We start from the raw sequence: 55,964 nt of genomic DNA, 5'->3' as shown, positions 1-55,964 counted from the left end.
TTTCAGGGGCGGCACCATTATCACGAGGGCTCGGCGGAGCCTGCAGCTAGCCGATCTGCCGGGAAGTGACAAATAAATTCGCTACCTTCGCCAAAGCGGCTGAGTATTTCCAGGTTGCCATCGTGGTTGATTAGCACATGTTTAACGATAGCCAACCCCAGCCCGGTGCCCCCGGTATCTTTGTGTCGGCTAGGGTCAGCACGGTAAAAACGCTCTGTTAACCGTGGAATATGAACTTCCTCGATACCGGCGCCCGTGTCCTTTACCGAAAGATAGCCTCCCTCGTGATTGCTGAACCAGGATACGCTGACCCTGCCTTGCGCAGGGGTGTACTTTACGGCGTTGAACACCAGGTTGGAGAAGGCGCTGCGCAATTGTTTTTCATCCCCCTTCAGCCGATGCCCGCCGGTGCTTGTGAAGGTGATTTCATGCTGTTTTTCTTCGCTGAGCGTTCGGGCGTCCTGGCAGATTTGCTGGATTAAGCGGTTAACGTCTGTTGTTGTATCGTTTATTTCCTGCTCGCCGGCTTCAATTCTCGACAGCAGAATGAGATCGGTGATCAAAGCTTCCATGCGAAAAGATTGGGTAGCCATGGTGTTGACGGCTCGCCGCCATTTGGCAGGTAGCTCATCGGCGTTGTCCACCAGTGTCTCCAGATACCCGCTGATGACAGTCAGCGGGGTTCGCATTTCATGGGAAACGTTGCCTACGAAATCCCGGCGCATCTTTTCCAGTTGGTGCAAGCGCGAAACGTCTTTGGCCATGATCAGCCGGTCGTCATCTCCGAACAGGCTGATCTGGATCTGCAGATGAATATGGGGTTTTGCAGGCGAGGGAAGTTCCAGTGGCTCGTGGTAATTTTTCGCATCAAAGTAGGATCTGAATGCCGGGGTACGTATCAGGTTATAGATGTACTGTCCCTGATCGGTGCTTTGACGAAACCCGAGAAGGTGCTCGGCTGAGCCGTTCCACCACTCCATGGCACCGCGCGCGTTGGTCATGACAACGCCATCATGCATGGCGTTTGTGGATTCCTGTATGCGGTCGATTCTTGCCCGTAGTCGATCCTGAGAAAGTCGGTGGTTCTGGTTGAGCTTGTGCAGTTTTTCGAACAGCTCACCCCACAAGCCGAGGCTTTGAGGCGCTTCGTTGGTAGCGTATGGATCTGCCAGCCAGTGTGCCAGCCGGCGGGTCTGATTCAGCGTCCACAGCAAATACACACCCAGCCCGGCGGCAAATCCATAAACCGGGTATCCCAGATAAAGGCCGACAAGCGTGGCGACCACGAGGCCAGCAAGGGTGTAGCGCAGGTGTCGCGACCAGATTGTCTGCATGGGTGTTGCTCTGTATTAGCGTTGAAAACGGGTAGTAAGGGGTGTCGCCGGTTTTTAAGTTGACCGGGTAGAAAAGCGGTAACCGGCACCTCTTACGGTTTGAATCAGGTGATCGTGTTGTTTCCCCACGGCTATCCGCAATCGCCTGATATGTACGTCGACAGTTCGCTCCTCAACATACACGTTACCGCCCCATACCTGATCCAGAAGCTGTGAGCGTGTATACACGCGCTCCTGGTGTGTCATGAAAAATTGCAGCAGGCGGTACTCGGTGGGCCCTATGTTAAGCGGGTCATCGTTTGAGGCAACGCGGTGGCTTGAGGGGTCCAGTGTAAGCCCGTTCACTTCAATGGGGCTATCTACACCGGGCGGTGTTGCCCGGCGCAGTACAGCCTTCAGACGAGCGACAAGTTCTCGAGGGCTGAAGGGCTTGGTGATGTAGTCGTCAGCGCCCACTTCCAGGCCGCGGATTTTATTATCTTCCTCAACTTTTGCAGTGAGCATGATAATGGGAATATCTGCGGTGGTATCTTCTTTCTTCAGGCGTCTTGCCAGCTCAATGCCGCTGGTGCCTGGCAGCATCCAGTCGAGCAGAATAATATCCGGCTGTTTGTCGATAATGGTTGCGTGGGCTTCACGGGCGTCTGCGGCTTCCAGGCACTCATAATTGGCCATTTCCAAGGCGACGGCGATCATTTCCCGGATGGCGGGCTCGTCGTCGACAATCAGGACTGTTTTCCCGATCATAATCTCTAACCTGTTTCAGATCCTGGTGTGTTGTAAGCCCATTACAACGTCTCATTGTTACAGCACTGTGACAGACCTGCTCAAGAGAGAGTCAGGTCGATGGCCAAGCCTGTAAACACGGCAAATCCCGCCCAGTTATTGTTCAGAAAGGCTTTAAAGTAACCGTCCCGCTCGCGGTCTTTGGCAAGGTATTGCTGGTAGATAAACAGGCACGCCATGGTAGCCAGCCCCAGGTGATAGAAGGGACCAAGGTCGTAACGCTGGCCGACGATGGCCAGAATGAGCACAACCATGGCTTGCAGGATGCCGATAATAGCCCGATCGGCCTCGCCGAAGAGTATGGCTGTGGATTTTATGCCTATTTTCAGATCGTCGTCGCGATCTACCATGCCATAAAGCGTGTCGTAAGCCACGGTCCAAAGTAGGTTGGCGGTGAACAATAACCAGGTGACCTGGCTAAGCTCACCTGCCTCGGCGGCCCACGCCATGGGAATAGCCCAGGAGAAGGCCGCGCCCAGAAACAGCTGGGGCAAATGGGTATAGCGCTTGGTGAACGGATAGATAAATGCCAGTACGGCACCCCCAAAGGACAAGTAGAGTGTCAGGGTGTTGGTAAACAGCACCACCATCAAAAACGAAATAACACATAGCCCGCCAAACAGGGCGACCGCCTCCCAGGCGTTTACCCGACCGGTAGTCAGTGGTCGGTCTTTGGTTCGCTTTACGTGCTTGTCCCAGTCACGGTCGGCAAAGTCGTTTATGGCGCAACCGGCCGCCCGCATGAAGAAAACGCCCAGCGTGAAAACGATAATGTTGCCAATGCCGGGGCTACCGTTGCCGGCCAGCCAGAGAGCCCAGTAGGTGGGCCAAAGCAAGAGCAGGGTGCCAATGGGACGGTTGATGCGCAGCAACTGCGCGTAATCGGTGAGTCGGCCCCGTATGTTTTCTGGCACGGCGTCAAGCAGCATGGGTTTGTCCGTTTGCGGTGTGTAAAAAAAGAGTGTCTGAAAACTGAAAGTGCAAGGATTATAGCCAGTGACAGGTATCGGATGAAAGCCGGCGCCTGTGTTGACGCTGCTAGCGGTAAAGAACCGGAAGCAGATATTCACCTACCAGCAGGGCGCTATCCTGGTTGCTGAACAGGGATCGGCGGGCAATTTCGGGCATGCCGGTTATCGGCTTGTGGTGGTCTTGTTGACGACAAAGGCCGGTTTCCAGTGGCCCCCGTTGCCAATTCTGGCTGCTGAACAGATAAGCGCCCAAGGGCTTATTGCCCAGATGAAGAAGGCGTCTGCCTTTCCCTTTCAGGCAGGAAAGAGGGATAACCGTGCGGGCAAGCGCCCAGGGTGTGCCGTCACCGCATAGACGCACTTCACGAATCCAGGCCTGCTGGCGCATAGGGATCTTAAGGCGCCTGGCTTCTTCAAGGGTGGGTGTCGCAAATCCTTCCCGGGGTACTTCAACATGGAACGAGCGTTTGCATTGCTTTTGGAGTGCCCGAGTGAAGGAGCCTTCTACCTGCAGCCAGTACCGAGCCGGGCCATGAACGCTTGGGTTACGGAGACCGGCTGCAGCAAAGGACTGGTACCAATCGGTTGGCGGAATGGTCAGGCCTGGGTCGCTAATATCAAAGCCCTTTGACGGCATAAATTCCGGGTGCATTACGCCAGTAACCCTTGTAGTCCATGCCGTAGCCGAACAGAAAGCGGTCTTCTACCTCAAGGCCGGTGAAATCTGCTTTGAGGTTCGGGTAAGCCTTACGGTCATGTTGTTTGTCCACCAGTACAGCTGTTAGCACCTCTTTTGCACCATGGGCCCGGCAATAATCGGCAATGGCGTTCAGGGTTGTGCCTTCATCAAGAATGTCGTCAACAATCAGCACGATACGATCCTTCATATCTGCGTCAGGCTGGATTCGCCACTCAAGGATACCGCCGGTAGTTTCCTGCCGGTAGCGCGTTGCGTGAAGGTATTCTGCCTGCACCGCGAACTTGAGCCGAGGTAGAAGCTGGCCGGTAAAAATCAGCCCGCCGTTCATTACACAAAAAAGCAAAGGGTTGCTGTCTTCAAGGCGGTCAGTAATGTCGTCGGCCAGGTTTTGGATGGCAGTCTGTACCTGTTGCTCATCAATCAGGCAATCAGCCTCTGCCATTACCTGATTCATTTCGGCGACGGTATCGCTCATAACGGTCGGTCCTGTCGTAAAACGGGAAATTATACCGCAGCCGGGCGGCAGAGGGGAGGGGGTGAAGCGCTTACAATTGGCAGAAAAACCCGGGTTGGGCGTCCGTAGCGGCATTGGTCAATGCCTACGTGCCGAGTATCATTGCTGTGAAACGCAGACAGACAACGTGTACGGCAGGCGTGGCAGTCTGTTATGGAAAAACACTTGTTTGGTGCATTGTTCTACAAATATTATTGCGGCCACACAGGTGTGGTGGAGAGATTGTCTATGAAAAAGTGGCAGTGTGTGGTGTGTGGCCTGGTATACGATGAGGCAGAAGGCTGGCCTGAAGATGGCATTGAGCCTGGTACCACATGGGAAGATGTGCCTGACGATTGGGAGTGCCCCGATTGTGGCGTGGGTAAGGAAGATTTTGAAATGATCGAAATCAGCTAAAACCGAGAGGAGCACGGTTATGGCAGAGCAGCTGAACCTGGAACTGCGCACCCATGCCACAGCAACCGGCATAGACACGGATAGTCACAGGTTGCTGCTGGGTGACAGCAGTTTGCGCTACAGTAAGCTGGTTCTGGCCTGTGCCCGTGCCTTGGCAAAAAGCCTGACGGGTGAGCGAACGGAGATGAGCTACGGCACTCTCTGGTCACTTTTCGTTGCGAAATCTTCCTGCTTGGGGTAGAAACCACTTCGTGTGCTAATTAATCAACTGGAGCAGGCATGCTTGAGATTACAAAAAAACTGGTGGAGCTGCTGTACCTGACTCCCACTGGCGACGACCACTATCGTGGCGACAGCCAGGATCTCGGGTTTCCCCACGTATTTGGCGGCCAGGTTCTGGGGCAGGCGCTAATGGCGGCCAGCCACACCGTTGAAGGCCGACTCTGTCACTCTATGCATGCTTACTTTTTGCGCCCGGGCAATCAGCATATGCCCATCGATTACGAGGTTCAGCGGGTGCGCGATGGCCGCAGCTTTGCGGTTCGCCGTGTCATTGCCCATCAGGATGGCAAAGAGATTTTAACCGGCTCCATGTCGTTTCATGCCGCTGAAGATGGTTTGGAGCATCAGCTGGATATGCCTCATTCGCCAAACCCGGAAACTCTGCGCTCAGAGCAAGACTGGGGTAAGATGATGGCTTCTCAGGTGCCCGAAAGGCTGCGGGAGATAATGACCTGCGACCGCCCCATCGAGATTCGCCCGGTTAACCCAATGAACCCGCTTCAGCCTGAAAAACGCCCGCCTCACAAGCAAAGCTGGATGCGTGCACTCGGGCCGTTGCCAGATGACCCTGTTTTACACCGCTGCCTACTGACCTATGCGTCAGATTTTTCATTTTTGGGAACATCCCTGAACCCCCACGGCGTATCCTTTATGAACGAAGGGCTGCAGATCGCTAGCCTGGATCATGCTATTTGGTTCCACCGGGATTTTCGCATGGAGGACTGGCTACTTTACGATAAAGACAGCCCAAGTGCCTCTTCCGGTCGCGGCTTCAATCGCGGCAACTTTTTTAATCAAAGTGGCACGTTGGTGGCCTCTACCACCCAGGAAGCGTTGATTCGCCAGCGTTAACAGCGACCGATCGTTCATCGGGGGGTGTGCTGGACGGCGGCCTTTTCTTGCCGTTCCGCGAGCCAGTCCAGCATGCCTTCAAGTGGCAAGGGCTGGCTTAGCAAGTAGCCTTGAATCATATCGCACCCCATTCCCTTCAACAGGTTGGCAACTGCCTCGTTTTCAACGCCTTCGGCTACAACCGAGTAGCCTAAGCTGTGGCACATATCTATGGTGGTTTGAACGATAACCCGGTCTTCTTCACGAGTGGCCAAATCTGTAATGAGCGAACGGTCGATTTTTATTTCACTGGCTGGCAATTGCTTGATATAGGACAGAGACGAGTAGCCTGAACCAAAGTCGTCAATAGAAACCGGAATGCCCGCATTTGCCAATGAGTTCAGCGCCTTCAGGGCGTTAGCCGGATCCTGCATCATCGATGTTTCGGTGACTTCAAAGATAATGGCACCTTTATGCTGAGGGTGGGCGCCCATGAGCCGTTGCACAAAAATCGGGAAATCCGGTTCCCGGAGATTATTGGGTGAGATGTTTACAGATAGATCGAGCTGATGGCCATTCTCAACAAGGCCATTACGGAGTTGCAAAGACTGCTTCATCACCCAGCGGGTCAGTGGCTTGATTAGCCCTGTCTGTTCAGCAAGTGCGATGATTTTATCGGCAGCCACGGGGTGGTCTCTGCCAGGCCAGCGTATGAGTGCTTCCAAACCGGTAACTTGCCCAATTTTCAGGTCCAGTTTTGGCTGTAAATAAAGTGCCAGCTCGCCATCTGACAGTGCTTTTTGTAACTCCGAAGCGATCGTGAGTCTGCCTGCACTGTAGGAATCCCTGGATGGGTTGTAGTACGCAATGCCTCGCTCATGGGCGCGCACCGAACCTTCCGCGATAGAGGCCCGGCGAATAAGCGAGGTGGCATCGTTACCATGAATCGGTGAAATAGCCACGCCAAGCTGGGCGTTTAGAGGAATCTTCATGCCAAGGTAATCGATTGGGCTACGAATGGCGTCCAGGGCACGAACAACCGCTCTGCGCGCATTTTCTGAAACGCTGGAATCCACCACGCAGGCAAAGGTTTCTGAATCCAGTGAAGCTACGAAAAAATTGCGCCCGTTGTGTTGGCCCTGGGAGATTACCCCCGGTAGCTCACCAATGATGGCGTTCAGGTTTTGCGAAGCCAACTCCAGTATGCGATCGCTGTTCTGATGTCCCAGAGTGTTGCTAACCGACTGCAGGTTGTTCAGGCGAATTATCACAATGCCGTGCCGGGTGCCCGGGGCTTGATGTGTCAGGTCATTCACTTGCATTTCAAAGTTAGCACGGTTGGGCAGCCCGGTCAGGGGGTTGTGGAGTGCATGTTCAATCAGTTTCAGTTCCGCTGAGCGCCTGGCAGCCATGGCGGTTAGTTCTGCCTCTCGGGCCTCTACTTTTTCCTCGCGCTCTTGGTAGAGCCTTGCCGCCAGAGCCAGGGTAAGCAAAATCGCCTCAACCGAGGACCCGATTTCCATGCCGTAAGTGGTTATAAAATTATTGGGTAATAATCCGTATTTGTTGGCCGCGGTAATGGCGCTGCCAAGGGATAGCGCGCCCCATGCCAAAGTGTAGTATCCCGCCTGGGGGTTGTTGCGCACCCATTGCAGTGGGCCGATCAGGGTTAGCAGTAAAGTGCTTGGAATGGCCAGTGCAACCGTTAGCCGGAGGGCGACGCTGTAATCCACGAACCCGGAGATTATGATCATTGCCGCGTTCATAGCGACAAACGCAATGACTATGCGGTTAAGCGCTGGTTCGGTGTGCTTGAGCCTTAGAAAGGAGCGTGAAAATAACAGAGTAAACGTAACGGCAAAGGGAACGGTAAGCCGTGTTGCCCAGCTGTGCCATTCAGGGCTCCCTGGCCAGATCAGCTGAAAGGCAGTGCCATTCAGGATACCAATCAGCAGCAGGTAACCCAGCGTTGAAAGAACATACAGCAGGTAGACCTGCTCCCGGAGAGCAATAAACACAAACAGGTTAAAAAAGATAACGCTGATTAATATGCCGTAATAAATGGCATGGAGTTGTTCTTCTACTGAGGCGTGTTCAAAAAAAGCTTGAGTGTTCCACAGCGCAAGAGGCGCCTGCAGCGTACCTGTGGTATGAATCTCCAGAAAAATTTTTCGGTCAGCAGGAGTGTCTGTACTGAACGGAAACAGGAAATGGCGGTTAAGAATGGGCCGCTGGGTAAACGGGTAGAGGTCTCCCGTAATGATTGTGTTGGTCAGTTCTCCGTTTTCAATAAGATAAAATGCAATGTAATCCAAATGGGCGTACGCAACTTCAAGCAAGTCAATGGTTGAGTTGGCGGGAATGTTAAAGCGGAACCAGACAGTATCCTGGGTGTAGCCAAAGTTAGGGCTGTTGGACTCAAGACGTTGCCAGTTTTTTAAGGCTGCCGCCTCGGCTGGTGAAAGCTCTGTGCCAGGCTCCAGGCGGAGGAATTCGACGTTTGGAGCGCGCGATGGCTCAGCGGCTTGGCCAGTGAAGGCCAAGGGCAGAAGCAATACCAGCAATGTCAGAACCCGAGACCATCGAAGCCTTGTCACGATTCACCGCATATTATCGTTGTTGTCTGAATCAGCATGGTATGAAGCTAGTTACGACACAAGTTGTGCTCACGTCAAGGCAGAAGATGCCCATTCTCTCGCCCAGGGCAACGCCTCATTTTCCGGCTCCTGAGTTTCCAGCGCGTCAATGCACAGGGTATCGCCAACCTTTCGGGCGGCCGTTTCATATAACGCTTCTTCCATCAGTTCGCCGGCACCGCAAAAGGTATCGCCGTAGGAACTGTCGCCCAGAACAATAACGCCAAAGGGTCTGCCTGGTTGCTGTGGTAACTGTTCGCGCAAAGCCACGTAAAAAGGTAGCAGGTTGCCCGGAACCTCACCCTGGCCGGTGGTGGATGTACAAACCAGTAAGGGTGCCGCGTTCAACGTAATGTCTTCAAGCACCGGATTTTCTAACACGGACACAGAGTATCCGTCGCTGTCCAATGCCTGTTTTATAGATCTGGCTGTCATAAGGGCACCACCGTAAACGCTGCCCACCAGAATGCTTATGTCTGTCATGAAGTTACCTGTTTACTACAAAAACGTATAATCAAGATGCGGGTATCGCTGAATAGTAATGGCCAGAGCACACGGTCTCAAGCGCATGGCTTGTTGGGAGCAACTGGTTCCTGGCAGCGAACTCTGGGTGAAATCCGGTTGCGCCCGGCTTCTTTTGCGCTGTAAAGCTGGGTGTCTGCGTGCTTAAGCAGATTGTCGATAGAGTCCATTTGGGCTATAGAGCAGACCCCAGCGCTCATGGTTACTGGTAAATATTGCCCATGATAGGTAAATGCATTGTTTGCTACTTCACGGCGTAAACGCTCGGCCAGTGTTAAGGCCGGGATTAAAGACGTGTCTGGTAACAATACCAGAAACTCCTCGCCGCCCCAGCGGGCAGCCACATCCGTTTGGCGTATGACGGACTGCACCAGATCAGCAAATTGCTTCAGGGCCTCATCGCCTGCGTTGTGACCGTATTGATCGTTAATGGTTTTGAACAAATCCAGGTCGATCAGGGCAATCGAGAAATGTCGTCCGGAACGTTGGTAGCGTGAAAACTCCTCTTTTAACCGGTTTAGTATATCCCGGCGGTTGGAAAGGCCGGTGAGCTCATCGGTTTTTGCGGCCTGCTCATGGGTCTGGGCCAGATTCAGAAGCTCATTGCGCGCCTTCAGTCTGCTTGCCTCCAAAACAAAGCAGAAAATGGATACGAAGGACAAGGTGGCAAAAAAACGGATTATGAAATCATTATTATATTCTGCAAGCACGAAGGGCAGGTTGGGGAACTGGAATACAATAATAGCGACCAGGTATACCAGCAGGAGAATCATGGTGCCGGTTTTCAGGTTCGTCAGAAAAAATAGCAGGGGTGGGAACACGTAGAACCAGAGAGGACCGGTATTGCTTTCGCCACCGTTGGCGATAAGGTAGGTGAAAAGCACACTGACAGTTACCAGAAGGCCAATTTTGTGTGCTTCACGGTTGCCCGTTTTCACAAACCAAAGCATGTTTGCCAACACCGGAACGATAAAGCTCCAAAGGGCTTGTGCGTGGTTGATATGGCCGGAGAGCCAGGCTTTAGCACCAATCCCGAAAAGGCACAGTATGGCCGCCAGTGATAGCCAGGTAAGCACGCGTGACACCTGAGCGTCTTCACGTTCGCGTGTAGCTTTATAGCCCGGGGATGCATTTATGGTCATAGCGGCCCTGTCTGGATAGGCGGTGCTTTGGGGTGGCGCTTTGGTAATTATATTCATTATGTATCAGGCAATGGTAGGTCTGCATCTACGGCGAGTGTATTGTGTGACGGCATCGAGTAGGCGCACATTTGTTTCAATTCCATGGCAAAAAATTTATAGTTGCGCGCGACACATCGGTTCGTTCTCCATTCAGACCAAATGAGACCTCTTCTGTTATGGCCCGTTCAAGCGGATTTCTAGATACCCTTCTTACCAGCAACACAACGGAACGATACCGGATCGGGTTCAGCCTGCTATTTTTGCTGGGAGTTTGGTTGGTTGTAGGCGCCTTTAGCGAGGGCATGCCCAACAGCACACTGTTAATGGCTGCTGCCGTCATTGGCGGGTACATGGCGATCAATATCGGCGCTAATGATGTTGCAAACAACGTAGGCCCGGCGGTTGGCTCAGGGGCGCTGTCTCTTGGTGCTGCTGTTATTCTCGCCGGCGTGTTTGAGTCTGCGGGTGCGTTGATTGCCGGGGGGGATGTGGTCTCCACCATCAAAGGGGGGATTATTGATCCCACGAGCCTTGAAGATGGTCGGGCGTTTGTCTGGCTGATGACAGCAGCCCTGCTGGCGGGCGCGCTTTGGCTTAATCTGGCGACCTGGATGGGCGCGCCGGTATCCACCACACATTCGATTGTGGGCGGCGTACTTGGGGCGGGTATCGCGGCTGGTGGCTGGGGTATCGCCGACTGGGGTGTTATGGCCAAGATTGCCGGAAGCTGGGTTATATCTCCGGTATTAGGTGGCACCTTAGCGGCCCTGTTTTTGTTTACGATAAACAAGACAGTGTTGTATCGAAAAAATGTAATACCCGCAGCTCGCACCTTTGTGCCCTGGCTTGTGGCCATTATGGCTTGGGCGTTCGGCACTTATTTGATGATTAAGGGCGTCAAAAAAATCATTACGGTAGATTTTCTGGAAGCCTCTCTGGTTGGCCTGGCCGCAGCTGCGGTTGCGTTTTTTGCAGTGCGCACTCTGGCCGCACGCCGAGCGGCCACTATGGAAAACAGCATTGGCGGGGTGAATACCTTGTTTACCTGGCCACTGATATTCGCCGCCGCCCTGCTGAGTTTTGCTCATGGTGCCAACGACGTAGCCAATGCCATCGGCCCGCTTGCAGCTATAAACGATGCAATCTCCAGCGGTGATGTGGTGACTGCCTCCAGTATCCCTTTGTGGGTCATGATGATTGGCGCCCTCGGCCTGACCGTCGGGTTGATGCTGTTCGGCCCGCGACTGATTAAAACCGTGGGCAGCGAAATTACCGAACTGGATAAAACCCGTGCGTTCTGTATTGCGCTTTCGGCGGCCCTTACGGTGATTTTGGCTTCGCAACTGGGCTTGCCTGTGAGTTCTACACACATAGCAATTGGCGGTGTATTCGGCGTTGGTTTTTTGCGTGAGTATCTTAAATCCAATTATGCGACTCAGTTGCACAAGATTATGGAGGAGCGTGACGCCGACGATCAGGAGCTTCTTAAACCTTTTCTGGATGATTTCCGAAACGCATCCGTTGAGGAAATGGAAAAGCTTTTAAAGCGAGCCAAGAAAAAGAAACACGTGCCCCTGACCAAATCAGACCGCAAGCGGCTCAAGAAAATCTACAAAGAAGAAATGGTTAAGCGGTCGCATCTGGTGCGCATCGCGGCAGCCTGGATTATTACAGTACCGGCATCTGCGATCATGGCCGCTATGTTATTTTTCACCTTGCGTGGGCTTTTCGTTTAACGCACTGGCTGGTTGTAATGCGCAGGTTTGGTCATACTGTGCGTTTGCCGGGGGAGTTATGTGCTTCCCGAGAATTCATTTGTCCGGAGGGTGAGGTATGAGTACACCGGTTGAAAGCCGTCAGGCCAGAGTGATTGATGAGCTGCGAGTGTTCATCAAGAAGGTGCTAAGCGATCCAACGATCGCGGTTAAGTCTGTAGACATCGCCCGAAAACTTCGCTCGGAAGCAGATGCCAATGAGTTGATCGCGCGGGAAATCAGCGCTAATACAACCATTCGTATTCCGGAGAAGTGGAGCGAAGCGGACCGCATGTTCCTGGATATTATCGATGAGGTGCTGGACGACGAGGAGGCACTTTACTAAGCAAAATACCTTCGAAAACTTAGGCTAAAGGCTAGCTCAGAGCGAGGGAGGGAGACAGACAGCCAAAACCGTGCGAAGCCGAGCGTACACGGACGTATTCACAGCGTGTTTTGGGTGTCTGTCTCCCTCCCTTGCGGGCATTGAAGGGAAGGCAGAACATCAGGCCTGCCTTTGACCCTTTTCATGCTGCTTTAACACGGCCTCTGCCATTTGATGCAGTATTCGGATGTCGTCCTGAATCTCTTCCTCCCCGGAAAGCTCCTTCTGCTCTTCCAGAATGTCTGCCAGGATTGTTGGTGTGGTGAGCGGATTCGCCAGCACCACCCGGAAAACAATGCATGGGAAATTATAGTAGCGGGCAGGCTCCAGGCGTGTCCGTGACACAAATGCCTTGCCCCGTTCCCGCTGCGTTTTCTGGATAAACTTGATGATCGTATTCAGGCAGGCATTGAGCTTTTCGGCCTGCAGCGGGTCGGCCAGTGCCAGAGCCTGCTGCACGTTCTTCGGGCAGTAGCGATAGGTGAGGATGTTCAGCTCGGGCCGGGTAACCAACTCAAAATCCGCCTGCGCTTCAATCATGTCGGCAAAGGTCACCGCCTTTTCGATGCCCTGGTCAATCAGAATCTCGTAGCCCTCCCGGGCCAGGATTTTCAGGCCTGAATGGATCAGCATCGACATGCCGGGGCGGGAACCCTCCAGTGTAGTGGTGCCCAGGTCCCGGGACCCTTTTCGGATGATATATTGGGCATGGTGTTCAACCGCACTGGCCAGGCTGGGGTCTTTGAACACAACAAGCCCGACACCCATGGGTACGTACAGCTGCTTGTGGGCATCGAAAGTGACAGAGTCTGCCTTTTCTATGCCGCGCAGCAGGTATCTATAGCTCCGGGAGAACAGCGTTGGCCCGCCCCAGGCGGCATCCACGTGGAAGTGGGCACCGAATTCACGAGCGGTGTCTGCCATGGCATCCAGAGGATCAACGTTACCGGTTTCGGTGGTGCCCGCCACGCCGCAGATGGCCATAATCTTGATTTTTTGTTTCTGCAGTTCCAGGCACTTGTCGCGCAGGGCGTCGGTATCTATCCGGTTGTCGTCGTCGGTATCTACGGCCACTAGTGCATCGCGGCCCAGGCCTAATACATCGGCTGCCTTGCCAAGAGAGTAGTGGCCACGGCGGGAGACGACGATAGCCGCGCCTTCGTAGCCGTAGTATTTCAGGGCACGGAACAGGCCCTCCTGGTGCAGGCCGCGAAAGCTGCCCTCTGCCGGGAAGGCGCGGTTGCGAGCAACCCAGAGTGCAGTCAGGTTGGCGACGGTACCCCCAGAGCACATGGCGCCAAGTGCGTAGCGAGGGTTGTGCATCCATTTTCGGTAAAAGGCACCGTCTTCCTGATACACCAGCCGGTGAATCATGCCCAAAACCTGTCGCTCCATGGGTGTAAAAGCCTTGGACGTTTCCGTTTTTACCAGGTTTTGGTTCAGGGCAATCATGATTTTAGACAGCGGCAGCATGAAGTAGGGCAGCGCTGAGGTCATGTGGCCGATAAAAGCGGGAGACGCCGTGTGAACCGAGTTGGCCACCAGTTTGTCCAGCAGGAACTGGGTTTGCTCGGACACAAACACAGGTTTTTCCGGAATGGCGTAGTCTGAGAAGTTTTTCTCGACGTCTGCAAGGTCGCGTTCCACCGCAACGATATGATTCTGCAGAAAACCTGCCAGGTTGTTTGAAATGTCCTGATCAATCCGACTTAACGTGGACTCCGGTGCCTCGGGCACGGTGAACACACGGTACATTGTCTCGACTGAAGCTTGAGCAGATTTTTTCTTGCCGGTCATAGGTACCACACACTAATCAGTGGTCATCCGCAGAGCCGGTTCCGGACGCCCTGCAGATACAGCCGGGGTCTGGTTCCGGCATTGGTTACTTGAAACCTGTCGCTCACAGGCACACTGGCATCCCTGAGGACGCGTAGTATACGGGCTGCTTTGATGTTGTGCCACAGGGCTTTGTCAGAGAATTTCGCGATGGCTATCGAGTATAGCGGCATCGATTCGTTCTTGAATGGCCTTCTCTATCTGGTCAAGGCGCTGAGCAATGAGTTGCGAGGAGGTGCCCAAAGCGGCGATTGTCCAGGTGGCGCAATCCAGGGCTTCCAGGTCGGCGGTTTCTGCGACGGCCAGGTCGGGTTCTTTGCCCCATACAGCGCGCAGCGGAGTAAAGACTTTGCGCTTGGCTTTGAGGTCTTCGCAGCCGTATAGCTGGAAGTGCAGGGTTAGTACGCCTACGTGGGGTGTGATCGTGGTGTGTTGTTGAGGTGCGTTACCTTCTTTGAGCAGTCTTCTGAGTGCTTCAGACATAGGGGTTTCGGCCTTGGTGGTGGAACCTGCGGGGAAGGTCTTTCCAAAACACGCTCCTTGCGGCACATCCATGTGGCGCTTGGGCTCCGCCATCCATGGCTCCGCACAGTTTTGGAAAGACCTTCCCTGCAGGTTCACGAACAATTCAGGTGTAGTCCCCCAGCGTCCGTATCTTTAAGCCCGGGCGGACAACAAATCTAGCCTACTATAGGCGTTGCGCGCTTGATAATGGCTGCTGCGTCTATGCCAGAGGGCAGGTTGCCGTAGTTCATGCCGCCATTCGATTGCAGGCGGGAGGCGCAGAAGGCGTCTGCAACGGCTTTGTCCCCGTTTCGTAGCAGTAGGGAGGCTTGCATGGCAAGCGCCAGACGATCGACCAGGTTGCGGGCCCGGTATTGGAGATCGCTGACGTCGGCGAAGTCGTTCTGCAGTTGCGCCAGAAATTGGTCAAAGCGGTAGTCTGTGCCTTTTGCCTGGGCAGCTTCGCGGAAGAAGGCGTCCAGGGTTTCCGGTTCTTTGTGGATGGCGCGTAGTGTGTCCAGGCACTGAACGTTGCCGCTGCCTTCCCAAATGGCGTTGACCGGCGACTCCCGGAACAAGCGAGGCATGATGCAGTCTTCCATTACGCCGCTACCGCCAATGCATTCCATGGATTCGTAGGCATGGTTGGGTGCGCGTTTGCAGATCCAGTATTTACCCACGGGCGTGGCCAGACGAGCAAACAGGCGTTCGTGTTCCTGATCCTGGTTGTCCAGGGCACGGGCGACTCGCATGGTGTAGGCAAGGGCGGCTTCGCTTTCCAGAGCGAGGTCGGCCAGCACGTTTTGCATCAAAGGCTGATCGATGAGCCGGCTGCCGAAGGCGCTGCGGTGGCGGCTGTGATGTGTGGCTTGAGCCACGGCCTGGCGCATGCCGGCGGAACTGCCAATCATGCAGTCGAAGCGGGTCATGGCGACCATTTCTATGATCGTGGGCACGCCACGGCCTTCTTCACCAATCATCCAGGCCAGCGCACCGCGCAGTTCTACCTCGCTGGAGGCGTTGGCTACGTTGCCCATTTTGTTTTTTAGTTGCTGTATCTGCCAGGGGTTTTTAGTGCCGTCCGGGCGCCAACGCGGCATCAGGAAGCAGGATAACCCGCCGGTCGCCTGTGCCAGCACCAGGAAGGCATCGCACATGGGGGCGGACACAAACCATTTGTGGCCGACCAGTTCGTAAGCCTGGCCTGGGCCTGCCTTACCTGTTGGGTAGGCCAGAGTGCTGTTGGCACGCACATCGCTGCCGCCCTGTTTTTCAGTCATGGCCATGCCGATGGATACAGAGCTTTTCTGGCTGTCGGGCAGGTTACGGGCGTCGTAGCTGTTAGCCAGAATTCGGGATTCCCATAGTGCTGCCAATTCCGGTTGTTTGCGGATGGAGGGAATGGCCGCAAAGGTCATGGTGACCGGGCAGCAGTGCGCCGCCTCCACTTGCGAGTGCAGGTAGTATTTGGCCGCGCGGCTTACGTGTGCCCCCTTGCCCGGGTGCTTCCAGGGGCTGCTGTGCAGGTCATTTTCAAAGGCGATGCGCATCAGCTCGTGATACGAGGGATGAAAGTCCACTTCATCGATGCGATGGCCAAAGCGATCGTGAGTGTTGAATACGGGCTTATTGTTATTGGCCCGAAAGCCCAGATCGATGGTTGCTGCGTCGCCAGCCAGGGCGCCGAAAGTTTTCAGATCGTTTTCGGCCTTGCCTGCGCCTTCGCGCTTTACGGCTTCTTGCAGTGCAATATCCTGTTCATACAGGTTGTAGTTTTCCAGCATCGGTGGCTGGTTGATGACTTCGTGAGTGACTGCCAGGTGGCGATCACCAGCTTTCTCTGAGGAGGGTCCGGCGTTGGGATGCGGTGCGTTCATAGCTAGCTCCTGGTGCCGGTCAACCCCTGTATGCAAAAGCGGATGATGGTGTCGACCAGCGGGTCGTTGTTATCAATTTCAGTTGCGGCTGCCTGCCCTGACTGAGTTGGCGACAAAGGGCCCACCAGGCTTTCCGCCATGGCACCAACCAGGCAGGTGCTACTTTGGCGCGCGTTGTGCTCGGGAATGCACCCTTCTTTAATGCCTTCCAGAATCGCCTGCTCAAACAAGTTGGCATAGGCTTTTCTATATGCCAGCCGCTCTACTTCTACTTTTGGGTCTACCGGTTCGGCAATCAGTGACCAGGCCATTATCGGGCCGGTGAGAGCCCGTGTGGCAAACTGTCGCAATGCATTTTCCAGGCGCTCGGTTGCGCTGCCGCCTGCAGCCAGAGCTTCCGCTACCTTGTCCATCTCACGCTGTGTGGCCAGGCGGAAGATCTCGGCAAACAAGTCTTCTTTTGACTCGAAATGGCGATAAATCGTTCCCGTGGCTACCCCCGCGAGTTGCGCGATGCGGGTAATCCTGGCATTGCGAAAGCCGCCTTCTGCAACGCACTGGTAAGTGCAGTCAGCTATTTCCTGGCGCGCCGCCGCTTTGCGCAGGCGCATTTTCTCTGTTTCACGATAAGCCATTCCGGCTCTCCTGAATTAGTGAATCATTATTCATTCTTTATGTCAACGCAGGTTCTTGCGGTCTGTCCCGGTAAAAAGTCACGTCTCGTCTATGATTCGTGCAGTATGTTCCACTCCCTGTTTTCCGGGGCTGTGTTCAAATCATCGACAAGTAAGGTTTGCCCGTTATTATGAAATCTGTTTCCCGACTCACTTTTACTGTGCCGGTGATCATAGCAGTTGTGATTGTAATCTGGCTGCTGGCAGACGCTGCCCAGCAGCCTGCGTCCACTTCTGCACCTGACCGCACCTCGGAGGCCACTACGGATGACACCGATTTTTCCGCAGCGGGTCAACAATTGCCCTCAAAATTGCTCGACAATGCCGCTGACCTCAATCAGTGACTCCGAGTGCATCCGCGCCGAGGCGTTCGAGTCCATTCGATAACCTGGCTACTGGAAAAGCGCCGCGGAAGCCTGCAACTGGCGGGCCGAGGGGTGTATGATGGTGCGAACGGTGCCCACAAGGCGCCGGGATTTTCAATCCAACTCTTTGCAGTGTCTTTCAGGAGGTTTTCTGTGTCGCTATCCACCCCCCGTGTTTTTCCCGCTACCCGCCTGCGTCGCAATCGTGCCAGTGATTTTTCCCGGCGGCTTGTGAGGGAGAGCCAGCTGACACCGGACAACCTGATTTATCCGGTGTTTGTGCTGGAAGGCGAAGGGCAGCGTGAGCAAGTGGAGTCCATGCCCGGGGTAGACCGCCTGAGCATTGATTTACTGCTTGAGCTGGCGGCCGAAATGGTGGAGCTTGGTATTCCTGCGGTGGCTCTGTTTCCTGTGGTGTCAGCAGAAAAGAAAAACCTTGATGGCTCTGGTGCCTGGGACCCTGATGGGCTGGCGCAACGAGCGGTTCGGGCCTTGAAAAAAGCGTTTCCGGAGTTGGGCGTGATCACCGATGCAGCGCTGGATCCATTCACCACCCATGGCCAGGATGGCATCATCGATGGCAATGGCTATGTGATGAATGACGTGACAGTAGAAGCCCTGGTGAATCAGGCCCTGTCCCACGCAGACGCGGGTGCTGATGTAGTGGCCCCGTCAGATATGATGGATGGGCGCATTGGTGCCATTCGCGAGGCGCTGGAAGCGGCCGGCCATGTTAATACTCGCATTATGGCGTATTCCGCCAAGTATGCCTCTGGCTATTATGGGCCATTCCGGGATGCTGTGGGATCGGCCGGAAACCTTGGCAAGGGCAGTAAAGAGACTTACCAGATGGACCCGGCCAACAGTAATGAAGCACTGCACGAAACCATGATGGATCTGTCTGAAGGTGCGGACATGGTAATGGTTAAGCCCGGCATGCCATACCTGGATGTGGTACACAGGGTAAAGACCGAATTGCAGGTACCAACCTTTGTATATCAGGTGAGCGGCGAGTACGCCATGCACATGGCCGCGGAGCAGAACGGCTGGCTGGATGGCGATACCGTGGTGATGGAAAGCCTGATGTGCATGCGCCGGGCAGGTGCGGACGGAATTCTGACTTACTTTGCGATGCGAGCCGCTCGCCTGATGCGACATCAGCGGGCCTGAGATAGTAAGCGAGCCACCCATTAATGGAATTGATGGGTGGGCACCAAGCAGGAAGTAGAAGGCTATGACAACAGACATTGCTAACCTGAGCACCGCAGACGGGGGGCAGAGTGTGCCGGCCCCGATTGATGTTCCGCCGGTTGGTGAAGTGATTAATCTGGACGCCAGCGAAAACTACTTCAATCGGGAATTGAGTCAGCTCCAGTTTAATTACCGGGTGTTAAAGCAGGCGCTCGATACCACTCACCCGCTGATCAACCGGCTGATGTTCTGCTGTATTTTTAGCAGCAACATGGACGAGTTTTTTGAAATACGGGTAGCTGGCCTGCGTCAGCAAATGAAATACGGCCGCGAGATTGTGGGTGCAGACGGCATCATGCCGGATCAGGCGCTGAATGAGATCAGCCGTATTGCCCACGAATATATTGATGAGCAGTACGACATACTGAACCATGTTCTGATTCCGGAAATGGAAAAAGAGCACATTCATTTTGTGCGGCGCCGTGAGTGGACACCGGAGCAGGCAGAGTGGGTTCGTAACTACTTTAATGATGAAGTTCTGCCGGTGGTGAGCCCCATTGGACTGGATCCATCTCACCCTTTCCCGCGGTTGGTGAACAAAAGCCTTAACTTTATTGTTGAGTTGGATGGCAAGGATGCCTTTGGTCGGGAAACAGGTATGGCCATTGTGCCGGCGCCGCGCTCATTGCCGAGGCTGGTTCGTTTGCCCGATGAAGTGTGTAAAGGCGGAGAAAACCTCGTTTTTTTGTCGTCGATGATTCACGCCCACGCCGACGAGTTGTTCCCGGGGATGGAGGTTAAGGGGTGCTATCAGTTCCGGCTGACTCGTAACGCTGATTTGGAGCTGGAAGACGATCTTGAAGACCTGGCATCTGCGCTGCGTGGCGAACTGCTTAGCCGGCGGTTTGGTGACGGTGTGCGGCTGGAGGTGGCGGACAACTGCCCCCGGGAGCTTGTTCAGTTTTTACTGACTGAATTTGGTTTGGCCGAAAAGGATTTGTATCAAGTAAACGGGCCGGTAAACCTGACACGATTGATGGCCGTTACCGGCCTGGTTGATCGCCCAGACCTGACCTATTCCGGTTACTCGCCCACCATACCCAAGCAGATTCGCAGCCGGGAAACGATGTTTGATGCCATCCGGAAACGGCCAATCCTGTTGCATCATCCTTTTGAGAGTTTTGCTCCTGTCGTCGATTTGTTACGCCAAGCGGCCAAGGACCCTCAAGTGCTGGCGATTCGCCAGACCCTTTATCGCACCGGCGCTAATTCAGAGATTGTTGAAGCATTGGCAGATGCTGCCCGGCGAGGCAAAGAGGTAACAGCGGTTGTTGAGTTGCGGGCAAGGTTCAGTGAAGCCGAGAACCTGGAGCTGGCAAGTCGGCTGCAAGAAGCCGGGGTGATCGTGGTGTATGGAGTTGTGGGGTATAAAACCCACGCCAAGATGATTCTGATTGTGCGTCGCGAAGAAGGGCGTCTGCGCCGATACGTGCATCTGGGTACTGGCAACTATCACGCGGTCAATGCGCGCCTGTACACAGATTACAGCTTTATGACCTGTGACGAATCCATTGGCGATGACGTAAACAAGTTATTTCAGCAACTGACCGGAATGGGCAAAGCGCTGAAAATAAAAAAACTGTTCCATGCGCCTTTTACGCTTCATAAGCGGCTACTCAGTTTGATTGAGCGTGAGGCTGAGCTGGGCGAGAAAGGCTGGATTATCATTAAAATCAACGCTCTAACTGAAACGCGGTTAATAAAAGCTCTGTACCGGGCCTCACAGGCGGGTGTGAAGGTTGATTTGATTGTACGTGGCATTTGTAGCTTGCGGCCCGGCGTGCCCGGCCTCTCGGAAAACATTCAGGTAAGGTCCATTGTGGGACGCTTCCTGGAGCATACCCGGGCTTATTATTTTGGCAACAATGGTAAGCCGGATGTGTACTGCTCGAGCGCCGATTGTATGGAGCGCAACCTGCTGAGTCGTGTTGAAACGGCGTTTCCCATTGAGGACCCGAGGCTGATAACACGGGTGCGCGATAACCTGGATACCTACCTTGCAGATAATTGCCAATCCTGGATGCTGCAGCCAGATGGCAGTTACATTCAAAATCAGCCGCCAGAGGGCACTGAGCGCGTGGCATCACAGCTGGTATTACTAAAACGCCTGACCAGCAAATCCTGATAGTTCCAGATGGAGAGAATTCTTGAAAGCAAAATGGATCATTATTGGTGCCGGAGTATTGGTTGTTGCCGGTACCATGCCTTGGGTAGTGGGGTATGTAACACAGCAGCAATGGCAGCAGGTTACTCATGAGCTGAATCAGTCGCAGCCGTTTGTACACCTGCAAACAGCAGGCTACCAACGGGGCTTTTTTAGCGCGGAATTAGACGGCACGTTAACGGTGCTTAACCCCGAAGATGGCGAAACCTACCCCATTGAATACCGTGCCAGTGTGACGCACGGGATCACCGGCAGCTTTATGGAATTTGAGCCAGTTGGTGGCTGGGCACCAGAAGGTGCTGACTGGTTTCAGGAGCAGCCAAGGCTTACTCTGGAAACTCGCCTTTGGGGGACTGCTGCACTTGAATTGGAAGCTCCGGCTTTGGCCATTGATAGCCCTGAATATAGTGAATCCCTCAGAACCAGCGGCGGAGTAGCGCGGGTCGAAATCAGTGACGCAGGCTCTCAGGTTGACGCGCTGGCGGTCTGGCCACAGCTGAGTCTTACTGGTCCGGACATGGATGTTCGCATCAATGATTTCCGTGTTGAACAGAGCATGGCACACCTGAGTGGCGATGTTTGGACTGGCACCATGAAGGCCTCCATTGCGTCTGCTGCACTTACGGCCCCTGAAACGCCGCCCATAACACTGGAGGATTTGTCAGCGCGCAGCGTTACAGAGGCAAGTGATGGCGGAGAGCGCCTGGATTCGCGATTATCGATTGAAGCGGGGCAGGTTCGTTTTGAAGATGAAGCCTACGGCCCCCACAAACTAGCCTTTGCCCTGGACAATCTCGATGTGGCGAGCTGGAGTGCGTTGACAACCAGCATGGCCGAGTTTCAGAGCATGACATTGGCGCCGGATGCCGGCGGCCGTGAGTCGTTTGAACGGCAGATGGCCGCCATGGAGCAGGTTAATACTGCCATGCGCAGCCTTGCAGCGGCAGGGTTTGCCGTCGGGTTTCCGGAGTTAACGCTGGATACGCCTGAAGGCGAGGTTACCGGCAATGTCATGATTAATCACCCAGAGCTTGCAAAGAGTCAGAAAGCGGAAATGCTGATGGTTATGCCGAAGTTGACCGGCGAGATGAATGTGAGTGTACCCATGGGACTGGTGGAGAATTATCCTGCAGTGCGTATGCAGCTTGCGCCTTTGATCAAACAAGGGTTACTGGTGCCTGAGGGCGAACGCTTTGTGCTTGCGGCCAAGCTGAGCGATATGGTTGTTGATATTAACGGCCAGAAAATGCCACTACCGCCTTTGCTATAAAAATATGCACCGTAATAAAAACGCCCCGGCCGGGGCGTTTTTATTACCTGCGTGGTGTTCATGCCGCACTGAATTTTTCTTTCAGTGCAGCCTCGACGGCTGGATCAACAAACTCGGACACATCGCCTCCCAGGGAGGCGATTTCCCGGATCAGGCTTGAGGAAATATAGGAAAGGTGATTGGAGGGTGTCAGAAACATGCTTTCCAGCTCCGGCGCCAGGCGGCGGTTCATATCCGCAAGCTGAAATTCAAACTCGAAATCAGACACTGCTCGCAAGCCACGGAGAATCACCGTAGCGCCCTGGTCACGAACAAAGTCAGCAAGCAGATAACTGAACCCGGTTACGCTGACATTGGGAATGTGCGTCGTTGCCTGTCGAACCAGGTCGCATCGCTCTTCCAGATCCAGTAGTGGCTTTTTCTTCGAATTGTAGGCCACCGCAACAATCACCTCATCAAACAACCGGCTGGCTCGCTCGATAAGATCTGTATGGCCGTTGGTGACAGGGTCAAAGGTGCCCGGGTAAATGACTTTAGGCATGCATAGCTCCTTTTCAAACAGGCCGTAAGAATATCAGCATTCCGGGGGTTTCTGTAGAGCGGCCAAAAGACCGACGCCGGTGTGCCTTTACCTGCTCATGATATCGATACTACGCTTTCAAGCGTTGCGCCAGCCGGGTGCTGTTTCGTGCAGCGAGAGCATAAACGGACAGCTGGGGGTTGGCGCCAATGCTGGTCGGGAAAATCGATGCGTCGTGCACACTGAGATTGCTCACCTGGTGATGCTCGCCAAATCCGTTTACCACTGATTCTTTCGGGTTGCTCCCCATGGCACAGCCGCCCATTTGATGCGCTGTGAACAGGCGAACCCTGTGAGGCTCCATGGGAAAACGGTCAATTGCCGCTTTGGCATCCGCCCAGTTGCTGTACCAATCGGAGTCCAGGTGCATCAGGCGCACACGCTCAGCGCCGGCGGCGAACTGGATTTCGGCCATGGAATAAAAAGCCCTGCGGAGGCCTTCCCATAGATAGTCAGTGATCGGATAGTCGAGTACCGGGCTGCCGTCGTTGCGAAGGGATACAGTGCCGCCGGGGCTGTTTTCATGAAAGCCGTCTCGCATCAACGCTATAACAGACTGCATCCAGGGCAGCCTGGCCAGGTTTTGCGCCTGGGCATCGCCGTGACCGGGAACAACGCCCGCCGACATAGCCGGGTGTAGTGGCGGCACTTCCAGTTTGTAGCCTAAATCCCCGTCTACGCCGTTACTGAAATTGAACTGGTCAGAATAAATGGACTGTGGCGCGCCATAGAATGGATCTACCAATTTGGGCATTTGCGCCACACTGGCGTTCACCGGATGAATAAATGATCGCTTACCAAGCCGTTCATAAGGGTCGGGCAGCTTGGAGCGCAGCAGTAAGCCGGGCGAACCTATAGCGCTGGCAGCAACCACAAAGTGCTTTGCTTTCAGTGTTACCTTGATGCCGGTGGGAGTAATGCCATCGCTGGCCATGGCAGTGGCGTGCAGGGCGTCGATGTGGCCCTGCTTCATGACCAGTTGTTCCGCGCGCAGGCCATGGTACATTCGTGCATCATGGTCCAATGCTCCGGGAATGGTGGTCATCAGTGCGCCCTGTTTGGCGTTGGTTGGGCAGCCCACGCCGCAGTACCCAAGGTTCCAGCAGCCCTTCACGTTACGCGGGATAATTTGCCAGCTTAGGCCGAGTTTTTCGCAGCCCTGGCGCAACACGTCGTTGTTGAGATTCGGGTCCATATGCCAGGGTGACATGGAATGACGGGTTTCGCGGCCTTCAAACCAGGGTGCCATGGCGTCTGGGGTTAGCGCGTCGAGCCCGAAGTGTTTGCTCCAGTAGTTAAGAGTTGCGTCCGGTGTACGGAAGCTGCTGGTCCAGTTGACCGTGGTGGAACCGCCTACGCATCGCCCCTGCAGAATCGAAATGGCGCCGTCTTTGGTGGCGCGGCTCATGCCCTCCTGATAGAGATTGGCGTAGGACGTGAGCTCGTCCATTTTAAAGTCTTTTTGATAATACAGACGGCCTTCTTCTACCAGAATAACGGTGAGGCCACTTTTGGCGAGAATTTCGGCCGTTGTACCGCCACCGGCGCCGGTACCTATGATAACGACATCGGCTTGTGCTGTATGGTTTTCGGTAAGGGTGGCACCATCGGTGACTTTCCAGCCTGATTCCAGGCCCTGGGCAATGCGGTCGGTGAACGACATGGAAGATCCTTACTTTTTATAAAACAGCCAGTTACACGGCATGCTGAAAATCAGACGCTGCGAAATTGGGGCAGGGCTTTCATGGCCCACTCAGGCGGCCCAGGGTAGCCGGAAAGGTGCCAGTTCTCCCGATATCCGTAAAAGGCCACGTTGCTGATTTTGGTGAGTGCAGTATAGCCATTATTGAACAGCCCGATGCCGCTTGAGCGCCAGCGTTCAAGAAACGCATTGGCCTGGTCTTTGGTGACCTTGGGCCAGGGCGACCAAACCCGTGCGACGGTGATGCGGGTAAAGCCAAAATTGAGCAGGTCAAACAGTTGCCTTAACTCATTCTGGTTGGCTGGTCCGAATTTGTGAATACCGGCATCAATGCGCTCGATCGTGCTGGCCATAGCTATACGTTTTGCGTTGGGCTGCTTCGGTAGTGCGGAACCCAAAATGGCCGGCAGTAGAGCTTCAAACAGATCGATGTCATCGGTTGTCAAAAACTGAAACTGATAACGGGCGTCCATCCGCGTTTCAACGGCACCAAGGCGGCCTGCAGGCGCGGTTGCACAGCCACTAAGGCCAGCAGTTACACTGACAGTACCCAGAAAAAGAACGCCACCCAGACCGGCGCGCAAAAAGCTGCGTCGGTCGAGAGAGATTGACTCCTGCCCTTGGGAAGGGGAAAGGTGATTGGACATAAAAACTCGCTCTTGCTCTGGTTGATAAGTACCGGGCGAACCCTCCCCGGTAACAATAGACGACACTCAGCGGATAAAGAGCTTGTAGATCATTTTGTGGGCGGACGTCCCGTACGGAGGGTAAACCAACCTGCCACTGTTGAACTTTTGTTTGGCAAAAATGGCACGCTGGTGCGAGAAGGTCAGAAAACCCTCTTTGCCATGGTAGTGACCCATACCCGAATCGCCAACGCCACCGAACGGCAGGTCATCCTGGGCTACGTGCATTAGCGAATCGTTTATGCACATGCCCCCGGAGATGGTGTTGTTGGTCATCTGTTCCTGTTCGCCCCGGTCGTAACCGAAAAAGTACAGAGCGAGAGGGCGCGGGCGATCATTAATGTATTGGATCGCTTCATTGAGATTGCCATAACTTACGATCGGGAGGATGGGCCCAAAGATCTCATCCTGCATAAGCTTCATGTCTGGCGTGGTTTTCAGTACCAGAGTCACCGGGATCTTGCGGGTGCCGTCTCCCATGTTTTCCTGTGCCGGGTTGAGTTCGATAAGTTCGGCTCCCTTGGCCCTGGCATCCTCCAGGTAGCCTTGCAGGCGGGTGTACTGACGCTCATTGACAATGGCAGTGTAATCGTCGTTGTCGCGCAGCGAAGGATACATACCTGAGAACTGCGTCCGGAACTCTTCGACAAAGGCTTGAGTGCGGTCGGCAGGACAGAGTACGTAATCCGGCGCCACGCAGGTTTGGCCGGCGTTGAATGCCTTGCCAAAGGCAATGCGCTGAGCTGCATCTTCCATGGGCACATCCGGCGAGACAATAGCAGGGGATTTGCCGCCCAGTTCAAGAGTAACCGGTGTCAGGTTTTCGGAGGCGGCCCGCATGACCAGTTTGCCAACGGACGTGGAGCCGGTGAATAACATGTGATCGAAAGGTCTGGCAGAGAAGTCGGCGGCAACATCGGCTTCGCCATTGATAACGCAGATCAGATCTTCCGGGAAGGTTGCTTCAATTAACTCTTTAAACAGTGCTGAAGTGTGAGGCGTGAATTCAGACATTTTAATCATGGTGCGGTTGCCCGCTGCCAGCGATGAAACCAGCGGCCCTACAGCCAGGTAGAGCGGGTAATTCCATGGCACAATAACCCCTACAACGCCTTTTGGCTGGTAGCAGACTTTATTGCTTGCCGGCTGGAACAGCATGGAAACCTGCCGGCGAGAAGGTTTCATCCAGCCTTTAAGGTTTTTCAGGGTGTAATTGATTCCCTGAATGGAGGGCATCACTTCGGCAATCAGGGATTCGTCGCGGGAGCGGCATGAAAAATCCCGGTTAATGGCTTCTAAAAGTCGGTCCTGGTAAGCCAGTAGCGCCTGTTTAAGGCGCTCCAGGTTTTCCTGGCGTTCAGTCAGCGATGGCGCTGGCTTATTGTGAAATGCCGCTTTCTGGTCTTCGAACACCTTGTGAGTATGCTGAATATGTTTTTTGCTCTCTGTGAGCTGAACAACGCTGGCACCCATGGTGTCCCCCTGTTGGCTAAAAAACGCTCAATTTGCACCTGAGAGTATTATTAGAGTATATACTCTAGGGAGTCAAGCGAGCCTCATGTCGAATCGGGCCATCTGTGAGCTGTAAAACAACAAGCACTGATGAACTTATGAAAACCAGAGACAAAATATTGCTGTCCAGCCTCGAGCTGTTTAACGATCAGGGCGAGCGAAACGTCACAACCAATCACATTGCGGCGTACTTGGCGATTTCGCCGGGTAACCTTTATTACCATTTTCGCAACAAGTCCGACATTATTTACGAGATATTTCAGGAGTACGAAAAGCTGGTCGACTTTTACCTGGATATTCCCGATAACCGCCCCATGACTCTGGATGACATGACGTTTTACCTGGAGTCGGTGTTTGACGGTTTGTGGAGTTATCGATTTCTTCACCGGGATCTGGAATATTTGCTGGACAGGGACCCACGCTTGCGCAACGACTACCGTGAGTTCACCAATCGATGTCTCGCATCTATAAGCTGTATATTCGAGAAGCTGGCCGATGGTGGCATTATAGAGCCGCAGCAGGAATCTCTCCGGTCGGCCATGTCGCTTAATGTCTGGATGGTCATAACCAACTGGATGGCGTACCTGAAAACCGCCCATGTTGCCAAGGCATCTGACAGCTTAACTATCCGGGAATTAAAACAGGGTATTTATCAGGTGCTCACTTTGGAGATTCCTTACCTGATGCCAGCGTATCGTGAGCAGGTTATGGCCCTGCGAGAGCAGTACCGGCCAACAGTGCCAGAGCAGGGTGCAGAGCCAGAAACCACCGTAAGCTGAATGGAGATGGAACCTTCGCCCGCCGTACTTGTCCTAGTTAAAGGCGCTGAAAATTCGGACATTTCTGGCGCCTCCTGAGTGAGTTCTCAGGTTTTAGCACGTTGTAAACCCTGAAGCTTTACCGGCCTGGTGTTTTTACAGGCCGGTTTTTTGTGCCTTCAGGCGTCTTCCGCAGAACTGTCCAGCCAGTCTGTCAGCACCGCCCGGCACTCATCGACGCCGCGCTTGGACGTTGATGAGAACATGATCAGGTGCTCAACACAGGTAAATGCCTTCAACTTTTGAGCGATGCCCAGCATGCTGGTTTTTGCCTGCCCGAACTTCAGTTTGTCGGCCTTGGTGGCCAGGATCGTCAGTGGCAACTTGTTATGCTCGCACCATTCCACCATCATCTGGTCGAACTCGGTGAGGGGGTGGCGAATGTCCATTACCAACACCAGGCCGCGTAAGCACTGGCGGTCGTTCAGGTATTGTCCGAGATGTTTTTGCCATTCATCTTTCATGTCCCTGGATACTTTTGCGTAGCCATACCCGGGAAGGTCTACCAACCGGGCATTTTCACGGTTAAGGGAAAAAAAGTTGATCAGGCGGGTGCGTCCGGGGGTTTTACTGGTGCGTGCCAGTTTGCCATTTGCGGTAATCGCATTCATGGCGCTAGACTTTCCGGCATTCGAACGCCCGGCAAAGGCTACCTCAGCGCCTATGTCTGATGGGCAGTCTTCCAGCCGGGGAGCGCTGATCAGGAAGCGGGCGCTGTTAAAGGAGATGCTTTTTTGAGACAGATCAGAGTCCACGGCGGTTGGCTTTCCTTTGGATTTCAGTTATCAGGGATTAATGTATAATGCTACACCAAATCCGGGCGGTACGCTTGGCGTAACCGCTGTCAGCTTTGGTTTTTAAGCCTGACTGAACAGCGCCTGCCGGCTGCAAACAAAGAATATTATCGAGATGAGAGAGGCGGAGCGAGCATGAAGAAACTGATCGCAGGGGTTATTCTCGGCGTTGGCCTTACAGCTATGGCGCACGGGGCAGGGGATCCTGACGCAGGCAAGCAGAACGCAGCAGCCTGTCAGGCGTGTCATGGGGAAGCTGGGGCGAAACCGATTATGGGAACCTACCCAAAGCTTTCCGGGCTGGGTGAGCGGTATTTGTATAACCAGTTAGTAGCTATTCAGGAAAATGCCCGCTCTATTCCGGAGATGGCTGGACAACTTGATGGCAAATCCGATCAGGATCTTCAGGATCTGGCGGCGTATTTTGCCAAGCAGGATATGGTCGTAGGCCAGGCTGATCCGGATCTGGTAGAAAAAGGTGCTGCGGTATATCGTGGCGGTAATATGGCGTCTGGCGTGCCAGCTTGCGCAGGTTGTCACAACCCTCAGGGTAAGGGGAACGCCCCTGCAGGTTATCCGCACCTTGGCGGGCAAAATTCTGAATATATTGCCAAGCAGTTGGAAGCCTACCGTGAGGGTACTCGGGCTAATGGCTCTAATGCCGCTATTATGATGGATGTTGCGTCCAGGCTGACCGATGCCGAGATAGAAGCCGTTGCCAGCTACATTTCCGGTTTGAACTGATTCAGACGTCTGGCAAGACAAAAAACCCCGCCTAGTGCGGGGTTTTTTGTCTGTTGATCCTGTAATGCGCCAGCGGTGGAACTTTTCAGCTTCCGCGGGTCATAATCCCCTTATAACGACATTCAAAAAAATCTGGAGATCTTTCATGTTTCGATCGCTCAAAGTGGCTGTTCTACTGTTGTCTGCGCTGGCTGTGTTTGGCCAGGCCAATGCAGCCGACTGGAAAGAAGGTACGCATTACAAAAAACTGAACACCCCTGTGCGAACAAATAGTGATGCCGGCATTGAGGTAGCAGAAGTGTTTTGGTACGGCTGTCCGCACTGCTATAACTTCAAGCCGTTGGCAGAGGCTTGGGAAGCCAACGCCCCGGATTATGTAAACTACGTGCGCATTCCTGCAGCCCTGGGCCGCTCCTGGGAGCCACACGCGAAAGCCTTTTACGCACTGGAAGCTATGGGCTCATTAGATAAAGTGCACGATGCTTTGTTTGAGGCGCTCGCAGTTGAGCATCGCTCGCTTGACGACGGCGAGTCACTGGCAAAATTTGTTGCCGGCCACGGCGTGGATGCCGACGAGTTTCTTGAAAATTACAAGGGATTTGGTGTAAATGCCCGCATGCAGCAGGCCCAAGCCAAAATTCGCGGCGCGCGCGTTACGGGTACACCGACTATGCTGATAAACGGCAAGTACACAACCAGTGCCTCCATGGCGGGCAGTCTTGAGGCTTCGCTGGAGGTTGTGGATTACCTGGTAGAAAAAGAGCACGCTGCCGAGCAATAAGCTTGCCGGCTTGTTAAGCCAGTCGTACAGCAGGGTTACTATGCAGAGCTATTATGTATAAGCGCTTCAGAAAGCAGCTGAACGGTGTTCTCAATGCCCGGGGCGAACCGAAAGGCTCGAACTCGGGCCTCGAGCATGTGCCTGCGTTTGAACCCCAGCGCCATCTTCGGTTATTGACGTTCAATATACAGGTGGGCATTAGTACATCCTCCTATCGGCACTACCTGACGAGAAGCTGGCAGCATTTTCTGCCTAATCGTAGCCGTATTCAGAATCTGGATCGCATTGCCTCGTTGCTTAGTAATTACGATGTTGTTGCTTTGCAGGAGTGCGATGGCGGTAGCTTACGCAGTGGGCATATCAACCAGGTGCAATACCTTGCTGAGGCGGCGGGAATTCCCTACTGGCATCAGCAGCTAAACCGTAATATGGGGCAAATTGCCCAGCACAGTAATGGCTTGCTTAGTCGGTTCAGGCCGTTGGATGTGAAGGAGTACAAGCTGCCAGGGCTAATTCCCGGGCGTGGGGCGATTGTTGCCCGGTATGGCACGGAGGAAGACCCTCTGGTGCTTGTGCTGATGCACCTGTCTTTGAGTAAGTCGGCGCAACAGCGCCAGCTGGGCTTTGTTAGTGAGCTGATTTCAAAGTACCGGCATGTGGTTCTAATGGGCGATATGAACAATCACGCCGAGGAACTGCTGACTCGCACGCCACTGAAAGAGACAGACCTGGTGCCGTTGCCGGATACGGCTCACAGCTTTCCGAGCTGGCGCCCTGAAAAAGCGTTGGATCATATTCTGGTGAGTCCAAGCTTGCAGGTAAGTCGGTCAGAGGTTGTGAGCTATCCCATGTCAGACCACTTGCCGATTGCCATGGATATAGCTTTGCCTGAAGGGTATTTGACAACATTCTGAAGCATTCATGATAAGCGTTCACAAAAAAGCCCGACAAATTGCCGGGCTTTTTTGTGAACGCCGGATCAAATCACTTGATCTTGGCTTCCTTGTACGCAACGTGCTTACGGACAACCGGATCATACTTTTTGATCTCGATTTTTTCCGGGGTGTTACGCTTGTTCTTGTTGGTCGTGTAGAAATGACCAGTGCCTGCTGAGGATACCATCCTGATTTTTTCGCGCATGATGCAGCTCCTTATACTTTCTCGCCACGGGCACGAAGATCGGCCAGTACAGCGTCAATACCTTTTTTATCGATGATGCGCATGCCTTTGGTAGACGTGCGTAGCCTCACGAAGCGCTTCTCGGACTCAACCCAAAAGCGCTTGCTTTGCAGGTTAGGCAGAAAGCGACGACGGGTGTGGTTCATCGCGTGGGATACATTGTTACCGGTAACCGGACGCTTACCGGTAACCTGACAAACTCTGGACATACTTGCCTCCGACCTGAGCATTGGTCTTAATAAATATAAAATCGATTTTAATGCGTCTCTGGTTGCCGAGGAACGGTTACGCCCCTGTTTGCGTCTCTAAACCGAACGCTGCTCGCCAGACGCCGCCAGAAAGGGACGCTTTTATACCAGAACCAGCACCCCAACGCAAAATATTGTTGAGAATTTGGCCAACTTTCCCGCATGTTTGGTGGTGGCGACTTACATCAAACCACGCTCCGCAAGAGATATTACCTCACCGTGGCCAATCACCATATGGTCAAGAACCCTGATATCCACTAAACCAAGCGCTTCTTTCAGTCTTTTGGTGAGGGAAATGTCAGCCTGGCTGGGTTCTGCCACCCCGGAGGGATGATTGTGGGCAAAAATAACCGCAGCGGCGTTATCCTCCAGTGCTTGTCGAACCACTTCTCTGGGGTACACCGCCGCACCATCAATGGTGCCACGAAACAGTTCCCGATACTGAATAACCCGGTGCCTGTTGTCCAGAAATAACCCTGCGAAAACTTCGTGGGGATAAGTGCCCAGGCGGCTAGTGAGAAAACGCCGGGTGTCTTCTGGGGAGCGCAGCGGATCGCCCTGGCGTAGCGGCTCATCCATGACCCTTCGGGCCATTTCCATGGCGGCTTGAACCTGGGTGTATTTCGCGGGCCCCAGGCCTTTCACCGCGCAGAACTGCCTGCGGGAGGCAGTAAGAAGCCCTCGCAGCCCCGAGAACTCCTGAATCAGAAAGCGCGAGAGCTCCATGACCGGCATGCCAGCCGTACCTGTGCGTAAAAAAATGGCGAGCAATTCGGCATCGGCAAGGCTCTGGGGGCCGTGGGCGAGTAGTCGTTCACGGGGGCGTTCGTCTGTGGGCCAGGCGTGATTGGTCATATTGGCTTCCTTGCACTGCATTTTGAAGGCTGAATGCGTTCTGCATTCGGGTGGAGAGCGTGGTGTCTGCAACAATTCCATGTTGCCGGCGCTCAAGATACCTGTAGATTACTTTAAAACGTAACAAACGGTAAAACGCGGTGCCATGCAGGCTGCCGGCGTGGCCAGAGCATGCTATCTTATAAGCCTTTCTTTTTAAGCGGATACGGAGCCTTTATGGCGGTCAGAAAAATTCTGCTGGGCGTAACCGGTGGTATTGCAGCTTACAAAAGTGCCGAGCTTGTCCGTCTGCTGAAAAAAGCCGGCCATGAAGTAAGGGTTGTAATGACCCGGGGGGCAGAAGCTTTCGTAACGCCCATGACTTTTCAGGCGCTCAGTGGCGAGCCTGTTCGCACCTCTTTGCTTGATCCGGATGCAGAGGCCGGCATGGGGCATATCGAGTTGGCAAAGTGGGCAGATCAGGTGGTTATTGCCCCGGCCTCTGCAAATTTTATTGCGCGGCTTGCCCAGGGCATGGCCGATGATCTGCTGGCGACAGTTTGCTGTGCGACCGAAGCTTCCATTGCCGTGGTGCCGGCTATGAATCAGGCAATGTGGCGCAACGCCCGCACGCAACGCAACATTGGCTTGCTGAGCGAAGATCCACAGATAGCACTCTGGGGGCCGGACCAGGGCGAGCAGGCCTGTGGCGATACCGGGTCGGGGCGTATGCTCGAGCCTGCAGTGATCGCCGGGCTGGTAGAGGGCGAAGAAGCGGGCTCTGGCGAGCTTGCGGGCAAACGTGTGGTTATTACGGCAGGCCCAACACGCGAATCTATTGATCCGGTGCGTTATATCAGTAACCACAGCTCAGGCAAAATGGGTTATGCGCTGGCTGTCGCAGCCAGAAGGGCCGGCGCCAAGGTTGTTCTGATTAGTGGGCCGGTCACGCTGCCCGTTCCGGCAGGTATCGACATTCGTGATGTTGTCAGTGCAGACGACATGCTGACAGCCTCGACACTGGCCGTTGATGAAGGCTGTGATCTGTTTGTGGCGACCGCCGCGGTGGCAGACTACCGCCCGGAACACCGTGCCAGTGACAAAATAAAGAAATCCAGAGAGGCCATGGCGTTGCCGCTGGTGCGGAATCCAGACACGTTAGCCACAATTGCCGCGCGCCCGGATGCTCCGTATACGGTAGGGTTTGCAGCTGAAACGTCAGACGTTGTCCGGTATGCAAAAGACAAAATGCAGCGCAAAAAATTGCGCATGATTGTGGCCAACGATGTCTCCACTCCTGGCTTGGGATTCAATAGTGACAATAACGCAGTCACCGTCTTCTGGGCGAATGAGCGCGAAACCATAGGGCCAGACAGCAAACAGGTCATTGCCGAGCGCCTCATGGCGCTGCTTGGCGACCACCTGAAGGAAATAGAAAAAACATGAGCAAAAAAAACTTGCAGGTACGCATTCTTGATGACCGGATTGGCAATCAGATTGCCTTTCCGGAATACGCCACCGACGGTTCTGCCGGTCTGGACCTGAGGGCCTGCCTGGATGAGCCGTTAACCTTGCAGCCAGGGGATACGCAGTTGATCCGCACCGGGTTGTCCATACACATTGCCGATCCATCGCTGGCGGCCATGATACTGCCCCGGAGCGGCCTTGGTCATAAGCACGGTATTGTCCTGGGCAACCTGGTGGGCTTGATCGATTCCGACTATCAGGGCGAGTTGATGGTGTCTTGCTGGAACCGCGGCAACACAGCCTTTACCGTGGATACAGGAGAGCGAATAGCTCAGCTGGTGCTGGTGCCGGTGGTGCAGGCAAATTTTGAGGTGGTCACCGAGTTTGATGCCAGCGCACGGGGTGAGGGCGGTTTTGGCTCGACAGGCACCCGATGATCAACAAGCCTGAACGCAGAAAATGGTTGCGGCGTCTATACTTTGCCGGTATGTGCTTGTACAGGACAGAAGAGATAATTGCAGGATGAACTATGAAGCTGGGTAAGAATAAAGCTCCCAAGGCGCCCGCTGATGAACAGCCGGTAGCCAAAGCTGAAAAAAAACAGAAAGCCCGGGCTCCCGCAGGCTCAAAACTGAAACACCTTGGCTCGACGGCGCTAAAGCAGGCTCTGGTCATTATAGTGGCAGGCCTGGCGGCTGTCGCTTTGGTGCAATTCCTGGTTTTGCAGCCGGCGGCTGACAAGCGTTTCAACGCCTGGAAAACCGTTGAGGCCGATGCGGCTGCGCAGCGGGTGAGCCAGTATCTTGAACTGATGCAACAGAGCGTGGACGGCTTGGCAACTCAGCCCCATGTGGTGAATGCGTTGCTGGAACGAGCGGATACCGACGCCGTTCAACAGGAGTTGGCGACCGCATTACCTGGCGTTCAGGGGGCATTTTTATTCCCTTACCGCCAGATACCAAGGACCGGAGACGGTAACGGTATGCTGGGGTTTGCAGGGCTTGAGTTGGCACGCCGTGCTGAAAGTGGCCGAACCCTGCATCCAGATGCCTTCCCCCGTGACGCCCAGTGGTATGTACAGATGGCCGCGCCGGTGCGAAACCCGGCCAGTAAAGCCGTTATAGGCAGCCTTCTGGTGGTGTTTGATGCGTCTGTTTTGCAGCCACTTCTGTCCGTTGTTAACACCCGGATTGGCGGAGAGCTGGCTCTGGTCCAGACCGTCTCGGGAACCTCTCGAAATTTCGTTAGCAAAGGTAGCGGAGTGAGTACAGGCACGCCGGAAACCCGGGCTCTGGCCAACCCTGACTGGACCATTAGCTATACGCCAGGCGCCCCGCCAGCGCCTTCGGGCAATATTCTGCTGGTTGCAGCGTTGGTTGGTGTGCCTGCATTGATAGCCGCCATATTATGTTGGGTATTACTGGTTGGTGCCCAGAAGAGCCTGCGCCAAGAGGTGACCGGCCTGGTTCAGTGGGCCCACAAAGTGTTTGGCGGAGAGCGTCAAAAACTGCCTGGCTTCCAGTGGGATGTCGTCGCCTCGGCCGGTGAAGTGCTTTACAGGCTCTCCCAGGTGGTGGATAAACGCATAGCGAAAGCGGCAGAAACGGCCAGGCCCAAACCCGGGAAAGGCGCAAGGGCCGCAGAGGCGGCAGACGCCGAGCCACTTTTCCAGGATAAAGACCTGCCGGATATCGATATGCTGGACGGCGACGAGGATGTTCTCGGCTTTGGCAGTGATGACGAAGGTTCATTTTTTGCCGGCGGAGAAATGCCAGAGCTTGATGAGTCAGATGAATCGGATGTTGATATTTCACCGGACATTTTCCGGGCCTACGATATTCGGGGCATTGTTGGCGAAACGCTATCACCGGCCATTGTCGAGCGCATTGGTGTGGCCATAGGCTCGGAGGCAATCAGCCGGGGGCTGCCTTCGCTGTGCGTTGCCTATGATGGTCGCCATTCAAGCCCCGGGCTGGCAGATGCTCTGGCGCGGGGTGTGATGGCCACAGGCTGTAACGTTATTCATGTGGGTGCGGTGCCAACGCCCGTGCTGTACTTTGCGACCCATCACCTTGAGAACGGTTCTGGCGTTATGGTCACGGGAAGCCACAACCCGGCTAACTATAACGGCCTTAAGATCATGCTGGGCGGTGAAGCCCTCTCTGGTGATGCTATCCAGGCGCTATTCAAACGGATCCAGACAGGAGACTTTGCGGCTGGTCGGGGAGCCCAGTCTTCCGAGGATGTGCGCAGGGCGTATCTTGATCGCATTGTCGGTGACATTGCGGTTGCCGCCCCGCTCAAGGTTGTGGTCGACGCCGGCAACGGCATTGCAGGCGAGTTGGCTCCCATGCTGATTGAAGAGCTTGGCTGCGAAGTGATTCCGTTGTACTGCACGGTCGACGGAGACTTCCCTAACCATCATCCGGACCCCGGTAATCCCGCCAACCTTGCGGATCTTGTCGAAAGGGTCAAGGCCGAAGGTGCAGATCTTGGCGTCGCGTTCGACGGCGACGGCGACCGGTTAGGTCTGGTGACCAATACCGGTAAGATTATCTGGCCAGATCGCCTGTTGATGCTTTTCGCCCGGGATGTGGTTTCACGAAACCCGGGTGCGGACGTGCTTTACGACGTGAAGTGCAGTCGCCGGCTGGCCGGGGTGATTACCGAAGCTGGGGGCCGCCCCATTATGTGGAAAACCGGCCACTCGCTGATGAAAGCCAAAATGAAGGAAACCGGGGCATTACTTGCGGGCGAGATGAGCGGCCATGTTTTCTTCGCTGAGCGCTGGTACGGGTTTGATGACGGGCTTTATTCAGCGGCAAGATTGTTGGAGATACTGGGCATTGAAGACCGCCACAGTGATGAAGTCTTTGAAGACTTCCCGGAAGACATCAGCACGCCGGAGCTGAATGTGGAAGCGACTGAAAGCAGCAAATTTACCATTGTTGAGCAACTGAGCGAGAAAGGCGACTTTGGTGATGGTAATGTCAGCAGTATAGATGGCATTCGGGTGGATTATGTCGATGGCTGGGGGTTGTGTCGGGCCTCCAATACCACACCCATGCTGGCGCTGCGCTTTGAGGCTGAAACCGACGAGGCTCTGGCGCGCATTAAGGATGTTTTCCGGGTTCAGTTAAAGAAAGTGGCGCCAGATCTGGTAACCGGCTTTTGATTGCTGCCCCGCTGTCCCTCAGAGTCCCGATTTTTAATACTGATTTATGAAGGCAACAAAGATGACGCTGGATCGTGAAACAGCAATGCAAGTGGCGACCGTTCTGAGCCGCGGATTACCCTACATTCAAAGATTTACAGGTAAAACGGTTGTTATCAAGTATGGCGGCAACGCCATGGAGAACGAAGAACTGAAGAGCAGTTTTGCCCGCGATGTGGTGCTTATGAAACTGGTAGGCATTCACCCGATTGTTGTTCATGGTGGCGGCCCCCAGATTGGCGAGTTGCTGCAGCGTTTGAACATCCAGTCCCGCTTTGTGAACGGCATGCGTGTAACCGATGCGGAAACCATGGACGTCGTGGAAATGGTGCTGGGTGGCCAGGTAAACAAGGAAATCGTGTCTTTGATCAATGCCCAGGGCGGCACCGCTATCGGGTTAACCGGTAAGGACGCCAACCTCATCCGTGCCCGCAAGCTGGAAGTGGTAGATCGCTCGCCGGAGCATGAGCGCGCCGAGATTATTGATATTGGCCACGTAGGCGAAGTGGCCAGCGTAAATATGGATGTCATCGACATGCTCACCCGCAGTAACGTGATCCCGGTGATCGCGCCGATTGGCGTTGGGCCAGATGGTGCCTCGTACAATATCAACGCAGATCTGGTCGCTGGTAAAGTCGCAGAGGCCATGAAGGCCGAGAAACTGATGCTGTTGACCAACGTGTCTGGTCTTAAGAGCAAAGATGACAAAGTTCTTACCGGCCTGACAACCCAACAGGTAAGTGAGCTGATTGAAGACGGCACGGTGCATGGTGGCATGTTGCCGAAAATCCGCTGCGCGCTGAGTGCAGTGGAGAATGGTGTGCGCACGTCTCATATCATCGATGGTCGGGTAGCCCATGCGTGCCTGCTGGAAATCTTTACTGATGAGGGTGTTGGTACACTCATTTCCCGTAACTGATGATTGCCAATAACTGACGGCGCTGCCTGAGGATTTTCCAGATGAAACGTCTGCTCACAACTCTGATGCTGGCAGCTTTGCTTGGCTTTGCCGCGTTTAAGGCAGGTGTTTGGTGGCTGGCGGATCAGCGCCTGGCAGAAGCCCGCCAGGCGCTGAGTGAGAACGGTGTACTTGAGCGGGGAAAGGTAGGGTCAGGGGTTGAAGGCCGTTTGGTGTTATCCGGAGCCTACTGGCAGGATTTTGAACTGACTCAACCGTTAATTGTTGATCGTGTTGATTTTGAGGCCGGTTCCCCCATTGCTCTGCTGAAAGCGCTTATCGATCCTTCTGATCTGCCAGCTAGCTGGTCGTTGCAGGCAGAGGGGGTGGCCCTGATGCTTGAGGCCACCATGTTTCGCAACTGGGTAACCGCAGACACGGCCGGGGGTAGTGAACGGGCCGCTTTGTTTGCGCTTGCCTGCGCGCCCGATCCGCGCCAGCAACTTGGCAGTGGTGATCTGTTGCGTATGGGCATTACCCGCCTCGCCGGTGAGTTTATTTTGCGCCAGACTCCCGAGCGTATCCACCTTGAGTTGAATTCTGAAAATACAGGCAGCCTGGAGCTGAATTGGCCGGGCGCTCGTATCAACGTATTGTCGCCCGAAGTAACGCTGGCCAGCTCTGCCCGCCCCCTGGAGTTAACGCTCAGAGACGGCGGCCTGATGCGCCGGGTGGCGGCCTACTGCGCCAGAGAAGCCGGTCTGGAAACCTCTCAATGGGCGAAGCGCGCATTGGAGGCTTTCAAGGCCGGGCTGCAAGCCCGTGGCTGGCGCGGCAGTGATCAGTTGTTGGCGTTGTACCAGCAGTGGTTGCTTGAAGGTGGAGAGATAACCGTGTCTGTGCAGCTGGACTCAGAGACCTTTGGCATCCCCGTGCATTCCGGGGAAGACAGCGCCGACGGTTCTGTTGCCTGGGCGTTGGAATACAATGGCGCCATGGTGCCAGATGTTTTTCTGCAAAAGGCTGAGCCGGTTGTCGTCGCGCCACCAAAAGAAGCGCTTGAACCTGTGGTGCCCCGAGAAAATCCCGCGTTCCCCCGTTGGTACACCGAAGACCTGGAACAGGCAGCAACATGGGATGGGCGCAAGGTTAGGGTCACTCTTTCCAACGGCAATGTTGTTGAGGGGCGCTTGGCCAGCGTTACCGGGCGTGAGCTTGAAGTTACCCGCGCAGTGGCAGGGGGCGAAGTAGCTTACCCAATTGCTGTGCGCGCCATCACAACGTTTGAGGTGTGGCGCCGTGGCCACGCACAATAGGGCAGGACACCCCACGTACTCTGGTGCCCGCATTTAAAAACACGCTGGGAGAGCACTACTTGAAATCAAACGGCTGGCTGCACTCTTTTCGCCATTCATCGCCTTATATCAATGCTCACCGTGGCCGCACGGTGGTGTTGACCATTCCGGGCGATGCGGTTGAACATGAAAACTTTATCAATATTATTCATGATATTGCACTGCTGAGCAGCCTGGGTGTGCGATTGGTGGTTGCTTTTGGCGCGAGGCCGCAGATACAGAACCGTTTGAATAGCGCCGGCATGGACACGTCATTTTCCCATGGGTTGCGGATTACTCAGGAACGGCACTTACCACTGGTTATGGAGGCAACCGGCGGGTTGCGGGCAAATCTTGAGAGCCAGTTGTCCATGGGGCTAGTGAATTCGCCCATGCACAACGCCCGCATTCGGGTGAGTAGCGGTAATTATGTTACCGCCAGACCAGTCGGCGTGTTGGATGGAATCGATTTCGGTTACACGGGTAAGGTCCGGCGAGTGGACGTGGCCGGCATAGAGAAGCTTCTGGAGCAAGGGCATATAGTATTGCTGCCCCCTATGGGCTATTCGCCTACCGGAGATGCCTTTAACTTATCCTATGAAGATGTGGGCAGCCAGGTGTCGGCGGCTTTGCAGGCGGAAAAGCTCATCGTTTATATCGGTGATCAGGGGTTGCTGGAGCAGGATGGCTCGTTGATTCGTGAGCTGTCAGCCCGGCAAGCGCCGGAGCGGTTGGCGGATGGAACCATTACCGGGCACGATGCGAACCTGCTTCGCGCGGCCTGCGATGCGTGCGTGAAGGGCGTAAGGCGGGCGCATATTATCAGCTATGTGACCGATGGCGCTTTATTGGAAGAGCTGTTTACCCGAGACGGTACAGGCACATTGGTCAGTGGAGACAACTACGAACAGATCCGCCAGGCCCGTGCTGAAGATATAGGTGGTGTTCTCGGGCTGATTGAGCCGCTGGAAGAGCAGGGTATTCTGGTGCGCCGGTCACGGGAAATGCTCGAAACCGATATTGAACAGTTTATTGTCGCAGAGCGCGATGGCACCATCGTTGGTTGCGCGGCACTGCACAACTACCCGGATGAAGGCGCTGGCGAGCTCTCCTGCTTTGCAGTGGATTCTGCTTATCGGCGCGCCGGTCGCGGCGACGAGATTCTGCTAAGGGTGGAAAAACACGCCCGTAATCTGGGTATCCAGAAACTGTTCGTGCTCACCACGCAAACCGAGCACTGGTTCCGCGAGCGGGGGTTCTTACCCAGCAGGGTACAGGATTTGCCGGGCCCCAAGCTTGCCGCTTACAACACCCAGCGCAATTCAAAGGTCTTTTTCAAACCGCTCTGATAAATCTTGCAGTGTTTTCTGGCGCTGCTCTTCGGGTTGCCTGGAGAGAGTCTCTGCGGCTTGATAAAACGCCCGGAAGTCATAGCTGGATTGCTTCAGCAGTTGCCTGAAGGCAGGTACGTGTTGATTATACTGGGAGAATAAAGCAATCCGGGCATTGTTGAAGGCCACTTGGGCAGTTCCAGGTGGCTGCTTTTGGTGGGCATCGAGTAGATTTCCATAGGCGATGTTGAGTGCTTCAAAAATGAGCCCTTTGCGCTCCCGAAGGCAGTCTTCAGAAAGCACACCCTGTTGCTGGTATAACTGGCTCAGTTTGGCGCTGGTGTCTGCAACCAGATCGTAAATCTGGCTGCGCTGCTTAAGACGGGCAAGTGCCTGTTGAAAGGCTGAAGGGTCACCTTGGTGTGCTAACCAAAGCCGGAGGCCTTCCAGTTCAACAGCCGTGGCAAAGCTTTCGTTAAAGGTTGTATCCCCGGCCATGTAAAGCACCTGATGAGCCAGCTCGTGGAACATCAGGGCGACCATGCGGTCATCGTCAAGGTTGGTAAAGCCGGAATGCAGGGGGTCGTCAAACCAGCCCAGCGTTGAATAGGCTGTAACGGCGCCGATGAAGGTATCATAGCCTCCAGCGCGAAAGCGTTGTGCTTCTGCCTGGGCGTCTTCCAGGTGAAAATATCCGCGGTAAGCCTGGCAGCCAAGAACCGGATAGCACCATTGATATGGTTTTAGCGAAAACTCCGGCACAGCCACCAGATTAACCACCACCCAGGGATGATCAAGAACCACGTATTCTGTGAATGCGTCTCCGGGGTCCAGCGCCAAACGGCTATCAGCAAAACGCCGGGCCTGGCGCGAAAGCATGAGTTTGTTGCGCAGGTCTGGCCGCGTGTCTTCGCTGGCGATAAAAGCGTCGACCGGTTTGCCCGCCATGGTCAGGGCTAAATGGCCGCGAACTGCCTGGGTGTAGTAGCTAAACGTGGTGCAGCCACTTAACAGTGGTATCAGTAGTAAAACGGTATATATCTGACTAAGCTGTGTCATAGGCTACCAGGTTTTGGCGCGGCTGTGATTGTGCCTGTAAGTGGTCGCTATAGTACACTTGAAGCTGTCGTTGTACGCACCGTCTTTTCTCATAACGGCAGATGGTATGCCGCTTTTTTCAGGGACGTTAGTCACCAGCAGGCAGAACCCCCGGCCCGCCCGACTTTGCGCAATAACAGGTAGTTCATGGATCCGAGAGAACGTCGAAGTAGCCCCCGCAAACCCATCAAACTTGCAGCCCAGATTGACCTTGGCACGGGTGAGTCCTGGCCATGCCAGATTGCAGATTTTTGTGCCGAAGGCCTGTTTGTTCGCTACTCCGGTGAAACATCCCGAAAACTTGATCGGGCGCTTGCGGCAACCAAATCGCCTAATCTGATTATTCGTTTTCGGGGTGCTGATGGAAAACGCCGATACGAGCTACACGTGAGCATTGTCCGACACATAGACGACGCCATGGGCGTTAACTTTACGCGCACAAACCCGGAAGCTATTGCGGCAATGCTGCAACAGTGTGGTGGCGCAGGTGATCAGGAGCGTGCTTCTTTGCGGGCGCCGACTGAGCGGGTGCAGTTTGTTCTGCACCAGTGTGCGCGCGCGGTTATCCACCACATAGAGCCGCTTATGGATGCCTGCTTTGTGCAAATGGCAGGGGCGCTAAAAAACGCCGCGCAAAAGGCGACGAACGACCAGCAGGCTAACGAATTTATGGATTTTTCGGGTCAGATCAAGGCCCGGCAGCGAGTTATCTGGCACCAAATTGCCCGTAGTCTCGAATCCCCACTCAAACCTGCCCCCAAAGGCTTCCCGGGTTCAGAGCTTTCCGTGGTAGACAAAGGAGAATTCGAAGACTGGCTGACCATCCGTGTCATGGTTACAAAAGCTGATACCCAGTACCGCAAAGAGCTGCTGCAGTTGAAACTCCGTTTGGACAAACTGGGCATTGCCAACGCGACCGGGCACCACAACCCGCTTGGGCCATCGCTTGTGTGCGAATTGTTTCATGCCGGGCTGAACCAGCTTAAAGTGACCAGAGATGTCGAGAAGGTCTGCCTGAAAGTTTTTGAACGGTCGGTTTTGCATCAGCTGGGCCCACTCTACAAAGAGCTGAACGACATACTTATTCGTCACGGGGTGCTGCCGGAGCTGGATCTTAGCAAATATCTGAGTGAGCAGGTCCCGGGTAGTGCAGAGAAAAAGCCGAAGCCGGAGCAGAAACCATTTGAGAACCCGGCAGTTGATGCTGCAGGCACGATGCAACAAAGTAGCCGTGGCGAGTTCTCGGCAAAGCCGTCAATGAGGCACGATGAAACGACTGGGAAAACTCGCCTGAGCAATGAGTTCCGGGGGTACGCCCAGTCTGCGCAGTCTTCGTTTGCAACCGTAAAAAACCTGCTTGGAACGCTCGCCGTGAATCGCGCAACACGGGGTGATGCCCAGCCTGCGCCGTTTCCTGTCAACGCCAGCCCCCTGTCGTCTGGTGAGCTTCAGCGTGAGCTGCAACAGCTTCAGGCTGAACCGGTTGAGGCCAGCAGCAATGTTATCCCGCTGCGAGAGCGAGTGGTTGGGAAAGTTCGCGACAGTGGCGCTAAAAAGCTGGACGACGAGCAACAAGGCACGCTGGATGTGGTTGATCAATTTTTCCACTCCATTACAGAAAGCCCAAAACTGAGCAAATACACCCAACAGCGGATGCGCCAACTTGAGGTGCCAGTGCTTAAGGTAGTGATGCGTGATCCGGCATTTTTCGATGACAAGAACAGCCCTGTCAGAGGCGTAATGAATCGCCTGGCTCAACTTGGTGTCAAAGGTGGCCGTTTAAATCCGGTGGTTCAGCGCCGCATTGACGAACTCATCCAGCGCATTACGCTCGAGTTTGAGCAGGATACGGGGGTTTTCGAGCAGGCGATTCAGGAACTTGATAGTTTGATTGATCGTCAGAATCTGGTGTACCGGCGTAATGTTGAGCGGGTAACGGCTGCCGCAGAGGGTGCTCAGAAAGTGGCCGAGTCCAAGGCCGCGGTTGCAGAGGTGCTGGATCGGAAGCTGGCGGGGCGTAAGGTTCCGAAAGCTGTGCTGAGTTTGCTTGATAGTGGTTGGCGGGACTTGCTGTCACTGACCTGGATTCGTCAGGGGGCAAGCAGCCAAACCTGGCAGGATTATCTCGCTGTGATTGATTCGTTGCTGGCGTTTTCGCAAGACAGCAACAGTCAGGTGAACCTGGCCGAACTTCTCCGGGTTATTCAGGGGGGATTGGCGTCTATTTCCAGTAACCATCTGCCCTCTTCGCAAATCCGTGAAGAATTGAAGCAATTTCTGGTGCGCAGTCCTGTGACTCCCCCCGAAATGGTCGAAATGCCTCAGGCGCCGCCGGTAAAAGACCTCAAGCAATCGCTTTCGGAGCGAGAGCAGCGCAGTTTGCAGCGCTGGATGAACCGTGCGCAGAGACTGCGAACCGGTGATTGGCTGCGGGACCAGGAAAAGCCGGACGAACCGCAGTATGTTCGGCTGGTTTGGGTGGCGCGCGGGTTTAGCCGGTTTGTGTTTGTGAATCACCAGGGTATGCGGGTTGTAGAGCTTGAGTTGGAGGCTCTGGCGCGCCAGATGCGCAAGGGCATTATTGTGCCGGATGAACAATACGAGCGTCCGCTGGTGGACGAGAGCATCGACCGAATGGTGCGCAAGGTGTATGACCAGTTGTCCTGGGCCTCTACCCACGATGAACTAACCGGCCTTCTTGGTCGCCGTGAATTTGAACGCATGCTCGACCAACAGCTTGCCCGGCGCGAAGATGAGCGCTCTTTGCTCAGGCTGGATCTGCGCAAGTTCCGGCTGCTGAATGACACCGCAGGTTATCAGGCGGGTGATGACACGCTTAAGCGTGTGGCAGACTTGCTACGCGAGCATGTAGGTGGCGGAATGCCCCTGGCAAGGCTTGCGGGGAACGGGTTTGGCATACTGGTGCCGGCAGAAAACGCAAACGATGCCGCGCGTAATCTGATTGTTGCCGTAGAGGCGGCTGAATTTTTCTATGGCGGCCGTGGCTATCGCTTGTCTGCCAGTGCAGGGGTTGTGCCTGAGCTGCCAGGCCTTGTTAGTGCAGAGCGCTGGCTTAGGGCGTCTGAAGAAGCTCTGGATCACGCCAGGCAGAAAGGGCACGGTAAAGTGGCCGTATATTCTTTGGGTGCTGATGATCAGACGCGCCAGGAACAGATAGCGGCCAAAGTTGCCAGCCTGGGCGATCTGGACGAAGAGCGCATGCTGTTGCGTTGTCAGAAGATAATACCGCTGCACAGCCGTGCCATCATGCCCCCTCAGTATGAAGTGCTGATTAGCATGTACGATGATGCCGGCGTGCTCATTACCGGCCGGGATTTTGTCCGCATGGCGGAGCGCTATGATCGCATGCAGGCAGTCGACCGCTGGGTGGTAGGGCATATGCTTGACTGGTTGCGTGTGCAGACACCAGACCCGCGTCACTTTGGTGGTGTTTGTATCAATCTGTCCGGCTATTCGCTGAACGATCAATCGCTGCTGGAGTTTATCTACGAAAAACTCAGTGAAAAAGATGCACCTATTGAGCGTATCTGGTTTGAACTGACCGAAGCCTCGGCGATCAGCGATCTTCAGGCGGTTGCAGAATTTATCGTCGAGATGAAAGAACTGGGATGCCGGTTCTGCCTCGGGAATTTTGGTAGTGGTCCCCGTTCATTTGAATTTATGCGCTCACTCCCGGTTGATTTGATCAGAATTGACAGCGCCTTCACCAGTCAGCTAAACACCAGTGAAACCGATCGGGCCATGGTACGATCCATGGTGGATATGGCGCATTATATGAGCCGGGAAGTGATTGCCGGCCAGGTGGAGTCGCGCGATGTTCTGGATACACTGACCCGGTTGGGAGTGGATTACGCCCAGGGGTTTGTAATCGAGAAGCCGCGTTCACTCGACAGTCTTATCTGATTTCTTTCGTTTTTTAACCAACGTCCGGCGCGCCTCAGTTATGTCAAAACGTCACCCTATTATTGCGGTTACCGGTTCTTCCGGTGCTGGCACCAGCACCACCGGGCAGATATTTCGTCGCATGTTCGCCAATGAAGAACTCACTGCCGCCATGGTTAGTGGTGACAGTTTTCACCGATACAACCGGGAACAAATGGCGCGCTTGGCCGCTAAAGGTCAGTTTGGTAAACGCAATCATTTTGCACTGGCAGCGAACCATGTCGATAAACTGGAAGCGTTGTTTTATGACTACGGTCATACTGGCAATGGCCGATACAGGCAGTATGTTCACGATGAAGATCGAGCGCTTCAGGCGGAGGGCCACAAGCCAGGCACATTTACCGCTTGGGGAGCGCTGCATCCGAACACAGATCTGCTGTTTTATGAAGGTCTGCACGGAGCGGTTGTAAGTGAGTCAGTCAACATCGCCCAGTATGTGGATTTGTTGATAGGTGTGGTGCCCATTGTGAATCTGGAATGGATCCAGAAAATACACAGAGACACCCACCAGCGTGGTTACAGTCAGGAAGCGGTGGTCGCAACGATCATTAATCGAATGGACGATTATGTTCACGACATAGTGCCACAGTTCTCAAACACCCATATCAACTTTCAGCGCATCCCTCTGGTGGATACCTCCAACCCGTTTGTTGTTCGGGATGTGCCCACAGAAGATGAAAGCATGATCGTGATTCGGTTTCGGGATGCTTCGGGAGTGGACTTCTCCTATCTGCTACAAGCGATACAAAATAGCACACTGTCTCGCCACGACACTCTGGTTATTCCGGGCACCAAAATGGCGCTGGCCATGGATCTTATTGTAAGACCCATGGTGCAGCGTTTGATAGCACAGAAAACGTTTGTCTGACTTTTCCGGGAGGGTGAACCCGCCTGGGCCCATGTTATTCCATGTTGCGGGAGTAAAAAATCTCCAGTTTCTCGCGCTTCAGACGGTCTTCTATGGACTGTGCTATACCCGGGTCCAGTTCATCGGCATTCACGCCAAACACATGATTATCCAGGTTAAACGCCTTTAGCATCATTTTGGTGTGAAAAAGGTTTTCCTGATAAACGTTGACGTCGATCATCTGGTAAGCATTCTGGGTATCTGCTGTCAGATAGTTCTGGATTGAATTAATGTCGTGATCAATGTAGTGCTTGTTGCCATCCACATCGCGGGTAAAGCCACGCACACGGTAGTCCACCGTGACTACATCCGAATCAAAGCTGTGAATCAGGTAGTTCAGTACTTTCAACGGTGAGATCAAGCCGCAGGTGGACACGTCTATGTCTGCCCGGAAGGTGCTAATACCCTCGTGGGGGTGGCTCTCCGGATAGGTGTGTACCGTCACATGGCTTTTGTCCAGGTGCGCCAGAATGGTGTCTGGTAGCGGTCCCGGTGATTCTTCATTGTTATGTGCTTCGCCGTTGCTAAGCTCATGCTCGGCGATGAGCATGGTGACGGATGCACCGTGGGGCTCATAGTCCTGGCGGGCGATGTTGAGAACATTGGCGCCAATGATCTTAACCACATCGGTTAAGATCTGGGTAAGGCGTTCCGCGTTATACATCTCGTCGATGTAATCAATATAGGCTTCGCGTTGTTCTTCGGTCTGCGCGTAACAGATGTCGTAGATGTTGAAGCTCAAAGATTTGGTCAGGTTGTTGAAACCGTGCAACTGGAGTTTTGGTTCCATGCTCAGCCCCTCCGGTTTATGGAGATGAATGACTGCAGAGCGGCGAATGCTCACTCTTCCCAGGCCGCCACCGACTACTGACCAGGTTGTTTACCTTTTGCGCAGACCGGCGGAGAAAAGGCGGTATTATGCACGCCGCTCCCGGTGTTGGGTAGTGCTGTAGGGCAGGTTATTCCGCTTCACAGGTTTCGTGGCTGTGAGTGATTTCCACACCTGCTTTTTCGAGCATGATAGAAGCCGAACAGTATTTTTCGGCGGACAGGCTCACGGCCCGTTTCACCTGGCTCTCTTTCAGGTTGCGGCCAGTCACCACAAAATGCAGGTGAATCCTGGTGAACACCGACGGCACCGAATCCGCGCGTTCAGCTTCCAGTTCGGTATGGCAAGCGGTGACCTCCTGACGGCCTTTTTTAAGAATATTCATAACATCAAACGATGAACAGCCTCCAAGACCCATTAGCAGCATTTCCATGGGGCGGGGGCCCAGGTTTTCGCCACCGTGATCCGGAGGGCCGTCCAGCTGCACAGAATGTCCGGAGCCGCTATTCGCTCGAAAACTGGCGTTGCCTGTCCAGTCGACGGTTGCTTTCATGAAGGGTGTTCTCCTGTTTACCAAGGGGGCTGACAAGCGAGTCGGCGCAAAAATAGATGAACTGGGCAGGATGCTAGCATAACCCGCGTTCACTGACAGACGGCTGTAGGTGTTGACACCTATTCCAGATACATCCTGTATACTGTTTTCAGTTGCTCGAGGCACGCCTTCTTGCTATAAGTTGCGCTGTTTTGTAGCAAAAACAAACGAACCCGCAGGGAAAGCCGGGTGAACAACAAACATCGGAACCTGCCAGTATTTGAGGAGGCACGACTCGCACCATGGCCACTATCATCAAGCCGGTTGAACAGAAAACCAAGCATCTCGATTATTTTCTTTCACAATGTCATCGTCGCCGGTATCCGGCCAAAAGCACCATTATTTATGCGGGTGATAAGAGCGACTCCCTTTTTTACATCGTTAAAGGTTCGGTCACGGTTATTATTGAAGACGACGATGGCCGCGAGATGATTATGGCCTATCTCAACGCCGGAGACTTCTTTGGCGAGATGGGGTTGTTCGACAACATGGATTCCCGCAGCGCCTGGGTGAAGGCTAAAACCGAGTGTGAGGTGGCTGAGATAAGCTATCCCAAATTCCGGGAAATTGCTCATCAGGATGTTGGGGTACTCTACTTTATCGGCGAGCAGATGGCCTCGCGGCTGCGCCAGACCACCCGTAAAGTCGGTGATTTGGCATTTTTGGACGTAACCGGCCGCGTTGCTCGCACATTGCTGGATTTGTGCAAGGAGCCTGATGCTATGACGCATCCAGACGGCATGCAGATCAAGATCACGCGCCAGGAAATTGGCCGTATTGTAGGCTGTTCCCGCGAGATGGTTGGTCGGGTGCTTAAAACCCTGGAAGAACAGGGGCTTGTAATGGTTAAAGGCAAAACCATGGTGGTTTACGGCACCCGCTAAAACAGCGTAATGCCAGGGTTAATCAACAATTGCGACTGATTTGATCTGCATCCACATCTGTTGGCCGGGTTCAATGGCAAGGGTGTGTACCGACCGTGTGGTGAGCCGTGACAGGAACGGAGTGCGGCCTGCCAGCAGCCTTACCATGGACGTCCCCGGGCTGGTGTCCGGGGCGACCTCGTCAACCGTCGCCAGCAACAGGTTTTGAATGCTCTGGTCCGTGTGTTGACTTGTCGCCAGGCTGATATCCTTTGCCAGTACCTGCAGGCGAACGTTTTGCCCGGTCAACAAGTGGTCATCGGCCCTTAGCCAGAGTTGGCCACCCGCAAAATCAGCACGGCACAGGTGCCACAGGTCATCCCGTTGCGAGATGCGGGCCTCGAGAATCACGCCGGCATCGTCTTCACGCCCGAAGGGCTGATCTGTACGCGCCATGATTTCCTGTAGAGGGCCCTGGGCAACCACCCGCCCCTTGTCCATCATCACAATATGGTCGGCCAACCGGGCCACTTCCGCCGTGGAATGGGATACATACAGCATGGGGATGGCCAGGTTATCCCGCAACGCTTCCAGATAAGGCATTATGTTCTGTTTGCTATTCCGGTCGAGCGCGGACAGGGGCTCATCCATCAGCAAAAGCCTGGGGCTGGTGAGTAGCGCCCGGGCAATTGCAACCCGTTGGCGTTCCCCTCCAGAAAGTTTTGCCGGCATGCGGGTAAGCAGCTGTGAGAGCCCCAGCCATTCCACAGCCTGATCGAATGATATCTGTCGTTCGCTTTGTGGCACGCGCCTGTAGCCGTACATCAGGTTGCGCTTTACCGACAGGTGGGGGAACAGGCTGGTTTCCTGAAATACATAGGCCAGGGGCCGTTGATGAACCGGCCGGCCACCTCCTCTGCCGGCCTGTTCGCCCTGCCATTCGTCTCCGTTAACACGCATGATTCCCTTTGCCGTTTGTAGTCCGGCCATGCATCGCAGCAGGGTTGTTTTGCCGCAGCCTGAATGACCGAAAAGAGCAGTGAGGCCACTGCCGGGCAGGTCCAGATCAACATCCAGCGCAAACTCGCCTACCTTGCAGGCGAAACGTGCCTGTATGCCTGTTGCCGCCATTATTTCACCAGCCCGGATTGTAGCCGGCCATTGAGGGAATAGAGTGTGACCAGCACCACGAAGGAAAACACAACCATACCGGCGGCCAGCCAGTGGGCCTGGGTATATTCAAGGGACTCCACATGGTCGTAGATAGCCACTGAGAGCACTTTGGTTTCACCGGGAATGTTGCCACCAATCATCAGTACCACGCCAAACTCACCGATGGTATGGGCAAAGGTGAGCACGCCGGCGGTGAGAAAGCCGGGGCGGGCAAGGGGGAGCACCACGGAGAAAAAACGATCCCGGGATGACGCCCTAAGCGTGGAGGCCACTTCAAGCAATTGCTGATTAATGGAGGCGAAGGCGTTCTGCAGAGGTTGAACGGTGAATGGCAGGGAGTAGATCACCGAGGCAATCACCAGGCCTTCAAAGGTAAAGGGCAATAAACCCAGCCCAAGTTGTTGAGTGAGTTCGCCCACTACGCCTTTTGGCCCCATGAGTATCAGAAGGTAGAACCCGAGAACGGTGGGAGGCAGCACCAGGGGCAGAGCCACAATGGCCGAAACAGGCTGTCTCGCCCAGTGATTGCTGCGGGCCAGCCACCAGGCAATGGGCGTTCCTACCACCAGCAGCACCGCTGTGGTAAAACCTGCAAGCTTCAGGGTGAGCCACACGGGCTCCCAGTATATGTCCATGGTACCTGCCGGGTGAGGGATCGCGTTTAGTGTTCAGTCTCGTAGCCAAAGTGCTCAATAATAACCCGGGCTTCATCGCCACGCAGGAACTCAAGCCACTGGCGGGCGGCCTCTTTGTTATCACTGCGGTTCAGCAGGATAGCCTGTTGCTTGATAGGGGAATAGTAGCTTTGTGGAATCAACCAGAGCGAGCCGTCTTTTTTATCCCAGGCGCGCACCTGCGAAAGAGCAACAAAGCCGGATTGCGCGTTTGTGGTGGCAACAAACTGAAAGGTCTGGGCAATGGAGTCGCCACGCACCAGGCGATCCTGCAAGGGTTCCCAAAGGCTCAGTTCGGTAAGTACTTCCTGCGCTGCAAAGCCGTAAGGTGCGGTTTTCGGGTTGGCAATGGCCAGCCGGGCGAAGCTGCCAGACTCCAGCCAGGCTTTGGGGTCCTCAAAGGTGTCCGGTTCAGGGCTCCATAGGGCCAGTTTGCCCCGGGCGTAGGTGAAGCGTGTACCTGTTACACCCTGGCCGTTCTCTTCTAAAAGTTCCGGCCGGCGGCTGTCAGCGGCCAGGAAGACATCAAATGGCGCACCGTTGTCTATTTGCGCGTAGAGTTTGCCGGTGGAGCCATAACTTGCAACCGCTTCCAGTCCGGTGGCTTTGGCAAATGCCGAAATAAGATCACGTGTTGTATCGGTAAAGTTGGCGGCCACTGCAACGCGTACATCGGCGGCGCGGGTGAGGCTGCTGAATGCCAGGAGTAAACACAGTGCTGCAAGTTGGAAATGGCGATATGTAAACACGTGCATGGGTCTTTTCCTTATGTTCGGTCGTATATAACGATATGGATAGTATAGTTGGCTGTCGCCGGATACAAGAGCACCCGCGTTTTGCGATTATGTTTAAGGCGTGGGTGTGTCGCGGAGCAGGGCCGACAAACTGGCAAGTTCCGGGCGCTCAGCCACGGCTTTTTCATATTGCCGGTACAGCGAAAGTACCTTTAGCCCCACTGATGAAAGCTCGGCGCCGCCACCTTGAGTGCCCCCTGTGGCAGTCAGCACCAACGGCTGCTCAAAGCAATTATTCATGGTATCCACCAGCAGCCATGCGCGCCGGTAGCTCATCTTCAAGGCCCGGGCAGCGGCGGAAATTGAGTGGTGCTGCTGGATCAGCTCAAGTAGCTGGGCCTTGCCAGGGCCGAGGGCAATGGTGTCGCCGGTTTTCAGTCTTAGCCTGGGCGCCAGGCGGGCATTTTTATCAGGCATCAGGTCTATTCCGTGGGCTAATCAGCGATAACCTATAGTGATGAAATCATGCCACAGGCTTGCCTTGCATTCGAATCCGCATGCAGGGCAAGGCTGTCATCTGTAGTCGCGGTAAACGTTGGCCAGTAACTGTAGTTGCGGCTGCCATTGGCTGAGCCAGGCTTGTATATCCCTTGGCATTCGTACCGCCTTTGGCCAGGGTACAGGGTAGGGTTCGGGTTGAAATAGCGGTGCAAACAGCGCCGCAGCTGCCAGGTCTGCGCGGGAGAAGGTCTCGCCGGCCAGGAACGGTTGCCGGCTATAAGCTTCTGCCAGCTCGCCAAGCAGGGCTTCTATGATTTTTCGTGATTCTTCTGCTGTTTTTTCATTTATTTTCATCCACTTTCGCATGGTTTCGTTTACACGGCTGAACACCAAGCTCAGTAAAAAGCGATTGTAAAAGGGCGTGCCAGCGGTTAGCAATGGTATGACAACTTTCGGGCGTTGTAGAAAGTGGTGATAGGCGTAACAACGCACGGCTGGGCCGGCTTCATTATCCAGACGTTGTTCCCACGACAGTGCTTTGGTTCTTGCAGGTTCATCTGCTGGCGTAAGGAGTTTATCGGGGAAGGCTGCATCCAGGTAGTCCAGTATGTCGGATGATCCTTGAATGATCTCGTCATCATGTACCAGCACAGGTACAGAGGTGCCTGCGCCGCTGGTAAGTGCTTGCACTGTTTTCAGGTGCTGTCCCGGCAGCAGGTTTGTGGTTTCATAGTTGAGTTGCTTGTAATCCAGTGCCCAGCGAATTTTTTCGCAGTAATGGGATATGGCAAATTGGTATAGCCTGAGAGCCATGCAGAGTCTCCTGAGTAATGGGCTACAGCATAGCCTTGGGCTGGCAGGATAAAAAGTTTCATAGCCTATGGGTTGCGTGCCTTTAATGGTGTACCTGTCCCTGTAATTGGTTTTATTCAGGCATATCTTTAATATGCCGGCATTCGTTCACGTTATAGCTATAGGCTTTTCTATGTACTTACAGCGGGTTTTGATGACATCTGTCGTTGTTGCTAGCGGGCTTTTCCTTTCCGCCTGTGCCACCGGGCCGGATACCAGCATGGCGGCCGGCAGTTACCAGTGTGGTCAGCTGAACGTTAATGTTGCCCATTCGGGCGACAGCGATCTGTTGGGTGTGGATTACCAGGGCAAGCGCCTGCTCCTGAAACCAACTGTCAGTGCCTCTGGTGCCTTGTATGTGGCGCCCGGAGATGACAGTACCCGCTTTTGGAGCAAAGGCGAGCGGGCAACGTTCACCGTGAAAGGGCAGGTTTACCCGGAGTGTTTGCAGGCCGGCGCGTTAGAGGTACCGTTTGAGGCCACTGGTAACGAACCTTTCTGGCACGTCCGTGTGGAAGGTGGAAAAATGCAGCTTAACCGCCCATACGAATCTGGCGAGCCAGAAATGATTGCCCTGGAAACTGCCGTCGCTAATCGGCACGGTAGGGAGTTTAGGGGTGAGCTGAATGGGCAGGCATTGACATTCAAGGTTGCCCGCCAATTGTGTGAAGATGACATGTCAGGCGCACAGTTTCCGGCGCAGGCACGTCTGGAGCTGAACGGCGAGGTATTCAAGGGCTGTGGAGGCAATCCAGAGCGTCTGTTCCGGGGAGCTGAGTGGGTTGTCGACGATTTGGCCGGTGCCGGCATTATCGACCGCTCCAGAATGACCGTAGAGTTTTTTGACGAAAACCGCTTGGCCGGCATGGCATCCTGTAATCGCTACGGAGGTCAGTATGAGCGTACCGCCGAGGGTATGAGCTTCGACTATCTGTTTGCGACAAAGATGGCGTGTGCGCCGGCACTGATGAATCAGGAACAACGCTTTTTGGAGCTTATGTCTGACGTGAAGCGAGCGACGATTGGCCGCCAGGGAGAGTTGGTGCTTACAACCTCTGAAGGTGAGGAAATCAAGGCATTTCAGTCCACAGGACAGAAAAGCGACCAGTAATCCCTGAATTGTCTGGAACGGAGCTGAAAATAATGAAAATTTTTGAAACAAAAACTGCCCCGAATCCTCGTCGGGTACGCATGTTTATGGCGGAAAAAGGGTTGCTCGATAAAGCAGAGTTTATCGAAATTGACATACAGAAAGGAGAAAACCTGACGCCTGAGTACGTTGCGCGCAACCCCATGAAAAAAGTACCGGTTATGGAGCTGGATGACGGAACCTGCATTTCCGAAACCATGGCTGTTTGTCGCTTTTTTGAAGAGAATTATCCGGATGCGCCTACGCTTTTAGGGGATACCCCTGTCGAGAAAGCCACAATTGAGCAGTGGGTTCGGTGGATTGAGTTTTACTTTTTTTTGCCTACGGGTATGTGTTTTCAGCATACCAGTGGCTATTTCAAGGACAGAATGAATCCCATCCAGGAGTGGGGTGAAGACTGCGGTAAGGGTGTTGCCAGGTTCATGACGTTCCTTAACGATCACCTGGCGGATAAGGAATACATTTGCTGCAATCGCTTTACGGCAGCTGACATCAATGCATTCACAACGGTCGCCTTCGCCAAGGTGGTAAAAATCCGTATTCTGCCGGAACAAACCCACCTTAAAGCATGGTACGACCGCATTGAAGCTCGCTCATCTGCGAAGGCCTGATTCTCACCATGGCTATAATCCGGATGTCGATTTTTTAATCGTCAGTCAGGGCGATAGTACGAAAAATTCCCTCTGCGAGATAATCATGTCGTACAAGGAGATACAATGAACGAAGCCTCGCTCAAGTGTGCTTTGGATGCGATTGATAGTGCAAACTGTGCGGATCCCAACCTGGAGGTCTTGGCAGGTGAGTCCATAACGAGGGAGTTTGCCTACAGCTTGCACATGACACGTTGGTTGTATGAACTGGATCCAGCGCCCTCCGAGCGACTGCAAATTGCCTGTCGGGCCCAGCACATTGAGCGCTGGAAAATGCCGCGCAGTGACTACCCTGAAGGTCGAAAATCCTACTATGAGTGGCGTCAGGCCTGCGGGCGCATGCATGGTCGCAGGGCGGCAGAAATTATGGCCGAGTGCGGATATCCTGACAGTGAATGTGAACGGGTTGAGGTAATTCTCACCAAGCGAGAGCTACGTAAGGATGCCGATACGCAATTGTTGGAAGACGTGGCCTGTATGGTGTTTCTGGAGAAATACTTTGCGCAGTTTTATGCCGATAATGCGGAATACGATCGCGAGAAGTGGCTGAGGATTGTGCGCCGCACCTGGGGCAAAATGTCGACCCGGGCTCATGAACAGGCTTTGGCGTTGTCGTCGCAATTGCCGGAGCATTTGCAGGCCCTGATGCAGGAAGCGCTGGCGGATTCTGATTGAATCACCAGCGCTGTGCGCGCAGCGCTTCCCCCCTGGTTACTGAGGGAAAAACAATTCCTGTAGTTTCTCGCCCGGGGCGGGAGCACGCATGAAGGATTCACCTACCAGAAACCCGTAAATGCCATGGCCGGCCATGGCTTCTACGTCGGCCCGGGTCATAATACCGCTTTCGGTAATAGCCAGGCGTTCGGCGCCTATGCGCTGGTGCAGGTTGAAGGTGGTATCCAGGGATACATCAAAACTGTGCAGATCGCGGTTGTTGATGCCGATCAGTGGTGTGCTCAGTGTGAGAGCGTCATCCATTTCTTCGCCGTTGTGCACTTCCACCAGTACATCCAGCCCGATTTCATGGCCGATGCCTTCCAGTTCCTGCATCTGATCTTTGGTCAGGCAGGCGGCAATCAGCAATATGCAGTCTGCGCCTATGGCCCGGCTTTCGTACACCTGGTAGGGCGCGACCATGAAGTCTTTGCGAATCACCGGCAGGCTGCAGGCGTTGCGGGCGGCGATCAGGTAGTCTTCGTGGCCCTGGAAGAAGTCGTGGTCGGTGAGCACGGATAAGCAGGCAGCGCCGCCTTGTTCATAGCTTTCGGCGATTCGGGGGGGGTCGAAGGGATCGCGCAGGATGCCTTTGCTGGGGGAGGCTTTTTTGATTTCGGCGATCACCGCCGGGGTGCTGGCGTCGATGCGTTGGCGCAGGGCGTTGGCGAAGCCTCTTGTTTCAGGTTGGTCGCCGGCCCGGGCCTTGAGGTCTTCGAGGGTGTTTTGCCGCTTGCGGGTGTCGATTTCTTGCCACTTTCTTTCTACGATGTTGCGCAGAATGGTGGGGGTTTTGTCGTTTTGCTTAGCCATTTTGTGATTTGATCCGAGTCCGAGCCGGTGCTGTGCCGCTTTCAAAAACACGCCCGTGAATACGTCCATGTAGGGCTTGGCTGCAGCCATCCCTGG

The 55,964-nt window shown here is 54.4% G+C and carries 54 protein-coding genes; 25 read left to right on the top strand and 29 right to left on the bottom strand.

Translation table 11 applies throughout. The features are described 5' to 3' along the window. Window positions 1-20: 20 nt before the first annotated feature. From phoR to ACTHYN_RS03355, 5 genes are all read right to left on the bottom strand, one after another. On the bottom strand, window positions 21-1,334 hold the full coding sequence (phoR, locus tag ACTHYN_RS03375) for a phosphate regulon sensor histidine kinase PhoR (RefSeq protein ID WP_441811093.1): 1,314 nt from the start codon (window positions 1,332-1,334) through the stop codon (window positions 21-23). 54 nt (window positions 1,335-1,388) lie between these two features. Continuing rightward, entirely contained in the window at window positions 1,389-2,081 is a 693-nt protein-coding gene (gene phoB / locus ACTHYN_RS03370; protein ID WP_441811092.1) for a phosphate regulon transcriptional regulator PhoB, read from the bottom strand. A gap of 80 nt (window positions 2,082-2,161) precedes the next feature. After that, on the bottom strand, window positions 2,162-3,049 hold the full coding sequence (gene ubiA / locus ACTHYN_RS03365) for a 4-hydroxybenzoate octaprenyltransferase (RefSeq protein ID WP_441811091.1): 888 nt from the start codon (window positions 3,047-3,049) through the stop codon (window positions 2,162-2,164). Window positions 3,050-3,158: 109 nt separating this feature from the next. Beyond that, window positions 3,159-3,728, bottom strand: a complete 570-nt coding sequence (locus tag ACTHYN_RS03360) for a chorismate--pyruvate lyase family protein (protein ID WP_441811135.1) — start codon at window positions 3,726-3,728, stop codon at window positions 3,159-3,161. Continuing rightward, the gene (locus ACTHYN_RS03355) at window positions 3,709-4,266 is read right to left on the bottom strand and encodes a hypoxanthine-guanine phosphoribosyltransferase (protein ID WP_441811090.1); all 558 of its coding nucleotides are present in this window, start codon (window positions 4,264-4,266) and stop codon (window positions 3,709-3,711) included. Before ACTHYN_RS03355 ends, ACTHYN_RS03360 begins: the two co-directional genes overlap by 20 nt. A gap of 267 nt (window positions 4,267-4,533) precedes the next feature. Between ACTHYN_RS03355 and ACTHYN_RS03350 the strand changes: the two genes are divergently transcribed. From ACTHYN_RS03350 to tesB, 3 genes are read left to right on the top strand one after another with little or no spacing between them, the layout of a single operon-like run. Continuing rightward, the gene (locus ACTHYN_RS03350; protein ID WP_441811089.1) at window positions 4,534-4,701 is read left to right on the top strand and encodes a rubredoxin; all 168 of its coding nucleotides are present in this window, start codon (window positions 4,534-4,536) and stop codon (window positions 4,699-4,701) included. Between the two features lie 19 nt (window positions 4,702-4,720). After that, on the top strand, window positions 4,721-4,942 hold the full coding sequence (locus ACTHYN_RS03345; protein ID WP_441811088.1) for a hypothetical protein: 222 nt from the start codon (window positions 4,721-4,723) through the stop codon (window positions 4,940-4,942). A 38-nt stretch (window positions 4,943-4,980) separates the two neighbouring features. Next, entirely contained in the window at window positions 4,981-5,835 is an 855-nt protein-coding gene (gene tesB / locus ACTHYN_RS03340) for an acyl-CoA thioesterase II (protein ID WP_441811087.1), read from the top strand. A gap of 14 nt (window positions 5,836-5,849) precedes the next feature. Here the strand turns inward: tesB and ACTHYN_RS03335 are convergent, their stop codons facing one another. The 3 genes from ACTHYN_RS03335 to ACTHYN_RS03325 form a co-directional block, all read right to left on the bottom strand. Continuing rightward, window positions 5,850-8,411, bottom strand: a complete 2,562-nt coding sequence (locus tag ACTHYN_RS03335) for an EAL domain-containing protein (protein WP_441811086.1) — start codon at window positions 8,409-8,411, stop codon at window positions 5,850-5,852. Between the two features lie 69 nt (window positions 8,412-8,480). Beyond that, window positions 8,481-8,933 (bottom strand): flavodoxin domain-containing protein, encoded by a 453-nt coding sequence (locus tag ACTHYN_RS03330; protein ID WP_441811085.1) that lies wholly within the window; start codon window positions 8,931-8,933, stop codon window positions 8,481-8,483. Window positions 8,934-9,010: 77 nt separating this feature from the next. Beyond that, complete coding sequence (locus tag ACTHYN_RS03325) at window positions 9,011-10,171, bottom strand: GGDEF domain-containing protein (RefSeq protein WP_441811084.1); 1,161 nt, start codon at window positions 10,169-10,171, stop codon at window positions 9,011-9,013. 158 nt (window positions 10,172-10,329) lie between these two features. Between ACTHYN_RS03325 and ACTHYN_RS03320 the strand changes: the two genes are divergently transcribed. Both ACTHYN_RS03320 and ACTHYN_RS03315 read left to right on the top strand, forming a co-directional pair. Beyond that, a complete protein-coding gene (locus ACTHYN_RS03320) occupies window positions 10,330-11,889 on the top strand; it encodes an inorganic phosphate transporter (protein WP_441811083.1) in 1,560 nt (519 codons plus the stop codon). A 97-nt stretch (window positions 11,890-11,986) separates the two neighbouring features. Continuing rightward, window positions 11,987-12,253, top strand: coding sequence for a hypothetical protein (locus tag ACTHYN_RS03315; RefSeq protein ID WP_441811082.1), 267 nt, complete (start codon window positions 11,987-11,989; stop codon window positions 12,251-12,253). A gap of 159 nt (window positions 12,254-12,412) precedes the next feature. Here ACTHYN_RS03315 and panP read toward each other — a convergent pair whose 3' ends face one another. From panP to ACTHYN_RS03295, 4 genes are all read right to left on the bottom strand, one after another. After that, the gene (gene panP, locus ACTHYN_RS03310) at window positions 12,413-14,089 is read right to left on the bottom strand and encodes a pyridoxal-dependent aspartate 1-decarboxylase PanP (protein WP_441811081.1); all 1,677 of its coding nucleotides are present in this window, start codon (window positions 14,087-14,089) and stop codon (window positions 12,413-12,415) included. Between the two features lie 174 nt (window positions 14,090-14,263). After that, the gene (locus tag ACTHYN_RS03305; RefSeq protein WP_441811080.1) at window positions 14,264-14,704 is read right to left on the bottom strand and encodes a DUF503 domain-containing protein; all 441 of its coding nucleotides are present in this window, start codon (window positions 14,702-14,704) and stop codon (window positions 14,264-14,266) included. A gap of 104 nt (window positions 14,705-14,808) precedes the next feature. Beyond that, window positions 14,809-16,509, bottom strand: a complete 1,701-nt coding sequence (locus ACTHYN_RS03300) for an acyl-CoA dehydrogenase family protein (RefSeq protein WP_441811079.1) — start codon at window positions 16,507-16,509, stop codon at window positions 14,809-14,811. A 2-nt stretch (window positions 16,510-16,511) separates the two neighbouring features. Continuing rightward, window positions 16,512-17,144, bottom strand: a complete 633-nt coding sequence (locus ACTHYN_RS03295; RefSeq protein WP_441811078.1) for a TetR/AcrR family transcriptional regulator — start codon at window positions 17,142-17,144, stop codon at window positions 16,512-16,514. A gap of 170 nt (window positions 17,145-17,314) precedes the next feature. Here ACTHYN_RS03295 and ACTHYN_RS03290 point away from each other — a divergent pair, with 170 nt between their 5' ends. From ACTHYN_RS03290 to ACTHYN_RS03275, 4 genes are all read left to right on the top strand, one after another. Beyond that, entirely contained in the window at window positions 17,315-17,527 is a 213-nt protein-coding gene (locus tag ACTHYN_RS03290) for a hypothetical protein (RefSeq protein ID WP_441811077.1), read from the top strand. Window positions 17,528-17,701: 174 nt separating this feature from the next. Continuing rightward, window positions 17,702-18,718 carry a porphobilinogen synthase gene (gene hemB, locus ACTHYN_RS03285; protein ID WP_441811076.1) on the top strand — a complete coding sequence of 339 codons (1,017 nt, stop codon included), beginning with the start codon at window positions 17,702-17,704 and terminating at the stop codon, window positions 18,716-18,718. 64 nt (window positions 18,719-18,782) lie between these two features. Further along, window positions 18,783-20,924 (top strand): polyphosphate kinase 1, encoded by a 2,142-nt coding sequence (gene ppk1, locus ACTHYN_RS03280; protein WP_441811075.1) that lies wholly within the window; start codon window positions 18,783-18,785, stop codon window positions 20,922-20,924. A gap of 22 nt (window positions 20,925-20,946) precedes the next feature. Then, complete coding sequence (locus tag ACTHYN_RS03275) at window positions 20,947-22,233, top strand: DUF945 family protein (protein ID WP_441811074.1); 1,287 nt, start codon at window positions 20,947-20,949, stop codon at window positions 22,231-22,233. A gap of 58 nt (window positions 22,234-22,291) precedes the next feature. Here ACTHYN_RS03275 and coaD read toward each other — a convergent pair whose 3' ends face one another. The 4 genes from coaD to ACTHYN_RS03255 form a co-directional block, all read right to left on the bottom strand. Beyond that, complete coding sequence (gene coaD / locus ACTHYN_RS03270; RefSeq protein WP_441811073.1) at window positions 22,292-22,774, bottom strand: pantetheine-phosphate adenylyltransferase; 483 nt, start codon at window positions 22,772-22,774, stop codon at window positions 22,292-22,294. Between the two features lie 109 nt (window positions 22,775-22,883). Further along, entirely contained in the window at window positions 22,884-24,476 is a 1,593-nt protein-coding gene (locus ACTHYN_RS03265) for a GMC family oxidoreductase (RefSeq protein ID WP_441811072.1), read from the bottom strand. Window positions 24,477-24,526: 50 nt separating this feature from the next. Continuing rightward, window positions 24,527-25,162: a hypothetical protein gene (locus ACTHYN_RS03260; RefSeq protein ID WP_441811071.1), complete on the bottom strand. Its 636-nt coding sequence runs from the start codon at window positions 25,160-25,162 to the stop codon at window positions 24,527-24,529. 66 nt (window positions 25,163-25,228) lie between these two features. Further along, entirely contained in the window at window positions 25,229-26,674 is a 1,446-nt protein-coding gene (locus ACTHYN_RS03255; RefSeq protein WP_441811070.1) for a coniferyl aldehyde dehydrogenase, read from the bottom strand. Window positions 26,675-26,811: 137 nt separating this feature from the next. Between ACTHYN_RS03255 and ACTHYN_RS03250 the strand changes: the two genes are divergently transcribed. After that, window positions 26,812-27,492, top strand: coding sequence for a TetR/AcrR family transcriptional regulator (locus ACTHYN_RS03250; RefSeq protein WP_441811069.1), 681 nt, complete (start codon window positions 26,812-26,814; stop codon window positions 27,490-27,492). Window positions 27,493-27,650: 158 nt separating this feature from the next. On the opposite strand, the gene yihA is transcribed toward ACTHYN_RS03250, so the two are convergent. Then, window positions 27,651-28,286 (bottom strand): ribosome biogenesis GTP-binding protein YihA/YsxC, encoded by a 636-nt coding sequence (yihA, locus tag ACTHYN_RS03245; RefSeq protein ID WP_441811068.1) that lies wholly within the window; start codon window positions 28,284-28,286, stop codon window positions 27,651-27,653. A gap of 174 nt (window positions 28,287-28,460) precedes the next feature. Here yihA and ACTHYN_RS03240 point away from each other — a divergent pair, with 174 nt between their 5' ends. The 3 genes from ACTHYN_RS03240 to ACTHYN_RS03230 all read left to right on the top strand — a co-directional run bounded on the left by ACTHYN_RS03240 (window position 28,461) and on the right by ACTHYN_RS03230 (window position 30,764). Beyond that, on the top strand, window positions 28,461-29,069 hold the full coding sequence (locus tag ACTHYN_RS03240) for a c-type cytochrome (RefSeq protein WP_441811067.1): 609 nt from the start codon (window positions 28,461-28,463) through the stop codon (window positions 29,067-29,069). Between the two features lie 145 nt (window positions 29,070-29,214). After that, a complete protein-coding gene (locus ACTHYN_RS03235; RefSeq protein WP_441811066.1) occupies window positions 29,215-29,850 on the top strand; it encodes a thiol:disulfide interchange protein DsbA/DsbL in 636 nt (211 codons plus the stop codon). 53 nt (window positions 29,851-29,903) lie between these two features. Then, window positions 29,904-30,764 (top strand): endonuclease/exonuclease/phosphatase family protein, encoded by an 861-nt coding sequence (locus ACTHYN_RS03230; protein ID WP_441811065.1) that lies wholly within the window; start codon window positions 29,904-29,906, stop codon window positions 30,762-30,764. 70 nt (window positions 30,765-30,834) lie between these two features. Here ACTHYN_RS03230 and rpmG read toward each other — a convergent pair whose 3' ends face one another. From rpmG to radC, 3 genes are all read right to left on the bottom strand, one after another. After that, entirely contained in the window at window positions 30,835-30,990 is a 156-nt protein-coding gene (rpmG, locus tag ACTHYN_RS03225) for a 50S ribosomal protein L33 (protein ID WP_441811064.1), read from the bottom strand. 11 nt (window positions 30,991-31,001) lie between these two features. Next, window positions 31,002-31,238, bottom strand: a complete 237-nt coding sequence (gene rpmB, locus ACTHYN_RS03220; protein WP_100638002.1) for a 50S ribosomal protein L28 — start codon at window positions 31,236-31,238, stop codon at window positions 31,002-31,004. Window positions 31,239-31,457: 219 nt separating this feature from the next. Next, a complete protein-coding gene (gene radC / locus ACTHYN_RS03215) occupies window positions 31,458-32,132 on the bottom strand; it encodes a RadC family protein (protein WP_441811063.1) in 675 nt (224 codons plus the stop codon). Window positions 32,133-32,348: 216 nt separating this feature from the next. Between radC and coaBC the strand changes: the two genes are divergently transcribed. The 6 genes from coaBC (at window position 32,349) to argA (ending at window position 40,373) form a co-directional block, all read left to right on the top strand. Continuing rightward, window positions 32,349-33,557: a bifunctional phosphopantothenoylcysteine decarboxylase/phosphopantothenate--cysteine ligase CoaBC gene (gene coaBC / locus ACTHYN_RS03210; RefSeq protein ID WP_441811062.1), complete on the top strand. Its 1,209-nt coding sequence runs from the start codon at window positions 32,349-32,351 to the stop codon at window positions 33,555-33,557. After that, window positions 33,554-34,015: a dUTP diphosphatase gene (dut, locus tag ACTHYN_RS03205; RefSeq protein ID WP_441811061.1), complete on the top strand. Its 462-nt coding sequence runs from the start codon at window positions 33,554-33,556 to the stop codon at window positions 34,013-34,015. The genes coaBC and dut overlap by 4 nt, the downstream gene beginning before the upstream one ends. Window positions 34,016-34,107: 92 nt before the next feature. Next, on the top strand, window positions 34,108-36,753 hold the full coding sequence (locus ACTHYN_RS03200; RefSeq protein WP_441811060.1) for a phosphomannomutase/phosphoglucomutase: 2,646 nt from the start codon (window positions 34,108-34,110) through the stop codon (window positions 36,751-36,753). A 61-nt stretch (window positions 36,754-36,814) separates the two neighbouring features. Further along, window positions 36,815-37,711 carry an acetylglutamate kinase gene (argB, locus tag ACTHYN_RS03195; protein ID WP_441811059.1) on the top strand — a complete coding sequence of 299 codons (897 nt, stop codon included), beginning with the start codon at window positions 36,815-36,817 and terminating at the stop codon, window positions 37,709-37,711. A gap of 41 nt (window positions 37,712-37,752) precedes the next feature. Next, window positions 37,753-39,006, top strand: a complete 1,254-nt coding sequence (locus tag ACTHYN_RS03190) for an acetylornithine deacetylase (RefSeq protein WP_441811058.1) — start codon at window positions 37,753-37,755, stop codon at window positions 39,004-39,006. A 59-nt stretch (window positions 39,007-39,065) separates the two neighbouring features. Further along, window positions 39,066-40,373: an amino-acid N-acetyltransferase gene (gene argA / locus ACTHYN_RS03185; protein WP_441811057.1), complete on the top strand. Its 1,308-nt coding sequence runs from the start codon at window positions 39,066-39,068 to the stop codon at window positions 40,371-40,373. Here argA and ACTHYN_RS03180 read toward each other — a convergent pair. Beyond that, window positions 40,347-41,414 carry an aminopeptidase gene (locus ACTHYN_RS03180; protein ID WP_441811056.1) on the bottom strand — a complete coding sequence of 356 codons (1,068 nt, stop codon included), beginning with the start codon at window positions 41,412-41,414 and terminating at the stop codon, window positions 40,347-40,349. The genes argA and ACTHYN_RS03180 overlap by 27 nt on opposite strands. Before the next feature lie 186 nt (window positions 41,415-41,600). Between ACTHYN_RS03180 and ACTHYN_RS03175 the strand changes: the two genes are divergently transcribed. Together ACTHYN_RS03175 and ACTHYN_RS03170 are read left to right on the top strand one after the other, a co-directional pair. Then, on the top strand, window positions 41,601-45,377 hold the full coding sequence (locus tag ACTHYN_RS03175; RefSeq protein WP_441811055.1) for a DUF1631 family protein: 3,777 nt from the start codon (window positions 41,601-41,603) through the stop codon (window positions 45,375-45,377). A 40-nt stretch (window positions 45,378-45,417) separates the two neighbouring features. Further along, window positions 45,418-46,284 (top strand): phosphoribulokinase, encoded by an 867-nt coding sequence (locus ACTHYN_RS03170; protein ID WP_441811054.1) that lies wholly within the window; start codon window positions 45,418-45,420, stop codon window positions 46,282-46,284. Window positions 46,285-46,318: 34 nt separating this feature from the next. Here the strand turns inward: ACTHYN_RS03170 and speD are convergent, their stop codons facing one another. Both speD and ACTHYN_RS03160 read right to left on the bottom strand, forming a co-directional pair. After that, the gene (gene speD / locus ACTHYN_RS03165) at window positions 46,319-47,113 is read right to left on the bottom strand and encodes an adenosylmethionine decarboxylase (protein WP_441811053.1); all 795 of its coding nucleotides are present in this window, start codon (window positions 47,111-47,113) and stop codon (window positions 46,319-46,321) included. A 169-nt stretch (window positions 47,114-47,282) separates the two neighbouring features. Next, complete coding sequence (locus ACTHYN_RS03160; protein WP_441811052.1) at window positions 47,283-47,705, bottom strand: OsmC family protein; 423 nt, start codon at window positions 47,703-47,705, stop codon at window positions 47,283-47,285. Window positions 47,706-47,986: 281 nt separating this feature from the next. On the opposite strand from ACTHYN_RS03160, the gene crp reads away from it, so the two are divergent. Next, window positions 47,987-48,628: a cAMP-activated global transcriptional regulator CRP gene (gene crp / locus ACTHYN_RS03155; protein WP_441811051.1), complete on the top strand. Its 642-nt coding sequence runs from the start codon at window positions 47,987-47,989 to the stop codon at window positions 48,626-48,628. Between the two features lie 18 nt (window positions 48,629-48,646). On the opposite strand, the gene modC is transcribed toward crp, so the two are convergent. The 5 genes from modC to ACTHYN_RS03130 all read right to left on the bottom strand — a co-directional run bounded on the left by modC (window position 48,647) and on the right by ACTHYN_RS03130 (window position 52,502). Beyond that, window positions 48,647-49,738: a molybdenum ABC transporter ATP-binding protein gene (modC, locus tag ACTHYN_RS03150; protein ID WP_441811050.1), complete on the bottom strand. Its 1,092-nt coding sequence runs from the start codon at window positions 49,736-49,738 to the stop codon at window positions 48,647-48,649. Beyond that, the gene (gene modB, locus ACTHYN_RS03145; RefSeq protein ID WP_441811049.1) at window positions 49,738-50,415 is read right to left on the bottom strand and encodes a molybdate ABC transporter permease subunit; all 678 of its coding nucleotides are present in this window, start codon (window positions 50,413-50,415) and stop codon (window positions 49,738-49,740) included. The genes modC and modB overlap by 1 nt, the downstream gene beginning before the upstream one ends. 26 nt (window positions 50,416-50,441) lie before the next feature. Beyond that, on the bottom strand, window positions 50,442-51,209 hold the full coding sequence (gene modA / locus ACTHYN_RS03140) for a molybdate ABC transporter substrate-binding protein (RefSeq protein WP_441811048.1): 768 nt from the start codon (window positions 51,207-51,209) through the stop codon (window positions 50,442-50,444). Window positions 51,210-51,302: 93 nt separating this feature from the next. Continuing rightward, on the bottom strand, window positions 51,303-51,665 hold the full coding sequence (locus ACTHYN_RS03135; protein ID WP_441811047.1) for a winged helix-turn-helix domain-containing protein: 363 nt from the start codon (window positions 51,663-51,665) through the stop codon (window positions 51,303-51,305). Between the two features lie 96 nt (window positions 51,666-51,761). Further along, window positions 51,762-52,502 carry a glutathione S-transferase family protein gene (locus ACTHYN_RS03130; protein WP_441811046.1) on the bottom strand — a complete coding sequence of 247 codons (741 nt, stop codon included), beginning with the start codon at window positions 52,500-52,502 and terminating at the stop codon, window positions 51,762-51,764. A gap of 193 nt (window positions 52,503-52,695) precedes the next feature. Between ACTHYN_RS03130 and ACTHYN_RS03125 the strand changes: the two genes are divergently transcribed. The 3 genes from ACTHYN_RS03125 (at window position 52,696) to ACTHYN_RS03115 (ending at window position 55,016) form a co-directional block, all read left to right on the top strand. Further along, window positions 52,696-53,652 carry an META domain-containing protein gene (locus ACTHYN_RS03125; protein ID WP_441811045.1) on the top strand — a complete coding sequence of 319 codons (957 nt, stop codon included), beginning with the start codon at window positions 52,696-52,698 and terminating at the stop codon, window positions 53,650-53,652. 32 nt (window positions 53,653-53,684) lie between these two features. Continuing rightward, entirely contained in the window at window positions 53,685-54,302 is a 618-nt protein-coding gene (locus ACTHYN_RS03120; protein WP_441811044.1) for a glutathione S-transferase family protein, read from the top strand. Window positions 54,303-54,407: 105 nt separating this feature from the next. Next, window positions 54,408-55,016 carry a DUF4202 domain-containing protein gene (locus tag ACTHYN_RS03115; protein ID WP_441811043.1) on the top strand — a complete coding sequence of 203 codons (609 nt, stop codon included), beginning with the start codon at window positions 54,408-54,410 and terminating at the stop codon, window positions 55,014-55,016. Between the two features lie 36 nt (window positions 55,017-55,052). Here ACTHYN_RS03115 and trpC read toward each other — a convergent pair whose 3' ends face one another. Continuing rightward, window positions 55,053-55,868, bottom strand: a complete 816-nt coding sequence (trpC, locus tag ACTHYN_RS03110; protein ID WP_441811134.1) for an indole-3-glycerol phosphate synthase TrpC — start codon at window positions 55,866-55,868, stop codon at window positions 55,053-55,055. Window positions 55,869-55,964 lie beyond the last annotated feature (96 nt).

Origin of the sequence: Marinobacter sp., assembly GCF_052091845.1 — a bacterium.
Taxonomy (GTDB): domain Bacteria; phylum Pseudomonadota; class Gammaproteobacteria; order Pseudomonadales; family Oleiphilaceae; genus Marinobacter.
The sequence above is the reverse complement of the archived record's forward strand: the minus strand, read 5'-3'. Positions and strand labels throughout refer to the sequence as shown.

What these genes read in the sequence shown, in the direction of transcription:
- phoR (WP_441811093.1), bottom strand. Translation starts at nt 1,334, where the DNA reads ATGCAGACAATCTGGTCGCGACACCTGCGCTACACCCTTGCTGGCCTC.
- phoB (WP_441811092.1), bottom strand. Translation starts at nt 2,081, where the DNA reads ATGATCGGGAAAACAGTCCTGATTGTCGACGACGAGCCCGCCATCCGG.
- ubiA (WP_441811091.1), bottom strand. Translation starts at nt 3,049, where the DNA reads ATGCTGCTTGACGCCGTGCCAGAAAACATACGGGGCCGACTCACCGAT.
- ACTHYN_RS03360 (WP_441811135.1), bottom strand. Translation starts at nt 3,728, where the DNA reads ATGCCGTCAAAGGGCTTTGATATTAGCGACCCAGGCCTGACCATTCCG.
- ACTHYN_RS03355 (WP_441811090.1), bottom strand. Translation starts at nt 4,266, where the DNA reads ATGAGCGATACCGTCGCCGAAATGAATCAGGTAATGGCAGAGGCTGAT.
- ACTHYN_RS03350 (WP_441811089.1), top strand. Translation starts at nt 4,534, where the DNA reads ATGAAAAAGTGGCAGTGTGTGGTGTGTGGCCTGGTATACGATGAGGCA.
- ACTHYN_RS03345 (WP_441811088.1), top strand. Translation starts at nt 4,721, where the DNA reads ATGGCAGAGCAGCTGAACCTGGAACTGCGCACCCATGCCACAGCAACC.
- tesB (WP_441811087.1), top strand. Translation starts at nt 4,981, where the DNA reads ATGCTTGAGATTACAAAAAAACTGGTGGAGCTGCTGTACCTGACTCCC.
- ACTHYN_RS03330 (WP_441811085.1), bottom strand. Translation starts at nt 8,933, where the DNA reads ATGACAGACATAAGCATTCTGGTGGGCAGCGTTTACGGTGGTGCCCTT.
- ACTHYN_RS03325 (WP_441811084.1), bottom strand. Translation starts at nt 10,171, where the DNA reads ATGAATATAATTACCAAAGCGCCACCCCAAAGCACCGCCTATCCAGAC.
- ACTHYN_RS03320 (WP_441811083.1), top strand. Translation starts at nt 10,330, where the DNA reads ATGGCCCGTTCAAGCGGATTTCTAGATACCCTTCTTACCAGCAACACA.
- ACTHYN_RS03315 (WP_441811082.1), top strand. Translation starts at nt 11,987, where the DNA reads ATGAGTACACCGGTTGAAAGCCGTCAGGCCAGAGTGATTGATGAGCTG.
- panP (WP_441811081.1), bottom strand. Translation starts at nt 14,089, where the DNA reads ATGACCGGCAAGAAAAAATCTGCTCAAGCTTCAGTCGAGACAATGTAC.
- ACTHYN_RS03305 (WP_441811080.1), bottom strand. Translation starts at nt 14,704, where the DNA reads ATGGCGGAGCCCAAGCGCCACATGGATGTGCCGCAAGGAGCGTGTTTT.
- ACTHYN_RS03300 (WP_441811079.1), bottom strand. Translation starts at nt 16,509, where the DNA reads ATGAACGCACCGCATCCCAACGCCGGACCCTCCTCAGAGAAAGCTGGT.
- ACTHYN_RS03295 (WP_441811078.1), bottom strand. Translation starts at nt 17,144, where the DNA reads ATGGCTTATCGTGAAACAGAGAAAATGCGCCTGCGCAAAGCGGCGGCG.
- ACTHYN_RS03290 (WP_441811077.1), top strand. Translation starts at nt 17,315, where the DNA reads ATGAAATCTGTTTCCCGACTCACTTTTACTGTGCCGGTGATCATAGCA.
- ppk1 (WP_441811075.1), top strand. Translation starts at nt 18,783, where the DNA reads ATGACAACAGACATTGCTAACCTGAGCACCGCAGACGGGGGGCAGAGT.
- coaD (WP_441811073.1), bottom strand. Translation starts at nt 22,774, where the DNA reads ATGCCTAAAGTCATTTACCCGGGCACCTTTGACCCTGTCACCAACGGC.
- ACTHYN_RS03265 (WP_441811072.1), bottom strand. Translation starts at nt 24,476, where the DNA reads ATGTCGTTCACCGACCGCATTGCCCAGGGCCTGGAATCAGGCTGGAAA.
- ACTHYN_RS03260 (WP_441811071.1), bottom strand. Translation starts at nt 25,162, where the DNA reads ATGTCCAATCACCTTTCCCCTTCCCAAGGGCAGGAGTCAATCTCTCTC.
- ACTHYN_RS03255 (WP_441811070.1), bottom strand. Translation starts at nt 26,674, where the DNA reads ATGGGTGCCAGCGTTGTTCAGCTCACAGAGAGCAAAAAACATATTCAG.
- ACTHYN_RS03250 (WP_441811069.1), top strand. Translation starts at nt 26,812, where the DNA reads ATGAAAACCAGAGACAAAATATTGCTGTCCAGCCTCGAGCTGTTTAAC.
- ACTHYN_RS03240 (WP_441811067.1), top strand. Translation starts at nt 28,461, where the DNA reads ATGAAGAAACTGATCGCAGGGGTTATTCTCGGCGTTGGCCTTACAGCT.
- ACTHYN_RS03235 (WP_441811066.1), top strand. Translation starts at nt 29,215, where the DNA reads ATGTTTCGATCGCTCAAAGTGGCTGTTCTACTGTTGTCTGCGCTGGCT.
- ACTHYN_RS03230 (WP_441811065.1), top strand. Translation starts at nt 29,904, where the DNA reads ATGTATAAGCGCTTCAGAAAGCAGCTGAACGGTGTTCTCAATGCCCGG.
- rpmG (WP_441811064.1), bottom strand. Translation starts at nt 30,990, where the DNA reads ATGCGCGAAAAAATCAGGATGGTATCCTCAGCAGGCACTGGTCATTTC.
- rpmB (WP_100638002.1), bottom strand. Translation starts at nt 31,238, where the DNA reads ATGTCCAGAGTTTGTCAGGTTACCGGTAAGCGTCCGGTTACCGGTAAC.
- radC (WP_441811063.1), bottom strand. Translation starts at nt 32,132, where the DNA reads ATGACCAATCACGCCTGGCCCACAGACGAACGCCCCCGTGAACGACTA.
- coaBC (WP_441811062.1), top strand. Translation starts at nt 32,349, where the DNA reads ATGGCGGTCAGAAAAATTCTGCTGGGCGTAACCGGTGGTATTGCAGCT.
- dut (WP_441811061.1), top strand. Translation starts at nt 33,554, where the DNA reads ATGAGCAAAAAAAACTTGCAGGTACGCATTCTTGATGACCGGATTGGC.
- ACTHYN_RS03200 (WP_441811060.1), top strand. Translation starts at nt 34,108, where the DNA reads ATGAAGCTGGGTAAGAATAAAGCTCCCAAGGCGCCCGCTGATGAACAG.
- argB (WP_441811059.1), top strand. Translation starts at nt 36,815, where the DNA reads ATGACGCTGGATCGTGAAACAGCAATGCAAGTGGCGACCGTTCTGAGC.
- ACTHYN_RS03190 (WP_441811058.1), top strand. Translation starts at nt 37,753, where the DNA reads ATGAAACGTCTGCTCACAACTCTGATGCTGGCAGCTTTGCTTGGCTTT.
- ACTHYN_RS03180 (WP_441811056.1), bottom strand. Translation starts at nt 41,414, where the DNA reads ATGACACAGCTTAGTCAGATATATACCGTTTTACTACTGATACCACTG.
- ACTHYN_RS03175 (WP_441811055.1), top strand. Translation starts at nt 41,601, where the DNA reads ATGGATCCGAGAGAACGTCGAAGTAGCCCCCGCAAACCCATCAAACTT.
- ACTHYN_RS03170 (WP_441811054.1), top strand. Translation starts at nt 45,418, where the DNA reads ATGTCAAAACGTCACCCTATTATTGCGGTTACCGGTTCTTCCGGTGCT.
- speD (WP_441811053.1), bottom strand. Translation starts at nt 47,113, where the DNA reads ATGGAACCAAAACTCCAGTTGCACGGTTTCAACAACCTGACCAAATCT.
- ACTHYN_RS03160 (WP_441811052.1), bottom strand. Translation starts at nt 47,705, where the DNA reads ATGAAAGCAACCGTCGACTGGACAGGCAACGCCAGTTTTCGAGCGAAT.
- crp (WP_441811051.1), top strand. Translation starts at nt 47,987, where the DNA reads ATGGCCACTATCATCAAGCCGGTTGAACAGAAAACCAAGCATCTCGAT.
- modC (WP_441811050.1), bottom strand. Translation starts at nt 49,738, where the DNA reads ATGGCGGCAACAGGCATACAGGCACGTTTCGCCTGCAAGGTAGGCGAG.
- modB (WP_441811049.1), bottom strand. Translation starts at nt 50,415, where the DNA reads ATGGACATATACTGGGAGCCCGTGTGGCTCACCCTGAAGCTTGCAGGT.
- modA (WP_441811048.1), bottom strand. Translation starts at nt 51,209, where the DNA reads ATGCACGTGTTTACATATCGCCATTTCCAACTTGCAGCACTGTGTTTA.
- ACTHYN_RS03135 (WP_441811047.1), bottom strand. Translation starts at nt 51,665, where the DNA reads ATGCCTGATAAAAATGCCCGCCTGGCGCCCAGGCTAAGACTGAAAACC.
- ACTHYN_RS03130 (WP_441811046.1), bottom strand. Translation starts at nt 52,502, where the DNA reads ATGGCTCTCAGGCTATACCAATTTGCCATATCCCATTACTGCGAAAAA.
- ACTHYN_RS03125 (WP_441811045.1), top strand. Translation starts at nt 52,696, where the DNA reads ATGACATCTGTCGTTGTTGCTAGCGGGCTTTTCCTTTCCGCCTGTGCC.
- ACTHYN_RS03120 (WP_441811044.1), top strand. Translation starts at nt 53,685, where the DNA reads ATGAAAATTTTTGAAACAAAAACTGCCCCGAATCCTCGTCGGGTACGC.
- ACTHYN_RS03115 (WP_441811043.1), top strand. Translation starts at nt 54,408, where the DNA reads ATGAACGAAGCCTCGCTCAAGTGTGCTTTGGATGCGATTGATAGTGCA.
- trpC (WP_441811134.1), bottom strand. Translation starts at nt 55,868, where the DNA reads ATGGCTAAGCAAAACGACAAAACCCCCACCATTCTGCGCAACATCGTA.